46 protein-coding genes, 1 tRNA gene and 1 pseudogene (1 of these 48 running past the window's edge) are annotated in these 57,671 nt (G+C 48.2%); 34 read left to right on the forward strand and 14 right to left on the reverse strand.

Annotated elements, in window-relative coordinates:
- On the forward strand, positions 1 to 1,118 hold a 1,118-nt coding region (gene pckA / locus Q0R57_RS09325), incomplete at its 5' end, for a phosphoenolpyruvate carboxykinase (ATP) (protein WP_294746503.1).
- 89 nt (positions 1,119 to 1,207) lie between these two features.
- On the forward strand, positions 1,208 to 2,140 hold the full coding sequence (locus Q0R57_RS09330; protein ID WP_294746506.1) for a DUF3667 domain-containing protein: 933 nt from the start codon (positions 1,208 to 1,210) through the stop codon (positions 2,138 to 2,140).
- Positions 2,141 to 2,150: 10 nt separating this feature from the next.
- Here the strand turns inward: Q0R57_RS09330 and Q0R57_RS09335 are convergent, their stop codons facing one another.
- On the reverse strand, positions 2,151 to 3,425 hold the full coding sequence (locus tag Q0R57_RS09335) for a DUF2264 domain-containing protein (RefSeq protein ID WP_294746509.1): 1,275 nt from the start codon (positions 3,423 to 3,425) through the stop codon (positions 2,151 to 2,153).
- Between the two features lie 127 nt (positions 3,426 to 3,552).
- On the opposite strand from Q0R57_RS09335, the gene Q0R57_RS09340 reads away from it, so the two are divergent.
- The 10 genes from Q0R57_RS09340 (at position 3,553) to Q0R57_RS09385 (ending at position 14,914) form a co-directional block, all read left to right on the forward strand.
- A complete protein-coding gene (locus tag Q0R57_RS09340; RefSeq protein ID WP_294746512.1) occupies positions 3,553 to 4,650 on the forward strand; it encodes a porin in 1,098 nt (365 codons plus the stop codon).
- 46 nt (positions 4,651 to 4,696) lie between these two features.
- Positions 4,697 to 6,223: a sodium:solute symporter gene (locus Q0R57_RS09345; RefSeq protein WP_294746515.1), complete on the forward strand. Its 1,527-nt coding sequence runs from the start codon at positions 4,697 to 4,699 to the stop codon at positions 6,221 to 6,223.
- Between the two features lie 117 nt (positions 6,224 to 6,340).
- Positions 6,341 to 7,597: a methionine adenosyltransferase gene (metK, locus tag Q0R57_RS09350; protein WP_294746518.1), complete on the forward strand. Its 1,257-nt coding sequence runs from the start codon at positions 6,341 to 6,343 to the stop codon at positions 7,595 to 7,597.
- Between the two features lie 9 nt (positions 7,598 to 7,606).
- Positions 7,607 to 8,422 (forward strand): DUF4271 domain-containing protein, encoded by an 816-nt coding sequence (locus Q0R57_RS09355; protein WP_294746521.1) that lies wholly within the window; start codon positions 7,607 to 7,609, stop codon positions 8,420 to 8,422.
- Between the two features lie 11 nt (positions 8,423 to 8,433).
- The gene (locus Q0R57_RS09360; protein WP_294746524.1) at positions 8,434 to 9,183 is read left to right on the forward strand and encodes a uroporphyrinogen-III synthase; all 750 of its coding nucleotides are present in this window, start codon (positions 8,434 to 8,436) and stop codon (positions 9,181 to 9,183) included.
- Positions 9,184 to 9,202: 19 nt separating this feature from the next.
- A complete protein-coding gene (gene rnpA, locus Q0R57_RS09365; protein WP_294746527.1) occupies positions 9,203 to 9,592 on the forward strand; it encodes a ribonuclease P protein component in 390 nt (129 codons plus the stop codon).
- Positions 9,589 to 9,831 carry a membrane protein insertion efficiency factor YidD gene (gene yidD, locus Q0R57_RS09370; RefSeq protein ID WP_294746531.1) on the forward strand — a complete coding sequence of 81 codons (243 nt, stop codon included), beginning with the start codon at positions 9,589 to 9,591 and terminating at the stop codon, positions 9,829 to 9,831. The genes rnpA and yidD overlap by 4 nt, the downstream gene beginning before the upstream one ends.
- Positions 9,832 to 9,919: 88 nt before the next feature.
- Positions 9,920 to 11,218 (forward strand): tyrosine--tRNA ligase, encoded by a 1,299-nt coding sequence (tyrS, locus tag Q0R57_RS09375; protein WP_294746534.1) that lies wholly within the window; start codon positions 9,920 to 9,922, stop codon positions 11,216 to 11,218.
- Positions 11,219 to 11,285: 67 nt separating this feature from the next.
- Positions 11,286 to 11,356, forward strand: a tRNA-Gln gene (locus tag Q0R57_RS09380).
- A 72-nt stretch (positions 11,357 to 11,428) separates the two neighbouring features.
- A complete protein-coding gene (locus Q0R57_RS09385) occupies positions 11,429 to 14,914 on the forward strand; it encodes a glycosyl hydrolase (protein WP_294746537.1) in 3,486 nt (1,161 codons plus the stop codon).
- Positions 14,915 to 14,973: 59 nt separating this feature from the next.
- Here the strand turns inward: Q0R57_RS09385 and Q0R57_RS09390 are convergent, their stop codons facing one another.
- Genes Q0R57_RS09390 through Q0R57_RS09400 form a run of 3 tightly spaced genes read right to left on the reverse strand, consistent with a single transcriptional unit; the run spans position 14,974 to position 22,312 of the window.
- The gene (locus Q0R57_RS09390) at positions 14,974 to 17,391 is read right to left on the reverse strand and encodes a beta-L-arabinofuranosidase domain-containing protein (RefSeq protein ID WP_294746540.1); all 2,418 of its coding nucleotides are present in this window, start codon (positions 17,389 to 17,391) and stop codon (positions 14,974 to 14,976) included.
- 26 nt (positions 17,392 to 17,417) lie between these two features.
- Positions 17,418 to 19,463 (reverse strand): DPP IV N-terminal domain-containing protein, encoded by a 2,046-nt coding sequence (locus Q0R57_RS09395; RefSeq protein ID WP_294746658.1) that lies wholly within the window; start codon positions 19,461 to 19,463, stop codon positions 17,418 to 17,420.
- A gap of 20 nt (positions 19,464 to 19,483) precedes the next feature.
- The gene (locus Q0R57_RS09400) at positions 19,484 to 22,312 is read right to left on the reverse strand and encodes a beta-L-arabinofuranosidase domain-containing protein (protein WP_294746543.1); all 2,829 of its coding nucleotides are present in this window, start codon (positions 22,310 to 22,312) and stop codon (positions 19,484 to 19,486) included.
- A 594-nt stretch (positions 22,313 to 22,906) separates the two neighbouring features.
- Between Q0R57_RS09400 and Q0R57_RS09405 the strand changes: the two genes are divergently transcribed.
- The 9 genes and pseudogenes from Q0R57_RS09405 to Q0R57_RS09445 all read left to right on the forward strand — a co-directional run bounded on the left by Q0R57_RS09405 (position 22,907) and on the right by Q0R57_RS09445 (position 35,721).
- Positions 22,907 to 23,125, forward strand: a complete 219-nt coding sequence (locus tag Q0R57_RS09405) for a helix-turn-helix transcriptional regulator (protein ID WP_294746546.1) — start codon at positions 22,907 to 22,909, stop codon at positions 23,123 to 23,125.
- Positions 23,126 to 23,207: 82 nt separating this feature from the next.
- A pseudogene (locus Q0R57_RS09410) lies at positions 23,208 to 23,315 on the forward strand (transcriptional regulator); the annotation flags it as partial.
- Positions 23,316 to 23,321: 6 nt separating this feature from the next.
- Positions 23,322 to 26,045, forward strand: coding sequence for a DEAD/DEAH box helicase family protein (locus Q0R57_RS09415; RefSeq protein ID WP_294746550.1), 2,724 nt, complete (start codon positions 23,322 to 23,324; stop codon positions 26,043 to 26,045).
- Between the two features lie 25 nt (positions 26,046 to 26,070).
- Entirely contained in the window at positions 26,071 to 28,002 is a 1,932-nt protein-coding gene (locus tag Q0R57_RS09420; protein WP_294746554.1) for a site-specific DNA-methyltransferase, read from the forward strand.
- Positions 28,003 to 28,019: 17 nt separating this feature from the next.
- Positions 28,020 to 30,896: a hypothetical protein gene (locus tag Q0R57_RS09425; protein WP_294746556.1), complete on the forward strand. Its 2,877-nt coding sequence runs from the start codon at positions 28,020 to 28,022 to the stop codon at positions 30,894 to 30,896.
- 147 nt (positions 30,897 to 31,043) lie between these two features.
- Positions 31,044 to 31,286: an RNA-binding domain-containing protein gene (locus Q0R57_RS09430; RefSeq protein WP_294746559.1), complete on the forward strand. Its 243-nt coding sequence runs from the start codon at positions 31,044 to 31,046 to the stop codon at positions 31,284 to 31,286.
- A 73-nt stretch (positions 31,287 to 31,359) separates the two neighbouring features.
- Positions 31,360 to 32,385, forward strand: a complete 1,026-nt coding sequence (locus Q0R57_RS09435; RefSeq protein WP_294746562.1) for a virulence RhuM family protein — start codon at positions 31,360 to 31,362, stop codon at positions 32,383 to 32,385.
- Between the two features lie 187 nt (positions 32,386 to 32,572).
- The gene (locus Q0R57_RS09440; RefSeq protein ID WP_294746565.1) at positions 32,573 to 34,729 is read left to right on the forward strand and encodes a DUF6055 domain-containing protein; all 2,157 of its coding nucleotides are present in this window, start codon (positions 32,573 to 32,575) and stop codon (positions 34,727 to 34,729) included.
- A 14-nt stretch (positions 34,730 to 34,743) separates the two neighbouring features.
- Positions 34,744 to 35,721 carry a M28 family peptidase gene (locus tag Q0R57_RS09445; RefSeq protein ID WP_294746568.1) on the forward strand — a complete coding sequence of 326 codons (978 nt, stop codon included), beginning with the start codon at positions 34,744 to 34,746 and terminating at the stop codon, positions 35,719 to 35,721.
- Positions 35,722 to 35,732: 11 nt separating this feature from the next.
- Here the strand turns inward: Q0R57_RS09445 and Q0R57_RS09450 are convergent, their stop codons facing one another.
- The 4 genes from Q0R57_RS09450 to Q0R57_RS09465 form a co-directional block, all read right to left on the reverse strand.
- Entirely contained in the window at positions 35,733 to 36,260 is a 528-nt protein-coding gene (locus tag Q0R57_RS09450) for a DKNYY domain-containing protein (RefSeq protein ID WP_294746573.1), read from the reverse strand.
- Between the two features lie 39 nt (positions 36,261 to 36,299).
- Positions 36,300 to 37,010, reverse strand: coding sequence for a hypothetical protein (locus tag Q0R57_RS09455; protein WP_294746577.1), 711 nt, complete (start codon positions 37,008 to 37,010; stop codon positions 36,300 to 36,302).
- Between the two features lie 391 nt (positions 37,011 to 37,401).
- Positions 37,402 to 37,992: a tetratricopeptide repeat protein gene (locus tag Q0R57_RS09460; RefSeq protein WP_294746580.1), complete on the reverse strand. Its 591-nt coding sequence runs from the start codon at positions 37,990 to 37,992 to the stop codon at positions 37,402 to 37,404.
- Positions 37,993 to 38,004: 12 nt separating this feature from the next.
- A complete protein-coding gene (locus Q0R57_RS09465; RefSeq protein WP_294746582.1) occupies positions 38,005 to 38,604 on the reverse strand; it encodes a DUF4294 domain-containing protein in 600 nt (199 codons plus the stop codon).
- 171 nt (positions 38,605 to 38,775) lie between these two features.
- On the opposite strand from Q0R57_RS09465, the gene ndk reads away from it, so the two are divergent.
- From ndk to Q0R57_RS09485, 4 genes are all read left to right on the forward strand, one after another.
- Positions 38,776 to 39,243: a nucleoside-diphosphate kinase gene (gene ndk, locus Q0R57_RS09470; protein ID WP_294746586.1), complete on the forward strand. Its 468-nt coding sequence runs from the start codon at positions 38,776 to 38,778 to the stop codon at positions 39,241 to 39,243.
- 115 nt (positions 39,244 to 39,358) lie between these two features.
- Positions 39,359 to 40,777 (forward strand): pyruvate kinase, encoded by a 1,419-nt coding sequence (pyk, locus tag Q0R57_RS09475; protein WP_294746589.1) that lies wholly within the window; start codon positions 39,359 to 39,361, stop codon positions 40,775 to 40,777.
- A gap of 66 nt (positions 40,778 to 40,843) precedes the next feature.
- The gene (locus Q0R57_RS09480; protein WP_294746592.1) at positions 40,844 to 41,314 is read left to right on the forward strand and encodes a hypothetical protein; all 471 of its coding nucleotides are present in this window, start codon (positions 40,844 to 40,846) and stop codon (positions 41,312 to 41,314) included.
- 77 nt (positions 41,315 to 41,391) lie between these two features.
- A complete protein-coding gene (locus tag Q0R57_RS09485; protein WP_294746595.1) occupies positions 41,392 to 41,898 on the forward strand; it encodes a DUF3237 domain-containing protein in 507 nt (168 codons plus the stop codon).
- A gap of 3 nt (positions 41,899 to 41,901) precedes the next feature.
- Here Q0R57_RS09485 and Q0R57_RS09495 read toward each other — a convergent pair whose 3' ends face one another.
- Positions 41,902 to 45,039, reverse strand: coding sequence for a glycoside hydrolase N-terminal domain-containing protein (locus Q0R57_RS09495; RefSeq protein WP_366516843.1), 3,138 nt, complete (start codon positions 45,037 to 45,039; stop codon positions 41,902 to 41,904).
- 131 nt (positions 45,040 to 45,170) lie between these two features.
- Between Q0R57_RS09495 and Q0R57_RS09500 the strand changes: the two genes are divergently transcribed.
- Positions 45,171 to 45,938, forward strand: a complete 768-nt coding sequence (locus tag Q0R57_RS09500) for an MBL fold metallo-hydrolase (protein WP_294746597.1) — start codon at positions 45,171 to 45,173, stop codon at positions 45,936 to 45,938.
- Between the two features lie 48 nt (positions 45,939 to 45,986).
- Entirely contained in the window at positions 45,987 to 46,751 is a 765-nt protein-coding gene (locus tag Q0R57_RS09505) for a tRNA threonylcarbamoyladenosine dehydratase (protein ID WP_294746599.1), read from the forward strand.
- On the opposite strand, the gene Q0R57_RS09510 is transcribed toward Q0R57_RS09505, so the two are convergent.
- From Q0R57_RS09510 to Q0R57_RS09525, 4 genes are all read right to left on the reverse strand, one after another.
- On the reverse strand, positions 46,748 to 47,287 hold the full coding sequence (locus Q0R57_RS09510) for a thioredoxin family protein (protein WP_294746602.1): 540 nt from the start codon (positions 47,285 to 47,287) through the stop codon (positions 46,748 to 46,750). The two genes, Q0R57_RS09505 and Q0R57_RS09510, sit on opposite strands and share 4 nt — an antisense overlap.
- A 12-nt stretch (positions 47,288 to 47,299) precedes the next feature.
- Entirely contained in the window at positions 47,300 to 48,010 is a 711-nt protein-coding gene (locus tag Q0R57_RS09515; protein WP_294746605.1) for an SDR family NAD(P)-dependent oxidoreductase, read from the reverse strand.
- A gap of 34 nt (positions 48,011 to 48,044) precedes the next feature.
- Positions 48,045 to 48,422: a RidA family protein gene (locus tag Q0R57_RS09520; protein WP_294746607.1), complete on the reverse strand. Its 378-nt coding sequence runs from the start codon at positions 48,420 to 48,422 to the stop codon at positions 48,045 to 48,047.
- Positions 48,423 to 48,592: 170 nt separating this feature from the next.
- Positions 48,593 to 48,961: a thioesterase family protein gene (locus tag Q0R57_RS09525; RefSeq protein ID WP_294746610.1), complete on the reverse strand. Its 369-nt coding sequence runs from the start codon at positions 48,959 to 48,961 to the stop codon at positions 48,593 to 48,595.
- Positions 48,962 to 49,076: 115 nt separating this feature from the next.
- Between Q0R57_RS09525 and Q0R57_RS09530 the strand changes: the two genes are divergently transcribed.
- Positions 49,077 to 49,226 (forward strand): hypothetical protein, encoded by a 150-nt coding sequence (locus tag Q0R57_RS09530; RefSeq protein WP_294746613.1) that lies wholly within the window; start codon positions 49,077 to 49,079, stop codon positions 49,224 to 49,226.
- Entirely contained in the window at positions 49,223 to 49,537 is a 315-nt protein-coding gene (locus Q0R57_RS09535; protein ID WP_294746616.1) for a hypothetical protein, read from the forward strand. The genes Q0R57_RS09530 and Q0R57_RS09535 overlap by 4 nt, the downstream gene beginning before the upstream one ends.
- 49 nt (positions 49,538 to 49,586) lie before the next feature.
- Here the strand turns inward: Q0R57_RS09535 and Q0R57_RS09540 are convergent, their stop codons facing one another.
- Positions 49,587 to 50,525 carry an alpha/beta hydrolase gene (locus Q0R57_RS09540; protein ID WP_294746618.1) on the reverse strand — a complete coding sequence of 313 codons (939 nt, stop codon included), beginning with the start codon at positions 50,523 to 50,525 and terminating at the stop codon, positions 49,587 to 49,589.
- 174 nt (positions 50,526 to 50,699) lie between these two features.
- On the opposite strand from Q0R57_RS09540, the gene Q0R57_RS09545 reads away from it, so the two are divergent.
- The 5 genes from Q0R57_RS09545 to Q0R57_RS09565 form a co-directional block, all read left to right on the forward strand.
- Positions 50,700 to 52,652 carry a PP2C family protein-serine/threonine phosphatase gene (locus Q0R57_RS09545; protein ID WP_294746620.1) on the forward strand — a complete coding sequence of 651 codons (1,953 nt, stop codon included), beginning with the start codon at positions 50,700 to 50,702 and terminating at the stop codon, positions 52,650 to 52,652.
- A 428-nt stretch (positions 52,653 to 53,080) separates the two neighbouring features.
- On the forward strand, positions 53,081 to 53,596 hold the full coding sequence (locus Q0R57_RS09550) for a sigma-70 family RNA polymerase sigma factor (RefSeq protein ID WP_294746623.1): 516 nt from the start codon (positions 53,081 to 53,083) through the stop codon (positions 53,594 to 53,596).
- 12 nt (positions 53,597 to 53,608) lie between these two features.
- Positions 53,609 to 54,283, forward strand: a complete 675-nt coding sequence (locus Q0R57_RS09555; protein WP_294746626.1) for a DUF4974 domain-containing protein — start codon at positions 53,609 to 53,611, stop codon at positions 54,281 to 54,283.
- Positions 54,284 to 54,292: 9 nt separating this feature from the next.
- On the forward strand, positions 54,293 to 56,878 hold the full coding sequence (locus Q0R57_RS09560) for an outer membrane beta-barrel protein (RefSeq protein WP_294746629.1): 2,586 nt from the start codon (positions 54,293 to 54,295) through the stop codon (positions 56,876 to 56,878).
- Positions 56,879 to 56,908: 30 nt separating this feature from the next.
- Positions 56,909 to 57,671: the 5' portion of a hemolysin activation protein gene (locus tag Q0R57_RS09565; protein WP_294746632.1), read on the forward strand. The gene runs 290 nt beyond the window's last position; only the first 763 of its 1,053 coding nucleotides appear in the window; its start codon is at positions 56,909 to 56,911; the stop codon falls past the right edge of the window.

Here is a 57,671-nt window from a genome sequence, read left to right on the forward strand (position 1 = left end):
CTAAGGCTAAGGTTGAGAACTACAAGGAGCTGGGTCTGAACTCAGAGACTTGCGTTGCCTTCAACACTACTTCTCGTGAGCAGGTTATCATCAACACCTGGTACGGTGGTGAGATGAAGAAGGGTATGTTCTCTATGCAGAACTACTATCTGCCTCTGCAGGGTATCGCTTCTATGCACTGCTCTGCTAACACTGATATGGAGGGTAAGAATACCGCTATCTTCTTCGGTCTGTCTGGTACAGGTAAGACCACTCTGTCAACCGATCCTAAGCGTCTGCTGATTGGTGATGACGAGCACGGATGGGACGACGAGGGTGTATTCAACCTCGAGGGCGGTTGCTACGCTAAGGTTATCAACCTCGACAAGGAGTCTGAGCCCGACATCTACAACGCTATCCGTCGCAACGCTCTGCTCGAGAACGTAACCGTTGCTGAGGATGGTAAGATCGACTTCGCTGATAAGAGCGTAACCGAGAACACTCGTGTATCATATCCTATCGACCACATCGAGAAGATTGCCCAGAAGGTAAATGGTAAGAGTGCAGGTCCTGACGCTAAGAATGTGATCTTCCTGAGTGCTGATGCATTCGGTGTACTGCCTCCGGTATCTATCCTGACTCCTGAGCAGACCAAGTACTACTTCCTCTCTGGCTTCACCGCTAAGCTGGCTGGTACAGAGCGTGGTATCACTGAGCCTACTCCTACATTCTCTGCTTGCTTCGGCCAGGCATTCCTGGAGCTGCACCCAACAAAGTATGCTGAGGAGCTGGTTAAGAAGATGGAGAAGAGCGGTGCTAAGGCATACCTCGTAAACACTGGTTGGAACGGTACTGGTAAGCGTATCTCTATCCGCGATACTCGTGGTATCATCGACGCTATCCTGGGCGGTGCCATCCTGAAGGCTCCTACGAAGAAGATTCCTTACTTCGACTTCGAGGTTCCCACAGAGCTTGAGGGCGTAGACACCAACATCCTCGATCCTCGTGACACTTACGCTGATGCAGCTGAGTGGAACAAGAAGGCTGAGGATCTGGCTGGCCGCTTCATTAAGAACTTTAAGAAGTACGAAGGCAATGAGGCCGGTAAGGCTCTCGTAGCTGCTGGTCCTAAGCTCTAAGCTATAGGTCCAACGACATAAAGATAAGCAGGCATCTACACCATCGTTGTGCAGGTGCCTGCTTTTGTTTCCACTTAACCGTTAGAGAGATGAATTTGAAGGAGAAATACCGTGAGTTCAAGGAGTGGCAACTGCGTCCTTATCAAGTGGCACCACTTATTCCTCAGGAGCACACCTGTGCCACCTGCGGTACCACGTTTCAAGGTAACTATTGTCCGCGCTGCGGACAGTCGGCACGTATAGGACGCTATTCGCTGAAGTCAGCTTTTCTGTTGTTTCTCGACGTCTGGGGACTGGGTAACCGCAGTATGTTCCGTAGCGTCCGTGACCTGCTGCTCAGGCCAGGCTACATGATTCGCGACTATCTCAGTGGCATGCAGATGGCCTATTTTCCTCCTTTCAAGATGTATTTTCTTCTAATTGCCCTGTCTATGATTGTTGATAGCGGCTTCAATATCAATGGCGAGAACCGCATCACACAAATGATTGAGACATACGAACAGGGATTCACCGAAACTGCAGGGGATGAAGAAATTCAGGCAGCAGATAACGTTCCCGTCGACGATGTTGCGGCCCAAAAGGCAAAGGCCGCCAAGGAATTTCAGCAGTCTTTAATCAATACCATTAAGAATATCACTCGCTTTGTCTATGACCACCTACCTATCATTGTTCTCGTAGGGTTGCTGGCCATGTCATTGCCTCTCTATCTTTTTTTCTGTCACAGTCCGGGTTACCCAGACTTTAGGTACCCTGAGTTCTTTGTGGCTATGGTCTATATCTCAAATATTACCTCTATCGTCGGCATCTTGCTGGGACTGTTCTGTGTCAATGCGATGATAGAAGGTGTCATCTCATATCTGTATATCATCATAGCTTTAAAGCAACTGTCTGGCTACTCCTTTCTCCGCACCTTTATCAGTCAGGCCATTGCATATATCACTTTGATGTTGTCGCTATTCATGCTCGTTTTTATGGGCATAGTGGCCTACGGCATTTTCACCGGCTTCTCGGCCATGCAATAAGTCCAAAGCCTTACCAACGGTCCTTCGTCTCGATATCATCAGCCCAGCGGTGATCCTTTGGGAAAGATTGTCCATTCCATGCCTTTACTTGCGTCCAAGGCTCAGCAGGACAAGTCCAGAAGTCATGTGTGGCAGGTAAGCCCAATGGCATCAGCGATAATGAGGTCAGATAGAGCGAACCGTTGTTGGTGTACCAGTCGGCTACTTCGGGCTGATGACCACAGAAGCCGATAGTGAGGAAGCCACCGGCATTATAATTCTGCTGCTGGTCATACATGCGGTGCATCACAGCGGTGAGGGCAGCACGCACCTGACCATTGCTCAGGTCACTGGGCAGTTTCTGATACCACGCCACAAGGGCCAAGGGCTGCAGGGCTGCCAGTCTATAGGGAATAGAACGGCCGAAGACAGGGAAGGTGCCCTCAGGTGAGATGAAGCGCTCAAGAATAATACTATATTTCTGTGCACGCTTCAAAGCACGGTCGTAGTATTTCTTATACTCCAAACGTGTGTTGGCCTTGGCGTCAATCATGTTCTGCAGAGTCTCTAGGAACATAGAATGGAACACGTAACTCGAGTAATAGTCGAAGGCAAAGACAGGACCGTCGGCATACCAGCCGTCGCCTACATACCACTCCTCCACCTTGCGAATGGTGGTCATCACCCGATAGTCATCATACTCTTTCAGTCCAGCGGCCTTGGCAATGAAACTCTCGATGATGCTGGAGAAAAGGAACCAGTTGGTATAGGGCGGTTCAATGCTACGTAACTTCTTGAACTCAGCAATATAACGGTCTTTCGTCACTTGGTCCAGTGGCACCCACAGGGCATCATATCCTCGGACAAACGACTCGGCGATATAAGCGGCGTCAACCAAATTCTGACCTGCAGCACCCCAACAGAGATAGTCAGGACTCTCTGGGTCAACACTATTCTTATAGGATGCCAGCGCCCACTCACGCAACTGCTTTCGCTGCTGACCCTCCGCAGTATCATCATCAGGCAGAGTCAGCCAAGGAGCGATGCCAGCCATCAGTCGGCCGAAGGTCTCCATATACACCACCTTGCGGTTGCGGTTGTCGAACGAAGGTGAAAACTCGGTCTGCATGTTCTTTTGCAACTCTCCCTTCGCCATATACTCAAGTACAGGTTGTGCCATCTTCCATGCCTCCTGACACCAATATTCTCTGTCTGTTTGTTGCTGGGTAAGCTTCTTCTTTGCGCTGATGGGCGAAAGAGTCGTTAATGCACAAAATGTTACTAATAAGAGCAAAATTCGTTTCATATTGTTAGTTGTAATTAGTTTTCTTGCGCAAAGATACGAAAATGTTCGCCGTTTTTTTGTTAAAACGAAAATAATCGTTACCTTTGCAGTCGAATTTCATTTTTTTTAACTAAACTAATCAATAGACATGGGTACGAAAAAGCAAACATGGATGACGGCAACACTCGCCGTGACAATGGCTGTATTTAGCAGTACAGCCGCAATGGGACAACAGAAGTCAGACGCTGACATCGACTGGATGAAGGACTTCACCAGCCGTATCACGCTGAACGGTTATGCACAAGGAGGCTGGTCCTATCAGGACATCAATGGTCAGAAGACCAACTCCTACAATTTGAAACGCACGTTGCTCTGGGCCAAAGCCCGCATCACTGACCGCTGGTCGTTCCTCTTTATGCACGACTTCTCGAGTGTTCCTCAGGAATTCTATACCGACTATCGCGTCACCAAAGACAACTCTCTAACCGTCCGCTTAGGACAGTTCAAGCATAGCTACACCATGGAAAATCCCATGTCACCTACACAACTGGAACTTATCGACGTCTATTCACAGGCCGTGCTCTATCTGGCTGGCGAAGGCCCCGACCCCCTGAATGGTGTAAACTATGGACGAGATCAAGGCCTCATGGTCTTTGGTGATCTCTTTAAAAATGCCTTGCACTATGAGCTGGCGCTGATGAGCGGACAGGGCATCAACCGCAAGGATAACAACAATCAGAAAGACTTTATAGCCAAACTGGAACTGCGACCCATGGACGGACTGCGCCTTGTGGGCTCGGGCTATCTGGGCACAGGCAATGCCGTGGGTACTGCCGCATGGAATCCCACCATCGCCGTGGGTGACAACTATAAGCGCAACCGCTATAGCGTGGGTGCCGAATACAAGACCGCGCCTTATAGCAAGGGTGAATACAAGGAAGCACGTCCTGCCAGCATCCGCGCAGAGTGGCTGGGCGGTGAAGACGGCGAGGTGGGCAGCCGCGGTGGTTATGTCACCACCTGCATCCCCGTCTACGACGCCCTCGACGTGGTAGCCTCTGGCGAGACCTTCGACCGCAACACTAAGGTAGAAGGCTGGGATCAGACCAACCTGACGCTAGGTCTGCAGTATTGGTTCTATAAGAAATGTCGTGTGCAGCTGCAGTACACACGCTGCCTCTGCGGAGAAAATATCTCTTCAAAGGATTACAACTGGCTGCAGGCACAGGTGCAGGTGGCCTTCTAACGCCAGTCAAGATAACGAAATAACGTGATAACGAGATAACAAAACAATGATTATAAAAGTTCTTTTAACCATCATCTTCCTGATTGTGATGGTGGGCGTGGGGCTTTACTCACGCAAGCAAGCAAGAAGTGTTGACGGATTTGTACTGGGCGGACGCTCGGTGGGTCCCTGGCTCACGGCTTTCGCCTTCGGCACAAGCTATTTCTCGGCAGTGGTCTTTGTGGGCTATGCCGGACAGTTTGGTTGGAAATATGGTCTTTCCAGCGCATGGATAGGTATCGGCAATGCCGTCATCGGTTCGTTGTTAGCCTGGATTATCCTGGGTCGTCGCACGAAACTGATGACACAGCACATCGAGAGTCGCACCATGCCCGATTTCTTTGGCACGCGTTTCAACGACCAGGGGCTGCGTGTAGTAGCCTCTATCATCGCCTTCGTGTTCCTTATTCCTTATACAGCAGGTGTGTATAGCGGCATCTCTCGTCTTTTCGAGATGGGCTTCAGCATTCCTTATGAATATTGTGTGGTCATCATGTCGGTGCTCACAGCAGTCTATGTCATTTTGGGCGGCTACAAGGCTACAGCTATGAACGACTTCATTCAGGGCATCATCATGCTGTTTGGCATCGTGGCTGTTATAGCCGCTGTGCTCAATGCACAGGGTGGACTGACAGCCGCTGTGGACAAGCTGGCACAGCTGCCTTCCGATGCTGATCCCAGTGTTAACGGCGGCTTCGCCTCGTGGTTCGGCCCCGACCCATGGGGCTTGCTGGGTGTGGTCATCCTCACCTCGCTGGGCACTATGGGGCTGCCCCAGATGGTGGGTAAGTTCTATAGCATTACTGACGAGAGCGCCATCAAGCGCGGTACCGTCATCTCTACCATCTTTGCCTTCATCGTGGCTGGTGGATGCTACTTCCTGGGAGGCTTCGGCCGTCTTTATGACCCCGTTATCAATGAGGCAACAGGCAAGATTGCCTTCGACTCTATCGTGCCTGCCATGCTCATCACCCTACCCGACGTGCTCATTGCCCTCGTGGTGCTGCTGGTGCTGTCGGCTTCCATGTCAACGCTGGCCTCGCTGGTGCTCACCTCTTCGTCAACCATGACGCTCGACCTTATCTATCGTGATAAGAAATCGGCGGCTGGCGAGGTAGAAGAAGGTACCATCGATGATGTGGTGGCAGAGAAGATAGAACGACGCAAGGTAGTCATCATGCGTGTGCTCATCGTGTTCTTCATCGCCATTTCGTTGCTAATAGCCCTCAATCCTCCCACATTCATTGCCCAGCTCATGGGTATCTCTTGGGGTGCTTTGGCTGGTGCTTTCTTGGCTCCGTTCATGCTGGGCCTTTACTGGAAGCATGCCACCACGGCCTCTGTCTGGGCTTGCTTCATTTGGGGTGTGGGTCTCACGGTCATCAATATGCTACTGGGCAACCCCATCAATCCCATCAACTGTGGTGCCATCGCCATGTTGGGTGGTTTCCCTGTTGTGTTCTTGGTCAGTCTGTTCACACCAAAGTTGCCTAAGCAGGAGGTGGAACAAATTTTCAAATGCTACAAGAAATAGCGACCTGTTTCAGATCTTTATATCAGCGGCTCCGAAGGGTATCGGAGCCGTTTTTGTGCGGAAAAGTTTGGTTATTCGCTCAAATTGCACTACCTTTGCACCCAAAATCAGATAGTTATGTCATATTTATTTTCATCAGAATCAGTATCAGAGGGACATCCTGACAAGGTAGCCGACCAGATCTCGGACGCCATTTTGGATCAGTTCCTGGCTTACGACGACAAGGCTCGCGTAGCTTGCGAGAGTTTCGTCACCACCGGACAGGTGGTCATCATGGGTGAGGTACGTAGCGATGTGTATATCGACTTGCAGACCATTGCCCGTAATACTATTAAGAAGATTGGATATACCAAGGCAGAATATCAGTTCGACGGTAACTCGTGCGGCATTCTGACCGCCATCCACGAGCAGAGCTCTGACATCAACCAGGGTGTGGATCGTGCCGATGAGGACAACCAAGGCGCTGGCGACCAAGGTATGATGTTTGGCTATGCCACCAACGAAACGGAGAACTACATGCCTGTTTCGCTCGACCTGGCACATCTCATTATGCGCACACTGGCCGATATCCGCAAGGAAGGCAAGTTGATGACCTACCTACGTCCAGACTCAAAAAGTCAGGTCACTATCCAATATAGCGATGCCGGCATCCCTGAGCGTATCGACACCATTGTGGTTTCGACACAGCACGATGAGTTCGATGAAGACGAGAAGATGTTGGCTCGAATCAAGGACGACGTCATCAATATCCTCATACCCCGTGTGAAAGCACAGATTCACTCAGAGAAGGTGTTGGCACTCTTTGGAAACGACATCAAATACTACGTGAACCCCACGGGTAAGTTTGTCATTGGTGGCCCTCACGGTGATACTGGACTGACAGGGCGTAAGATTATCGTCGACACCTATGGTGGCAAGGGCGCACACGGTGGTGGAGCCTTCTCTGGTAAGGACTCTTCGAAAGTAGACCGTTCAGCTGCCTATGCAGCCCGTCACATTGCCAAGAACATGGTGGCAGCAGGTGTGGCCGACGAGATGCTGGTGCAGGTGGCCTATGCCATCGGTATTGCCAAGCCCATGAACATCTATGTGAACACCTATGGCCGCAGCAATGTCAAGATGAGCGACGCTGAGATTGCCAAGAAGATTGAGGAACTCTTTGACCTGCGTCCTAAGGCCATTGAGCGTACATTGAAACTGCGTCAGCCCATGTATGTGGAGACGGCAGCCTACGGACACATGGGCCGCAAGTCAGAAGTGGTGAAGAAGACCTTCACCAGTCACTATCACGAAACAAAGACCATTGATGTGGAGCTGTTCACATGGGAGAAACTGGACCGTGTGGATGACATCAAACGTGCATTCGGACTCTAATTCCATAACATGGACTTGACTCCAAGTGATACTACAGGAACCATAGGAGTAAACCTTTACGATTATCTGAATCAAGGTTACTTTTCTAAAGACTCGCTGCTGTGCACCACCCAGGCGCACAGCAGTAATTTCGGTATGGCAGGCAACCCCATCCCCTATTCTGTCAGGAACGACAACACCATTACCTTTATCCTGCTGATTTGCTTCTGTCTTATCATCATCCTGGGAACCCGCTTGAACAAGTACATCAGTTGGCAATTCAAGTTCTTCTTCAGCGCACCTCGCAAAAGCACCACTTCCGAGACTTCGACTGAGATACGTATACTTATGGTCTTCGTCGCTATGCTCTGTCTGCTGTTAGGAATCGATTCCTACATACTGACCATAGAAAAGATAACCACCAGCTTTATTATCGACAGCAACGCCCTCGTTGTGTTTTTACTGTCAGCACTCTTCATAGGATATTTCTGTGCGAAGTGGCTCATACAATTCCTCGTTGGAATGGTGTTCTTTGGCGGTAAAAAAACTATACATTACATAAAAGCACAGCTTTTCATTATGGTCTGTTCGTGCATCTTGTTATATCCACTTGTAATGCTACAGGTGTACTTTGACCTTTCACTCGAAAAAGCGGCCTTTCTCTTCTGTTTTGTGTTGTTTTTAAACAAAATTCTAGCATTTTATAAGTCTTGGCTCATCTTTTTTAAGCAAAAAGGGCTTTATTTCCAAAATATTTTGTACTTTTGTGCCCTCGAAATCACTCCCCTCTTCGCTTTTTGCGGTATGTGGTTGATGATTGTGAATATTTTAAAGGTAAATTTTTAGGACATTAGAGAATGATTAAAAAGATTTTGGTTTCGCAGCCTAAACCCACGAGCGAGAAGTCGCCCTATTATGACATTGCCAGCAGGTTTGGAGTAGAACTGATTTTCCGTCCTTTCATCAAGGTGGAGGGAATGGATGCACGCGAGTTCCGAACCCAGAAGGTAAACATTCTGGATCACACAGCAGTTGTTTTCACATCACGACATGCCATCGATCATTTTTTCACTCTTGCAAAGGAGATGCGTATCACTATCCCTGAGGACATGAAGTATTTTTGCGTTACCGAAACCATTGCTCTCTATATCCAGAAATATGTGCAGTACCGCAAGCGCAAGGTGTTCTTTGGAAACACAGGTCATATCAACGACCTGCTGCCTGCGATGGTAAAGCACAAGACCGAGAAGTATCTTGTTCCCATGAGCGATGTACACAACGACTCTATTGCCAACCTGCTCGACTCCAAGAAGTTGCAGCACACCGAGTGCGTGATGTACAAGACCGTGAGCAACGACTTCACTGAAGAGGAAGTCAAGAACTTCGACTATGACATGCTGATTTTCTTCAGCCCCTCTGGTATCGAGTCGCTTACCAAGAATTTCCCCAACTTCAATCAGGGCGATATTGCCATTGGTACCTTCGGTCCCGCCACTGCCAAGGCAGTACAGGACGCTGGTCTGCGACTGGATTTAGAAGCACCTTCTGAGAAGTTCCCTTCAATGACAGGCGCACTGCAGCATTATCTGCTGATGAACGAAGACTAAACCACATTATTATATTTTAGTGACGGCTCCAGCAACATTTCAGAAGGAGGAGCGGATTATCAGCAAGAAACTGATAGACGAACTCTTCGAAGGAGGCCACAGTCATTCACTGGCAGCCTTCCCGCTGAGAGTCATATACTTGAAAAAAGAGCACCAAGAGGGGCAGCCGCCCGTCCAGGTGCTCATTAGTGTTTCAAAGAGACACTTCCATCATGCTGTGGACCGTAACCGTGTGAAAAGACAGATACGTGAGGCCTACCGCCACCACAAGCACTTACTCAGCGAGGGCATTGAGCCTCAACAGAAGGTGGCTGTGGCTTTTATCTGGCTCTCAAATCAGCTGGTGCCATCGGATCTGATAAACAGCCGAATGAAGAGCCTGCTGGAAAAGGTTCTCCACCGCCTATGAAGACAATATGGAAATGGCTTATGATGGTGCTGAAGTGGATTCTGCTCACGCCCATCATTTTCTACCAGCGGTGCATCAGCCCCTTTACGCCAGCAGCCTGCCGGTTTACGCCCACCTGCTCACAGTATGCCAAGGAAGCCATCATCAAGCATGGGCCCATCAAAGGCCTGGGACTGGCCATCTGGCGCATTCTCCGCTGTAATCCCTGGGGCGGAAGCGGCTACGACCCCGTTCCGTGATACAGGATGTGTTTTGCACGAAAATTCTTTGTAATATAAAAATAAAGTGCTACCTTTGCACCCTCAAAAACAAATATTGAAGAAATAGATGAGAAAGAACTTTGTTGAAGAACTGCGCTGGCGCGGTATGCTGGCACAGATTATGCCTGGCACAGAAGAACTCTTGCAGAAGGAGATGGTGACGGCCTACCTAGGCACCGATCCCACTGCCGACTCACTCCATATCGGTCACCTCTGCGGTATCATGATGTTGCGTCACCTGCAGCGTTGTGGCCATAAGCCCATCATCCTCGTTGGAGGTGCCACAGGTATGATTGGCGACCCCTCCGGCAAGAGCCAGGAGCGTAACCTGCTGAACGACGAGACCCTTCGCCACAACCAGGAGTGCATCAAGGCACAGGTGGCTAAGTTCCTAGATTTCGAGTCGAAAGAGCCCAATGCTGCCGAGATGGTAAATAACTATGACTGGATGAAAAACTTCACCTTCCTCGACTTTGCTCGTGAGGTCGGTAAGCATATCACCGTGAACTATATGATGGCCAAGGAGAGCGTGCAGCAACGCCTTAACGGTACCGCTCGCGACGGCCTCAGCTTCACCGAGTTCACCTATCAGCTGCTTCAGGGCTACGACTTCCTGTACCTCTATCAGCACAAGGGCGTGAAGTTGCAGTTGGGCGGTAACGACCAGTGGGGCAACATGACCACTGGTACCGAGCTTATCCGCCGCACACTGGGCAACGAGGTCGAGACCTTCGCCCTCACCTGCCCCCTTATCACCAAGAGCGATGGTAAGAAATTTGGTAAGACCGAGAGCGGAAACATCTGGCTCGATCCCAAACGCACCACACCCTATCGCTTCTATCAGTTCTGGCTCAATGTCAGCGACGAGGATGCCGAGCGCTATATCAAAATATTTACCTCACTCGAGAAGGACGTCATCGACGCCCTCATCGAAGAACACAAGCAGGATCCTGGTCGCCGTGTGCTGCAGAAGCGTCTGGCCGAGGAGGTCACCATTCTGGTTCACTCTCGCGAAGCTCTCGATATGGCCATCGAAGCCTCAAACATACTGTTTGGCAAGGCCACCAAAGAAGCCCTCGAAAAGCTCGACGAGCAGACCTTCCTCGACGTGTTCGACGGTGTGGAGAAGTTCGAGATTGCCAAGGACCTGCTCGGTCAGCCCGCCATCGAGCTTTTCACTACAGCAGCTCCCGTATTCCCCTCTAAGGGGGAGATGCGTAAAATGGTACAAGGTGGTGGCGTAAGCTTGAACAAGGAGAAGCTCACCGACCAGAATCGTGCCATTACTGCTGATGACCTGATCGACGGCAAGTATCTGCTGGCTCAGAAGGGTAAGAAGAATTACTACCTCATCACGGTAAAATAACAAAAGAATAGGAAAAATTTGGTAATATGCCAAATTTTTCCTACCTTTGCAGCCGCTAAATAGCGATTGGACGATGGTGTAATGGTAACACTACAGGTTTTGGTTCTGTCATTCCCGGTTCGAATCCGAGTCGTCCAACAAGAACCTCAATAAAGCTGACGATTGGAAAACCAAGCGTTGGCTTTTTATGTTTAACTACCAACTAACTTCATGAAGAACAAAACAAAAGCCATCACCACCACCCTGATTTTCCTGCTGTTCCTGTGTAATCATTGTATGGCAGGCAACACCAAGACAACCGTCTCACAAGTCAGCACTTCCGTGACGTTGAACGCTGACGTAGACTATGTTGTCAACGGCGATGACCCCTTTACCGACAATGGTATGGTTGATATTGTTAATACTACCCATGCCGTACTCATCATCGAACGTATCAAACCATCGAAGGTCATCTCCTCCCTCCTTCAGAATCATGTGAAGATCAAAGGCGAGGTGGCTCGCAACAACATCAACTGTCAGGTGAGGTTCTACGGCACCCACGGCTCCATGATCCTACCTTATTCTAATAGCGACAAGCCCCTCACGGTGTTTAGCGAACAGAACCTTAAGGGTGATTCGTGCAATGCCTTCGGATTGGAAAACGATGGTGGTTATATGGTGACTATGACGGACCAGAAGCTGAATAACCGCATACGCTCATTCAGACTGAAACGAGGCTATATGGTCACCTTCGCCACAGGAAAGAGCGGCTATGGCTACCAGCGTTGCTTCATCGCCAACGATGCCGACATCGAAATGACCACCCTACCGCAGATTCTTGATAAGAAGATTACCAGCTATCGTATCTTCAAATGGAACACAGCAGGCAAGAAAGGACTGGCCAGCAGTACCGATGCTCATGCCTGCGACACACTGAACGTCATCAGCTGTTATGGATGGGATGTGGGTAAGGATATGAACCCCGATGTGGAGTGCGTGGCCAACCATCTCTACGAGGACTACCCCTCATCATCGGCCTGCGGCAAGGCTACTTGGACCTGTCACATGAAGACCAACAACGAGCCACGCAACGGTTCCGACGACAACCCACAGTCGTTGAACACCATCCTTGCCAACTGGCAGAACCTAATGCGTACTGGTATGCGCCTGTGCTCACCTTCTTCATGGGATGGCAGCGACTATACCGACGGCTCCGGCTTCATCAAACAGTTTCTTGATTCTATCGATGCACGTGGCTGGCGCTGCGACCTCGTCGACCTGCACTGCTATTGGTTGGTGGACAACTTCGACAAGATAGGAACCATGCAGAGCAAATACAAGCGCCCCATCTGGATTTCCGAATGGATATGGGGTGCCTCATGGAACAAGAATGGTGCATTCGAGAGCGGCAAGACCGACTGGGATAATGAGTGGGCTGTGAAGACTATCTGCGGCAAGCTCAACAACATGCCTTATGTGGAGCGCTATTTCTATTGGAACAGCGAGTCGAAAGGCAAGCTTTATAATAACGGCACCCTGACACCCGCAGGACAATGGTATGCCAGCCAGCTCACTGGCATGGGCTATAATAAAAGCTACGAAAAGGTACCAAACCTGCCACGTATGCGTGGCGGCTTCTCTAACTTCCATGTGGAGCAAGCCAACGGCAAAGCCATCATTACATGGCACGAATACGATGGTGAGTATAACCAACTGATGGAACTTCTTCGAAAAGCACCCGACGGCGTCTGGCAGGCATGGAAGACCATCACCCCCGACGATGGTGAGGCCGACTATCAAGTAGAGGATGAAGACTCGCCCGAGGGCACTCGCTACCGTCTGCATATCAAGAGCTATAGTGGTCGCGACTATTACAGCAGCGAGGATATGTCGCCTGGCGAGACTGTCGAGACTACCGATGGCTTACGCTATGTGGGTGGTAATATCATCCTCAACAACGACTTCCAGATGGGTCTTGACCATTGGGTATCAGGTACTGGCGAGCCGCTGGCACAGCCTTGGTTCGAGGTGTTCCCCAGCGGACGTACTGAGGGCTATTTCCTTCAGGCCTTTGCCAATCATGGGAAAGACAGGGCCGGCTCCATCAAGACACCATTCGACATAGAGCCCAACCAAAGTTATATCATCCGTGTGTCGTCCTGCAATGCTGGAGAGTACCTCAAGGTAGACCTCCGCAAGAAAGGCGAGAGCAGCGATGTCAACAAGGCTACGCTGATGTCAGACAATTACTGGTCTACCAAACAGGCCATCTTCACCAGCGACACCTACGACGAGGCCCTTCTCTCCTTCCGCTGGTTGGGTGGTACGGCACAGTTGGGAACCATCGAGCTACGCCGTTTGTTCGACAATAAGGATGACGCACAGGCTGACGGAGCCATGTGGACACAGCGACGTGAAGCCCTGCTCAAACCGTATGAAGAAGCCCGCAACCAGCAGGTTGTAGACTCTTTGCTGACGGTAGCCAACGCCATCCGTCACATGAACTTCGAAGGACGCGACACCCTGCAGCAAGCCATCGCCACCAGCGACCGCCAACAGCTGCAACAGTCGCTGGCCTCCTTCCTTATCATGACAGAATCGGAGATACAGCCGCAATCGCCCTCATTCAACGATACCAAAGGCTGGGAGACCATTATAGGCACCTATACTGGCGGCGACCAACGTGCTGGCACCCACGAAGACAAGACATGCTGGAATGCATGGTGGGGCAACGTCAGCGCTGACCAGCAACAGCAAAGCATGGAGATACGGCAGCGCATCGGCGGACTGCCCGAGGGTCTCTATCAACTCCAGTGCAAAGCTAGCACACAGCATTACTGTCTTTCTGACCAGCACGGCTACCTGTACACCAGTAGTGAGCAGAGTGAGACGCCCCGTCTGCAGCGCGACTATCTCGACATCCCCAGTACGCCCTCTGCCTGGCAGACGCTCACCAGCCTGCCAGTCTATGTCAGCGGCAAGACCGACACCCTCACCATCGGCTTCGTAGGCTCCAAAAAGGGTGCCGTAGACTATGCTTGGCGCAGCTATGGCAAAGAAGACTCCGACAACAACAAGGGCGACTTGCGCGAAGGATGGTGGTGCGCCACCGACTTCCGTCTGCTGTACCACCCCATCTTCAAGTTCAGCGTTACGCCCAATCAGTGGGGTACCATCTGTCTGCCCTATGCCTACCAAGTGCCTGACGATATGCTGCTATACAGCATTGCAGGCATCAGCGATGACTATACCCAGCTCTGTCTGGAGCCCGTCATCCAGCCCGAGGCTGGCATACCTTATATATATACCTCGACTGCCGCCAATGTCGTCTATTACACTCAAGGCGAAGCCGTCAAGATGTCAGGACGCAGCAACAACAACCTACGTGGTCTGTTCATCAGTCTGTCACAGTCGCCCGTGGGCAGCTATCTTCTGAAAGACGGTGTGTGGCAGCGCTGCACAGAACGTGAGAAGATGGCCGACTACTCCGCCTTCATCACCAAGGCCGAAGGCATGACAGTAATCGAAGGATGGAACGGCCTCACCATGCCTATCGTGGGTGTGGCTGAGGAACAAGCTACCAATATCGATACCGTTGAAACCTCTAGTCCCAAACCTCAGATCTCAGACCTCTACGACCTTCTGGGCCGTCGTCTACACCAGCGACCTCAACATGGTCTCTACATCCAGAATCATCGTAAGGTCTATGTGAAATAGACAAAAGGGGAAACATAAAAGGAATGCACACAGGGTTTCTATCTCCTGTGTGCATTCTTTTATTTCACGCTCCACTCAAACAGGCCGGAGGAGAAATCGTCAGGCTGAGTGACCTCTAGTCGCAGAGCTTTGGTCTTAATTGGAGAGAAGTTCACTGTACAAGCTGCTCCTTTGGTAGTGGGATAATGGTCGGCATCAGTTACTGGTTGCCACTGGCCTTGGGCATCTTGATAGAGAATGCGCCATGACTTGGGCACACGACAGCCACCCCAAGGGGCATCGTCGAACCAATAGACGGTGCAACTCTGAACCGTAGCTTCAGCAGGGAACTCATACGATAGCCATTCTGTGCCACCCTTCTTGGGCCACCAATGGGTGTAGGGCATAGAGCGGTCGTTCTCGTCCTTGGGCACCAAGCGGTCGTTGATGGAAGAGAGGGCTGGTACCTTGGAACCGCTGCTCACCTTACTCTGGCTGGCGAGTGTGGCGGGCTGAGCGGGAGTGGTGGCACGCAGGTCTTGAGAGAGCCAGACGCGCATCTTTCCGCTGCCGCGATGACACCAGGCATAATAGGGGATGAGGGTGAGCGTCTGGTCCTTTACTGACAGTTTGCCCTGCTTGTTGAAATCCAAGGTCTGGGCATCCGTTGTCAGCGTAACCACCGATGTGCCTGCAATCTCTGTCTTTCCCAACTGGAATTGAGGTTCCTGATTGACTAGTGCCGAGAAGATATCAAACGTATTGTCAGGATACTCGGCACAGTACACCAGAGGTCCACGCTCTATGGCCACCATGCCTCTATCTGCCGCCACCTTATTATTAGCACGCACAACACGAGGCTCCATATCGAAATGAATCTGTACCTTATCGCCTTTCTTCCATTTGCGGTCGATGGTGATATAGTCACGATTCTCAGGATAGAGTTCCTGATTGTTGACACTTACACGATAGCCGAGCCGCTTACCATCAGTATAGGAATAGAGATCAGAGGGCACCACCTTACCCTTCACCCAGCCAGGAATACGAATCTTCAGGGTGAACTCGCCAACGGTGTTCTTATCGATGGTGATGGTGATATCGCCATCCCACGGATAGTTGGTCTGCTGAGAGAGTGCCACCTTCTTCTTGCCTACAGTCAGTTCGCTTTTGTTCGACAGGAACAAGTTCACATAGACATCCTTATCCTTCACAGCATAGACATAGCCTGGCAGCGACGGGATGAAGCGGCAGATGTTGCTGGGGCAGCAGGCACAGCCGAACCACGCCTGACGCTGGTGCTGGCCCATCGATTCCAAAGGATTGGGATAGAAGAAGCCGTCGCCCTGTAGTGACACACCGCTGATGAGGCCATTGTAGAGTGTGCGCTCCAGCACATCATAGTATTTTGAGTCGCCATGCAGCAGGAACAGACGGTAGTTTACATAGACATTACCTATTGCGGCGCATGTTTCGCAATAGGCACTCATATTAGGCAGCTCATAGTTCTTGCCAAAGGCCTCGCCACTGCTGGTAGCACCAATACCGCCCGTGATATAGAGTTTCTTTGTGACGATACTGTCCCAGATGCGGTCGATGGCATCGATATAGCCCTGATCACCTGTGAGGGCTGCCACATCGGCCATACCGGCATACATATAAGCCGCACGGACGGCGTGACCCACAGCCTCGTCCTGAGCAATGACGGGCTTGTGGCTCTGAGAGTATTCCTGCTTTATCTGCGTCTTACCACGATAGTCAAGGAAGAACTTCGCCTCGTCAAGGTATTTCTTTTCGCCAGTGGCCAGATAGAGGCGGCACAGCGCCATCTCAGCAATCTGGTGTCCAGGCACCACGCAGGCCTGACCTGGGTTAGGTCCCACCTCACGACACACCACATCGGCATAGCGACGGGCAATATCGAGGAATTTGGTGCTGCCTGTAGCCTGCCAATGGGCTACGGCGCCTTCAATCATGTGTCCCAGGTTATAGAGCTCGTGCGAGAGGTCTTCCTCCTTCACCCAACGCTTGTCGCCAGCCCAGTGGTGGGGGTCGGCAGGGTTCTGCGTACGGGCTGTATAGAGGTAGCCGTCAGGCTCCTGTGCCGTAGCGATAATGTCGATAACGCTATCCACATAGGCCCTTAGTTTCTTGTCAGGATAGGTCTGAAGGATATACGATGCACCCTCGATGGTCTTATACGGGTCAGTATCATCGAAGGAATAGCCCACTCCATTGACCTTAAAGACCTTCGACGGGTCTTTCAGATGCTGGGCCGCATTCTCAAAGTTCTTGTAGCGCCCCTCGCTCTCGCATTTCGAGAAAGCAAGAGGTATTGTCGTGTTACGACTGGCTTCCAAGCGCTGTCCCCAGAACGTGCCCGGCGTCACTTTCACTGCGGTAAAAGGTACAGGCGTAATAGGATAACCCTTCTGCGCCCCTGCGGGGCTAAATGAAAAATGAAAAATGATAAATGATAAATAGAAAAGAATCTTTTTCATGATGTTATCGTTTTTTAGTTATTAAATCATTTTAGTTCGCTCCATTTCGGTGGTTCTACACCCAACAGATGACGCACAAAGAAATCATAGCGTTTATGATCACCATAGCTTTCGCCCATCGTATGGTGAGCCCCAGGAATCACCACCAGTTCGAAGTCTTTACCAGCTTTTTCCAAGGCGTTCACCACCTGCATGGTCGATGCAGGATCCACGTTGTCATCCATCTCGCCCACCACCAACATCAGCGGACGTTCCAGCCGCCAGGCGTTCTCCGTGTTCGAGCATTCCACATATGAGCTGTCAACAGGATAGCCCATCCACTGCTCGTTCCACCATATCTTGTCCATGCGGTTGTCGTGACAGCCACAGGCGGCATAAGCAGCCTTGTAGAAGTCGCCGTGCCACAACACTGCCGCCATCGCATTCTGCCCGCCTGCCGAACTGCCATAGATGCCCACGCGGTCAACATCCATATACGGATACTTTTTGCAGGCTGCCTTAATCCACGCTATGCGGTCGGGCAGGCCGCCGTCCTTCAGGTTCTTATAGCACACCTCCTCGAATGCGCGTGTTCGGAACGAGGTAGTCATAGCATCCAACTGCACCACGATGAAGCCCAGCTCCGCAATGCTCGACATGGTCCATATCCACGGTGTGAACGACTTGGGTACATACTGGTCGCCAGGTCCTGAGTAGATATATTCGATGACGGGGTACTTCTTCTTTGGGTCGAAGTTAGATGGACGCTGAATCAGTCCCCACATGTCTGTCTTGCCGTCACGACCCTTGGCCACAAACACCTCTGGCGCCTTCCATCCCTCTTTCTCCAGCGCTGTGATGTCGGCAGTCTCCAATGTGCGGAGGATGTGTCCGTCCTTGCCAGAGCGCAGCACGGTGACTGGCGGTGTGGTCACTGTGGAGTAGATGTCAATCAGATAAGCCATATCGTCGGTATAGGTCACGCTGTGGTTACCCTCCTCAGGCGTCAGGCACACCAGTCCTTTACCATTCAGTCCTATCTTATAATAATGTATGAGGTACGGATCCTCTTTTTTATTCATGCCGCAAGCCGAGAAGTAGATGACATCGTTGTCCTCGTCCACATGCTGAATGTCACGCACATAGTATTCCCCCTTGGTAACCTGTCGGCAGTCCTTACCGCTATACAGATAGATATGGTTCCTGCCGTCGCGCTCGCTGGTCCAGACAATACGCTGCCCATCCTTCAGGTCGATGCGCTGCTGACGGTTGTAGTTGATGTACTTGTCGTTCTTCTCCTCTATCAGCGTGCGCACCAGTCCTGTGGAGGCCGAGAGTTCCAAGACGCGATAGGTCTTATGCCCGCGCTCATTAAACTCGAACGTCACGCGCTCGTTGTCCTTCCAGCGAGGCATCGTCACCTGATACTGGTGCAAGAAGAGTGCTGTGGAGGGTTCTATCACACGTCCTGTAGCCATTTCTACGATGACTGGCACACGATAGTTCAGCGAATCGCCTGGCTTGGCATATTCCTGGGTGTGGAGCACCGGTTGCAACTGGTTTCTGGGCGACGACTCGACATAATACACATAGCGCTTCGGTGCCGGTTTGATGCGTACGGTGGCATAATAGCGCCCATCGGCAGAGAAAGAGCCCCAGGCCGAATAGTAATAAGTCGAGTCGCCATTGGTGGTCAGCGCATGCTCCTGTCCGCTCTCCCTCACCCACAGGTTGTTGTCGCGATGAAACACCTGTATCTTGCCGTCGGGCGACATGCGGAATCCATCCTTTTCGTCGGGCACCTCCATCCAGTGGCGCTGTCGTCCCTGCCACTGAGGGCGGCGTCGTGGCTGTTCAGGATTCTCTGTGAGTGTGGTTACCGTATTCTGGTCTGCATCCACCTCCTTATATATCTGCTTCTTACCGTCGAACACAGAGTACCAGAACTGGTGCGTGCCACGCTTCAGGTGCACTTTCACGTCGCCATACTTCATCTTGTTCGAGTATTTCGAGCCAATGGCGAAGGCCCGCTTGTAGTTGTCTTTAATGTTGTCAGCAATGGCCGTCTGCGTCAGCATCAGGGCCAGAGCCATGGTCAGTGTTGTTCTTATCATTATTTCAGTATTTCTTTCAGTTGGTTGGTGGCGCGCTCAATCATGTCCTTCGTGCCACTGCCGTCGCTCACGTAGCGTATCACCATGTTGGCGTACGACGTGGCGCGACCGATATGATCGTTGGCAGGCAGTTGGCCCACCTTCTCCAGCAGCGATTGCAACTCCTCCAGGTCTTCAGGCTCAGCCAGGTTGCCTGGGCGCATGGCGTTGATGATGGCGTTCAGGGCAGCGGCCACCTTGTCAACCTCCTCCTGCGAATAGCGGTCGTCAGCGCCCTCCATAAAGGACTGCGCCTGCTTGTATTGTTCTGCCATGCGTGCAAAGCCATGACTGGCCCATGGCGCATATTCAGGCACCTTCACCGTCATGTTGTGCCATGCCTGCTGGTCGTCCATCCTACTCTTGGCGATGAGGAGCAACTCGCGCAACTGCGACCTGTCAGTAGGCAGATTGCCCACCATGCTGACTGTTGAGGCAGGCAGGTTCAGACGGAAGTAGTGCGTCAGGTGCTTGTCGCCCTCATAGTCAGGGACGAGGTTGAAGGATGAAGGTTGATTGTTGAGGGCTGAGGATAGGTCAACGGTGGCCTCGTCCCAGCTCTTCACGTTGGTGGCAGCCATCACCAGCGGCCCCTGCATCAGGGCGCCCAGCCAGTAGCCGTCCACCTTGTCAGGCCCAAAGTCGATATGCTTGGTAAAGGGCATCGTCACCTCCACCACATCCTTCGTTGACCATCGGCGAGCAGGAATCTCCACGTAGCTCGATGGCTGATAGTGACTGGCAATGCTCTTGCCGTTGAGTTTGATGTCGAAGCCCTCAGTGGCCCAATAAGGCACGCGCAGTTTCAGTGCGAATTGAGAATTATGAATTGAGAATTGAGAATTAGCTGCCGCATTGTTTGCAAATCGAATGGTAGATTTCTCTGCTGGCCATTCGCATTCCTGTTTGATGGTGACGCCCTTCTGTTCCCAATGGGCGGTGGTAGGCATATAGAGAGCTACCCAGATGGTGTTGTCGTTGACGAAGTAGGCAGCCTCCTGATACTTCACGTGGTTCTCCACGCCAGTACCACCACAACAGGTGGCCTGAGGCGTCTCATTGCCCCAGGGTTTTGAGGCATCGAGACCAACGGCATACTGATAGACGGTCTGATACTGGCGAGGATTCACGGAGCCTACTATCTGGTTGTAGAGAACCCTTTCGTAGTAGTCCATATAGCGGGCATCGTCAGGATTGAAGCAATTCAGGTCCTTGGTCAACTTAGCCAGATTATAGGCACAACAGGTCTCGTTCATGGTAGGCTCGTGGCGTTCGCGTCCTCCCCAGTGGGTGACGTTGGTACACATCGAGGTCATCTGCGAGTAGGGCTGACGGAACATCTCACCGTTACCCACACCACCCATGGCATAACGATAGCGTCCTTGAATCATCGTCCAGAAGTTCTGGGCGAGGTCATAATAATAAGGATTGTGATTGCCACGATAGGAGCGCAGGGCACCAGTCACCATGGGGATATGCTGGTTGGCATGACGCGTGCGGATGGCGTCGATATTCTTAGCCAAGGGGTCAAAGAAGGCTGGACTATCGAAATAGTTGGCAGCCTCCAGAAGATGGGCCTTCTCTTCAGCATTGCCAGTCATCTCAGAGAGACGCGCCAGCGACTCAGCCATACCTCCCACCTCGCCAGCGATGTACATGTTCCACATCTCATAGCGATTGCCAGGACGAGCACGACGCTCTGCCTGCGTTCCTTCGCTCTTGACGTAGGTACGATAGTGCAGACGGTTCCACACCCACAGTCCCATATCCTTGGCAATGAGCAGGGCCTTGGCGGCAGTGGCTTTGTCATCGATATAGGTGGCAATGTCGATGAGTCCTGCCAACTGCTTATGCACAGAATAATATGGTGCCCACACCCAACTGTCGTTATTATAGGCACGATACATCTCAATCAAGACGCAATGCTGGGCAGGGATGGCATTCAGATAACCGTAGCCATACTTCTGGTATCCCTGTTTATAGCGGTCAAAGTCGGCCCACGTGCCTTGCATCTGCTTCAGCTCTTCCTCAGGGGCGAAGTCGCGTGCCTCCCAGTAGCGACCCAGTTGTTCATTCCATACAAAGGTTCGCTCCTGACACTCGCGCAGTCCGTCGACCATCTCGATGATATGCTGTTTGAGGATGGCTTTCTTGTCTGGGTCCTGACAACTGGCAAAAGCAAAGGCCAGTGCCGACATATAATGGCCAGAGCCGTGACCCTTCAACTTCGTTGTAGGCGAGTCCCAGCCGTCAGATTCAGGATAGCCCTCGATAGAGAGGCCGTAGGTGTCGCGATAATTATAGAGTTGCTGTTTTACAGGCAGACTGATAAGTTGGTCTATATCCAGGTCGCGATTATGCGTCAACCTGTTCTCGCCATCGATGCTCACCATGTTCAGCGGCAGCGGCTCAGCCTGGGGAATGGGTGTATTATGAATTATGAATTGTGAACTATGAACTGTATCCACCACCCTCACCTCTGCCGTAATGGGGTAGCCATTTGACGTGGTGTTATCGCCAAGAATAAATCCGCGTACCTTATATATAGTACCCACAGGGTTAATGGCAGGATTAGCCTCCGCCTGCTCTGTAGCCTCTGAGGCGTTCGTCCATCTTACCTGACGATACTCTCCCTTACCGTCAGCGTATTTCACCCACACCTGATAGGGCAGTCGAGGTGCGTTGCCTACTGGTGTTTCCACACAGACAGGCTCTGTGCTCATTATCTGTGCTATCGTCTGACTGAGACATAATGAGGATAGAATAAAGAAGGTTATGAGTCTTCTCATGTTGATTTTTTGTTTGATTTTAGTAGAAAGTAGACATTTATTAGCTTTGATGGTGCAAAGTTACAAAAAAAGGTTGTAAAAGCGAAGCGATTTTAGAAGATTAACGCAATTCGGCCAAAAATAGAGGCAAGACGGGGATTTAGAGCCCCTTGATAAGGGGCGGCTATAATGCAGGGATATGCAAATTGGGGAGGATTGGTGAAGGAGTTAGGTTTCCAAATCGTAACCTCATTTAGCCATCTCCTTCATCTTTGTGATGACGCTTTTGAAGCTCGTCAGCAGTTCTTCGACGAGCGAAGCGGCAAGCCGATTACCTCGTAGGTACTGCGCTCAATTCAGGGAAACAAAAACCTAATGACTACCGAGCTTGCTCATCAGAAAGCAGACAAGCATCTTTGTGTGGCACTCCGCCACAAAGTGCGTATTAGGCTACACCCTTCTACGGGAACCGTTTGCGGTATGGCAGGCAAGAGGGAATAACAGGCAACCGCTATTGTGGCATATGTTCATAAAAAACTCTAAAAAAGGTACTATCTTCTTTGAGAAATGAAAAGTTTTCACTATCTTTACACCCAAACTAAAAATTTGAAATGTATGCAAGACGTAAATCGCCTAAAAATTGTGCTCGTAGAACAGAAGAAAACCAGCAAATGGCTATCTGAACAATTGGGGGTAAATCCATCCACCGTTTCCAAATGGTGCACAAATTCTTCACAACCAGACATCGAGACATTAGCAAAAATCTCGAAACTATTAGATGTTAGTGTAGAAGAACTATTTAATAAGAAGTTCATGGAGTCTGTTTCAAAATAACTACTATGCAAGTAAATATTAATAAGATTCAATCGTTCACAGCTAATTCGTCAGCATTGACGAATTTACAAGAATTTACAACATTCCTAGATGGTGCGCCAATAAGGTGCAGCCATCCATAACACAATTGAATGAGATTGCAACCATTCTGGATGTGGATGTAAGAACTCTCATAACACCTACAAAGTAAAGATACATGATATTCAAATTAGAAACTCCAGAACACCAAAGAACTGCCATACAAAGTGTGGTGGAGGTCTTTCGTGGGATGGAAAAGAACACATACGATAATGCAACGGATGAGGACATTCGGGCTAACTACTGCTCGTTATCCTTGGAGGCATTGATGGTAAACATAAACAAGATTGCAGCAGAAAACGGAGTGGATCCTTTACAATCCAGTCTTCAAGAAACAAGGAACGCATGTATCGAAATGGAAACGGGTACAGGCAAGACCCTGACTTATCTCCAAACAGCATACGAACTTTTCAACGAATATGGTCTTACCAAGTTCATCGTTCTTGTGCCGTCTATCCCTATCCGTCAGGGAGCCATAGATACATTTGAGAATTTTAAAGTCCAGTTGGAAGATAAGTATGGTTTTACTCCCAATGCTTTCGTGTACGATAGTTCCAAATTGAGTGATCTTCGTGACTTCATTACTGCAGAAACGCCTCAGATAATGATTATGACAATGGCCTCGTTCAATTCTGAAGATAAGATTCTGAACCAGGAAGTGCGCGAAGATCTATTCAATAACAAACCTTTCATCGAGGCTATTGCCCGCACACACCCTATCGTATTTATGGACGAGCCACAGGAAGGTATGGACACAGAGAACTCCAGATTATGGCTTGCTAAGCTTTCTCCGTTGTTCAAGTTCCGCTATTCTGCCACGCATGCCGTGAAGGTGAATATGCTCTATCAGCTGACTCCAAGTGAGAGTTATCGTTTAGGACTGGTCAAAAAGATTGAAGTGCTCACCGTTACTGAGAAAAACGACGAAGCAACGCTAAAAATTGAAATCAGTGAGGTACAAGAGACAAAGACAGAGCCAAAGGTTAAGTTGAAGTTCTGGAAATACAACAAGACCAAAGAGAACTTTGTCTTCAAAGACTCCAACTTCCTGAAGAAAGGCGACAACCTTGCAGAGAAATCTGGTAACGACACCTATTCTGACTTTACGATCAGTCGCATTTACAAGAAGTTGAGTACTCGTAAATGGGTGGTAGAGTTCACCAATGGCACCAGCATCGAAGAGGGTGCATCGTCGGCTAATAAAGAACAGGTGTGGGCATTACAGTTGGAATGGCTCATTCGCCGTCACTTCCAAAACCAACAACGTTTAAAGCCAAAAGGCATCAAGAATCTTTCACTCATCTTCATTGACAAGGTGGCTAATTATATGAGCCCAGAAAATCCTGTCATCAAGAAAATCTTTGAACAGCAGTACAAAACTGTATATGCTGAGTTTCATAATGGGCAAGCCCCTTCGGATGAACAAGTTACAGCCGTCCAAGGATTCTATTTTGCAAAGACCTCTACAGGTGAATTCACCGATAATGAGAAGACCAATAAGAGTAATAAAGAAATCTATGACGAAATCCTGCATAACAAGCAAAAACTATTATCATTTGGCAGCACAATAGAATTCGTATTCTCTCATTCTGCACTTGGTGTAGGATGGGATAATCCAAATGTGTTTGGTATTGCCACACTCAATGAAAGCTATTCTGAGAACAAGAAGCGTCAGGAAATAGGTCGTGGTCTTCGTATCTGTGTAAACCAGCAGGGTGAACGTGTTTATGATGCGGAGGGTACGCCAGACGATGAAGTTATCAATCAACTCACGGTGGTTCCTAATGAGACATACGAGACTTTTGCCCGCAGCTATCAGAACGAAAACGAGAAGGCATTTGGCAAGTCTGGTACAGGTGCTAAGCTCAAGCATACACATAAAGGCAAACACCAGAATCGTGTAACGTTCAAACTTAATAAAGACGAGGGCATTCAGAGTGTGTTTCGCAGGTTCTGGAATACAATTGCCAAGAAGACGACCTATCGCGTAAGTTTCGATGAGGATGCTATCATACGTCGTAGTATAGAGGAATTGAACACTATTTCTATTGCTGAATACAAAGCCGAAGTTTCCAGCTATCGTGTTGGCGACATTGAGGATTTATCGCAACGGGAATACATTGGTTCGGAAGATCGCGACTTAAAAGGACATTATTCACCACAGGACTTGGTAGAAGACCTTAGCGAAAAGACGGGCTTGTGCTACAACTCGGTAATGCGTATCGTTCAAGAGATAGAAACCCCAAAGGAGTATTTGAAGAATCCGCCAGTCTTTTTGGAACAGGCTGCATTTAAAATAAAACAGGTGCAACTTGAAGAATTGGTTAGATTTGTTGAGTACAATACAACTAATGAGGTCTATCCCTTCGACTTTTCCGACTTCACAAAAGATGCTTGCGACAATTACGTCTCAACGCCTAATCATGGCGTATGGGATAAAACACTCTATGACAGTGGACTCGAACGTGAATTTGCCATTGATGCCGACAATAAAGACAAAAACCCCGATGTGCTTTGTTTTTTGAAGTTCCCTTCATGGTATAAGATTCCTACACCTATCGGCAACTACGAGCCAGACTTTGGTGTCGTGTTGAAGCGTGTTTCCTTACGGAATAATCAAGATCAACAAGAATATTATTTTGTTGTTGAGATTAAAGGAACCAATGATATTAACGACAAAAAGGCCCTTACTCCTCACGAAATAGCCCGCATCAAATGTGCTATCAAACATTTCCGCTCTCTCGGCATCGAGGCTGTTTATAGAGCCCCAATACGTGAATACTCAACATTTAAAGCGCAAGCTGAACAAATAATAAACACCCAAGCAAATGGAAACATATAAAGACCACATAACGCTAACTCCCGATATGAACGAGGAACGTCTGAACACCCTCCGAGAGCTATTCCCTGACTGGTTCACGCAGGAAGGCCATCTTGATATCAACGAAGTAAAGAAAGCCGTCAATCCGGACAGTGTAGAAGAGACGGAACGATACGAGTTCCGTTGGTTTGGCAAATCTGCGGCTAAGCGTAATGCCTTTACGCCTACACGCGCTACTTTACATTTCGATGCAGAACGTAGTGTCAACGCTGACACAACTGACAACATCATCATTGAAGGCGAAAACCTTGAGGTTCTGAAGATTCTATCATCAAGTTACAGGGGAAAAATTAAGTGCATCTATATTGACCCACCATACAATGCAGATGCTCTGACAGCATATAATGATAATTTTGCACAGGACAAGAAACAATACTGGGAAGAAACTGGTATAACAGAAAATGGCGTGATCGTAGACACAGAAACCGTTCCAGAAGGTCGTATACATAGCGTTTGGATGAGCGATATTTATGCACGTTTGCTTCAAGCCCGTTCTTTGCTTACTCCCGATGGTATTATTTTTATTTCCATCAATGACAAAGAAGTTATGCATTTAAAGAAAATCTGTGATGAGGTTTTCTTTCCAAACAACTTTATTGCTCAGTTTGTTTGGGGAACAGATGGAAACTTCGATAATCAGGCAAAAATAAAGACTTGTCACGAGTATATTTTGCTCTATGCCAAAAACGCAGCAGAGTTTGATTTTCCACATCTAGTTGATCCCAATATTACAGACAAGAGTAAGCTCAATAATGCACAGATTAGAAATACAATCGTTAAGAATGGGCCTAAGAATCCAGTCCAGAAGGTTATATTGAAAGCAGGTTTCCCATGTGAATTTGAGAGCGGCGTAATTCCTTCAAGACAGAATCAATGGCCACATTTTGACGAAGACATTGTTGTTGAAAACTATAAGGTTGTAAATGATGTTGAGATTGAAAGCGGTTGGGCTGCACGTGGCCAATTTGATGCGTTTATGAATGAAGAGAACAATTGGCAACCCGTAAAAGACACCAAGGGTCAAGATACTACATTTGTTCTTCAGGAATCTGGCACAATAGAATGTGTTAAGGATAGAGGGTTTAAAAGCCACGTAATTTCTCTTCTTCAAAATTTTGGTGGAACCCAAAGTGCTACTAGCGAATTGAATGCTCTTGGTATATATGGTTTCGATTATCCCAAACCTACCAAACTAATCGAGTATTTAATACGGATGAACAATTGCGATGATTGTATAATTCTTGACTTTTTTGCGGGGTCAGGTACAACAGGACATGCTGTGGTTAATTGCAATCTACAAGATAGTGGTGGAAAACGAAAGTTTATCCTTGTTCAGTTCCCTGAAGCAATCCCTGCAAAACATGTTGCAGCCAAACATGGGTATAAGAAGATTAGTGACCAAACTATTGCCCGCAACAAAGCTGTATATGATAAGATAAAAGCTTCTTATGAAGGGAAACTCATTACTCCAGAAGACCAACAGCAGTTAGACCAACTCGGTTTCAAGGTTTTCACGCTGAGTAAGTCCAGTTTTCCCCGTGTGGATTTTGCACCAGACCCAGATAAGAGTGAAGAAGAGAACCTTGCATTGTTCCATAAATATGTTGCTCAGAAAGAACAACAACTTACCCTCGCCTTCAATGAAGACGAACTGATAACAGAAATCCTGATTAAGCAAGGGTTCATGCTTACCTATAAGCTGGAAGCACAGCCGCAGTTCACACAGAACAAGATCTATAAAGCTACTGATGGTGTGAAAACGGCGTTTATTACTGTCGATTCACAGCTCTATGATGAAACTGTTGATTACTTCATGCAACATACAGATACCAAGTTCATCTGCATTGAGCGTGCTCTCGACACCACCAAGAAGTTCAATCTCAAAAACAAGATGCAAGACAAGTTCTTTGCGTTCTAATCAGATATGGTTGTTTTATGAATAACATATATGAAATAAAATGTTTTATAGCTTCACCTAGCGACACCGCAGAAGAACGTAAGGCGTGTGAAACTGTTTTTGAGGAAATTAATCATGGTTTAGGTAGAGGCCTCGGATTTCGTATTGTGTCACTTCGATGGGAAAAAGATGTGTATCCAAGTGTTGGAGAATATGGCCAACAGGTCATTAATCAACAATTTGAAGATGATTACGACTTGTTTGTTGGAATCATGAAAAATCGGTTTGGAACGCCAACACCACAAGCAGGTTCGGGTACAGAAGAGGAATTTAATATTGCTTATGAGAAATTTCAAAATGGAGAAATTGGAAATCTTTTCTTTTATTTTGGAGTGCCAGATAAACCTGCCAACGAACTTGACTTTGACCAATTTCGAAAGGTAAAAGATTTCAGAGAGAAAATAGAACATGACGGAGTCGTTCCAATGCAATATCAAGGGCTTGAAGACTTTAAAAAGCAACTAAAAAATAACCTTGAAGATTATTTCAATAAGAACAAGCCATCGAAAAGAAAAAAGCGGATACGAACTGATAAGGAAGAAATAATTGTAAAATCAAAAGCCGCATTCTATGATTATAGAAAACAGTGGGAAGATATTCTTAATGGTAAGGATTTATCCAAGAGAAAATTGGAACAAATAGAAAAGAAAAAAAAGTTATGTAGATTTGCTAAAGTAATTTTCCCTCAAGAGCATTTGATACAACGACTGATGACCAAAGAACCTCTAACGGAGGATAAAGCATTTTTGTTTGCTCTTGCTGTCAAAGATATAGGTCAGATACCTAGTTACTATGTCAACTATCATAAAGAAGACGAAGAATTAAGTAAACAGCCAATTTGGATTCAACTTGTTGAACGTGAAAAAACACTTCATGGCTCAACGGATTCACTGTCTGAAGTCGGAGAGAATTGGGCTCTTTACGAACAAATACAACGTCATCTTTTTAATCTTGATTTTTCGAAATCAAAAGAACTCATTTGCAGCTGGAATGCCAAAGATTACTGGTTGCAGAACAAATGCATGTGTATGGCTATACATGAAGACCTGCTAAAGGATGCCCAAACATTGTTAGATGAGACCATAAAAAAAGAAAAGAATCCTTCCGAGAAGTTGTATGAGGTTATTCTCGCCAATTTCATTTCTCACACTTGGCCACAACCATATAGTACAGATAATTACTGGAGATATGGTTTGGATGGGCAAGGTGATATGCTGAACTTTATGATGTCGTCACTTCGTAATAAGAAGGAAAAGCCCAAAAGGCGAGGCTGGATTGGATCTACATGGAATATCGGTAGTAACCATGGGGATTATGTGAAAAGTTTGAGGATTCTCCAATTCATAATAGACTCTGGCATATATGTTTCGCTCCCTGGTTACATTATGTTTGATATCGCAAATTGGTACATTGTATTCCAAAATCTGTACGAGTACTTTCCCTATCCATGTTTTTTCTATTCTATTCAATATAATGAACGAGATGTTCAAAGACGCATCGGAGAAGACTATGCATATAACGTAAATCTTCAGAAATTCAATGAAGACATTCTAATCAAGTCATTAAATGCCTTTGGAAAAGATGAAACACCTGTGTCATTTAAGAATGGAATTCTAAATGTGACAGCCACAATGTATATTGCCGTTGATGAAGAACTCTGGTTTGAACTATTTAAGGAATCTGTATTTAAAGTCTTCTTACTACGATTACAAGATATTAAAGATTCTGACGAATTGGTGTTCAATGTTAAATTCGCATTAGGAAGTATCAGAAATCCGGATAATATTTATTGGGCTTTTCAACAATTGATTTCCAGATATTCAATGAACAATGGAGTTGTTTCAGACATCATCGTCAATAATCTATTGATACAACACATTCAGAAAGAAATCAAAATTAACGACACTCTTTTGTTTCCGAATGTATTGGACAGAAATACATTATTTTTACTGGACACTTTGAATGACGAAGGTTTTTTATCAGAAGAACTCATCTCTTCAATTTGTGGAATTATTCACAAAACAGATGTTCAAGATATTCCACATGATAGGGTGATGTTGTTCCAATTGTTCAATTTAGTAAAAAACGATAAGGAATCAATAGAAAAGATTAAGGGATGCTTCTTATCTATGAACATTTGGCATTGTGGCTTTTTAAGTGATAAGGAATTTGGTTGGACTGAGCCAATGTATATCAGATTGAATTTGCTATATGATAAGATAACCTGGACAGATGATGAATTTGAAATAATAAAAGAAAATCTCATCAAAAACGTATCTCTGTATGACAAGGCTCACAAATCTCTACATGAAGATTCTTTCATGAAAAGTATTCAAGTCCGCTATTTGTCAGATATGATAAAGTTTATTGATGGATTAAAGACGGAAAGGCAAAAATCCCTCTTGCCTATGAGAGGGATTATTGAAAAACTTCTTCTAGATAGAACACAATATGCAGACAACATTGATCTAATGATGTCAGAACAACCTGCCGATGTAGACCGAGCAATGGAAAACATCTATGAGGGAATAATTCATAATGGTATTGAAAGATACCAAGAAGATGTTGATTTTCTGATAGATCGTGCCATTATGAAAGTTCCTGTTGCTTTGACTCGTAATTTGAGATGCATCAAATTCATTAGTGAAAAGATCGTAAGTCTCGGATATGCAAAGAAACTACATAAACTCTTAGTGGTATATAAAGACTCAGAATCATGGGCTTTATTGGACTTGCGTTTTGCATTCAATTATCTCCATTCAATAGCTAAAGCGCTGAAACAAAATGGAGAGGCAGACGAAGTGATTGACTTCTGGATAGAGAACGCTTTTGTGAAACGTTTTATTAGAATATAATGAATGGGACAATATGGGCAAAACAGTAACAACATATTTGATAGACGGAGATCCGAAAGGGACTCAATATGTGTTCATCAGCAATAAGATTTGCCGGATGTATGTGATAATTGGAGTATAATTTGTAACTTTGCAAACGATATAAATATGGACGAGAAAACGATAAAAGAAGCTCTACGGAAAGGTGAACGGGTTACGCTGGAGTGTAAACGGGCTAAGGCAGAGGTACCGAAGTCGGTTTGGGCAACTTATTCGGCCTTCTCTAATACGATTGGCGGACTGATTCTGCTTGGCGTAAATGAAGACATGCAGGAGAAAGAAATCTTCCCTGAAAGCAAATTGGCTCCAAGTTACAAGCATAGGACTAATTGGATTACATTCTACAAGTGACGAACTTCGATAAAATGCAGAGAGAATAACGATATACGGAATAAAAGCATTAACTTTGCAAACGAAATGAGATATGGCAAAACGTAGAGAAATAAGGAATAGTACGGCAGAGTTCCTAATCTTTCAGATAGAGGGGAAAGAACAGGGGGTAGAGGTGTACTATAAGGACAAGACTGTGTGGTGTACCCAGAAGGCGATGGGTATGTTATTTGACTGTACCTCTGACAATATAAGTGTGCATTTGCAGAACATCTATGATACGGACGAACTTAAAAAGGAGGCAACTACCGAGAAAATTTCGGTAGTTCGACGTGAAGGTAACAGGGATGTCAACCGTACGCTTCAGTTTTACAACCTCGATGCCATCATCAGTGTGGGATATCGTGTCAATAGCATCCGGGCTACTCAGTTCCGCCAGTGGGCCACAAGTGTACTGCGTGAATATGCCATTCGTGGTTATGTGCTGGACAGGAAACGAATGGAGAATGGAACGTTCTTGGATGAGGACTACTTTGAACACCTGTTAGCAGAAATACGTGAGATCCGACTGTCTGAGCGACGGTTCTATCAGAAACTGACGGACATCTATGCGACAGCAATTGATTATAATCGTGATGCGCCAACGACAAGACTCTTCTTTAAAATGATGCAAAACAAGATGCACTATGCCGTACATGGACGCACTGCCGCAGAGTTAATAGTTGAGCGTGCTGATGCTGAACAAGAACACATGGGGTTAACAACCTGGGAGAATGCACCAGACGGAAAGATTGTCAAGACAGATGTATCGATAGCCAAGAACTATCTAAAAGAGATGGAACTGGCAGACATGGGCCAACTTGTGAATGGTGTATTGGAATTGGCAGAACGTATGGCTAAACGTCATATCCCTATGACAATGGAGGATTGGGCCAAACAGATTGATACTATCTTGGCGGCTGGTGGTAATGAAGTGCTACAAACGGCAGGTTCTGTAACAGCAGAAGAGGCCAAAGAACATGCCGAGACAGAATTTGAGAAGTACCGCATCGTACAGGATCGTTTGTTCCAGAGTGACTTTGACAAGTATTTGGGTGAATTACCTTTTGAAGGTGAATAAGTGATTCCTGTATGCAACATGTCATTACGGTCTCCAATTCGTAACCCAGTTTTTCTTCAATCCCCCAGACGGCCTTTATATAAAGAAAGATTGCGATTTCTTGCAAAGTTACGAAAAAAAGTGTAACTTTGCACCTCGTAAGACAAATTATCTTTTAAAAAAAACTTAAAACAGATCTCCTAAAGTAATGAAGAAAGTTATCTCCCTCCTCATGCTGCTGAGCCTCACGGCTATTGGCATGTATGCGCAGAAAACCGTTTATATCCCTAACGAATGGCGCAATCCCTGGCCCAGCGATTCTTTGCTGTATCAGGAGAGTGACCCAGACAACAAATATACTTGGTCGAAGTCCAGAAGCGTGGAAAGCGACAACGTCATCGTATTCTGGGATAAAGGCTACGGCACGAAGAAACCGTCCGAGTCGCCTTCAGCTTATAAGGTCGACGAGCAGGACCTGTTGCAGAAGTGCGAGGCTTTCTATGATTTGGAAATCAACAAGCTGGGCTTCGTAGACCCCGTTAACTCGAACTTGTCGAAATATAAGATTATGGTGCTACTGAACCACACCACCGACTGGGTGTGCTATGGTGGCGGCTACGACTATCAGATCAGCGCCTTGTGGCTGGGACCATCGGCATGCAAACCTGTAGGCCACTCGGTGGCTCACGAGGTGGGACACTCCTTCCAGTATATGTGCTTCTCTGAGCATGGTGGACATAAGGACTCGCAAACAGACAATACTGGCTTCCATCTGCCTTGCGGCAGCGGACAGGCTATCTGGGAACAGACGGCCCAGTGGCAGGCTGCCCAGTCGTATCCCAGCGAGATGTTCAGCCAGAGCATCGGCATCTTCCGCAAGAGTCATAACCTGGCCTTCTCGCACGAGTGGCACCGCTATCAGAGCTATTGGCTGCACTACTATCTGTGCCAGCACTACAACGACATTACCACTGTGGCGCAGGTATGGAACCAACCCATGACAGGACAGACCAGCGGCAGCGCCACCGACTTCAATCAGGCGTTGATGAAACTGAAGGACCTCGATGCCAAGGGACTGTTCCGTCTTTATTATGACTATGCCGCCCATTGTGCCACCTGGGACTTCGACGCTTGTGCACCCTATCGCAATCCTTACATTGGTGACTTCGACTATCGCTGTGTGGCTTTGGGCGATACTGCCTGGCAGGTGGCGCTGGCCTCTGCTCCTCAGGCCTCTGGCTTCAATATCATCCCACTGAAAGTGCCTGCAGTTGGTACTACCATCACCACCTCATTTACTGCGCTGCCAGCATATTCTAAACTGGCCAATGGCGACCCTGCTGAGATGCTGAACGGCGATGCCCAGTGGACTAAGTCCAGTCGCGCCAACTATATCCGCCCCTCCAACTACACCAAGCGCGGCTTCCGCTTAGGTTATGTGGCGCTGCTCAACGATGGCACTCGCCAGTATATCAATGAGGACTCGCTCTACTGTGAAGGCAATAATGAGCTTACCAGCGAGGTGAGCATGACGGTGCCAGAAGGCACACAGAAGTTGTGGCTCATCGTGGTGCCTGCTCCTACCAGTTACATTCAGCATAAGTGGGACGACAATGCCAACAACGATGACCAATGGCCCTATCGTTTCTCGCTTCAAGGTACCACACTGGGCGACAGGGCACAGGTCTATGTAGCCCCAGAGATTGATGGTCGCGAGGTGGCTGACGTCACCCTGACTTATGATGTGTGGCTGCCCAAGCTGAATTCTTACGATGCTGTCAGCGTGGTGGTCTCTGGCCTGGCCCAGGCCAAGCTTTGTACTGCCTTTCAGCTGACAGCCTCAGACATCAGCGACAAGATGCAGACCTGGACCACAAATGGTCCTTCTGCTGGACGTATCATGTTCTATCCCATGAACCCCACCACCCAGGCCCGTGTGAATCGTGGCAGCACAGCCAACGGTTATGGACATTGGTTCAATGCCTCTGGCGTGGTCACAGAATATGCTAACGGCTACCTGTACAGCGAGTTCGCACCCTCAGGTCTCACCTTCTCTATTGGTCAGTATCCCAACAAACTCTCTGTTGGCAACAATTATACTATTGGTCAGATTCTGCGCTATAAGGCGTCAGCCAACAAAGAGGCTCAGGCCCGCTTCGTTTTCAACGTCCACATTACTGACAGCCAGTATGGCGCCGAGCTCATCGCTATTGATTATGACGACCCTCGAACAGTAAGCATTCCCACACTTCATCATACACCATCCACCAACCTTCAGTCTGCCTACGACCTGCAGGGACGTCCTGTTACCAAACAGCAGACTGGCATTAACATCGTGGGAGGTCGTAAGATTCTTAAGAACTAAGCAAAATCATCAACATGAAGAAAACCATAATCATGCTCACAGCACTGGCTATGATGACAGCCTGTGGTGGCAGTAAAGGAACAAATACGAAAATGGAGAGCGAAAAAGTAGTGACCACGGCGTTCGATGCCGACTCTTGCTATGCTTTCTGCGCCAAGCAATGCGACTTCGGCCCACGCACCATGAATAGCGAGGCCCACGAGTTGTGCGGACAGTGGATTGTGGAGAAGTTCAGGAGCTACGGCATGGAGGTCACAGAACAGCGTGCCACGCTGATGGGCTTCGACGACACGCCTCTTCAGGGCAATAACATCATCGCACGCTACCAGCCTCAGCTCTCAAACCGCATCCTGCTCTGTGCCCATTGGGACAGTAGGCCTTGGGCTGACAACGACCCTGACCCTGCCAACCACACCAAGCCTGTGATGGCAGCCAACGATGGCGCCAGCGGCGTGGCTGTGATGCTCGAGGTGGCTCGTGTGCTCTGTGCCGATACCTGTCGCCTGCCCATAGGCATCGACTTTGTTTGCTTCGATGCCGAGGACTGGGGCACGGAGGATGTCAGCGAGTCATGGGCCCTGGGTGCACAGTATTGGTCAGAGACCTTCAAACAGCAGCCTTCTGCTGCCAAGCCTCGCTATGGCATCCTGCTCGATATGGTGGGTGGCTTTGGCGCCCGCTTCTATCAGGAGCGCCTCTCGCTGCACTATGCCCCACAAGTGGTAGAGCGTGTGTGGAAGTCAGCCAGCATTGCTGGTTACAGCAGCTTCTTCCCACAGGAAAAAGGTGGTGGTATCACCGATGATCATGGTCCTGTAAACGAGGTGGCTGGCATTCCCTGCATCGACATCATCCCCTACTACCCCGACTGCATGGAGAGCAGCTTTGGTCCCACTTGGCACACCATCAACGACGATATGCAGCACATAGACCGCGGCACCCTCAAAGCCGTTGGCCAGACCCTCATTCAAGTGCTGTATACAGAGAAGTAGGAGAGTTTTTTCTACTTCAACTTCCTTCCTCGATAGTAGGTGTCGAAGGAATCCTCGGCATAGCCGTTGCCCATATATTTGAACGACGATGCCATAGCGCCTTTCACCTTTTCGCCATAGTAGAACACGTTAAAGTGGTCCTTGGCATAGCCGCCACCCAGCTCTTCAAAACCAGAGGGCATCGCGTCGAGTTTCTTGTCGCCGTAATACACGTTCCACTTTGACTTGTAATAGCCGCGAGGAACCTCAGGCTCGTCTGTCTTCTTGTCACGATGGCGCCAGGTGCCTGGCTCCTTCAGGCGGAAGGTGGCTGGGTCCACAAATTCCAATATTCGTCCATTCATATAAACATGATGGCGATCCTTGGCATAGCCGCATCCTAAATCAACAAAACTATGTGCATCGGCTTGCATCAGCATCTCCTCACCAAAATATACTCTGCCATGATCCGTCTCATATCGCTGTGCGTTGCTCATCAGCGAAAATCCCATCATTGCTGCCAGCAACAAGGTCTTGCAAATCATTCCATTCTGTTTCATAATCTCTGAAATTTAATGATAAATGTTTATTATTGAATCTTAGAAGAAGTCGAAGGTGACGCTGAACTGGATGCCGAAGAAATCCTGAGCGTCGAATTTCTCCGACCTGTACAGGTTTTCGTAGTTCAACGGAGCATGTACATAATGGCGCCAATAGAGGGCCATGTTGAGGTTGAGCTCATCATCGCCGCCACAGACACCTATCATTGGACGGATGTTCAAACTCGCCTTGTTGAGCATATGGTCACCATAATAGGCTTCATAGCGACTCGACTCATACACGCGCCATCCCAACTCGGCACCGAAGCCCAGGAACAGACGGGCATCGTCGCCCAGACGGATGAGGCGCAACTGCATTTCGGCAGGCAGCACAATATGTCCGCCAACAGGGCGCACACCCTTGTCTGTGCCATCCTCGTTGGTATAGAAGAAGTCATCCGCTAGCGTGCGATTCTCCCACCTGAAGAACTCTATAGGCGGACGGCGATCAAAGAAGCCGCGATAACCTATGCCCACATTAAAACTCAGCAGGTCGGTGGGCAGGCCCAACTCAAACTTGCCACAAAGACTGGCCGTAAAAATGGGGTCGTTGGTGTCAGCATTAAAGCTGGCACCAATAAAAGGCGTAGGGGTCAGCACTCGGGCATACTCGCCATCGCCATACGACTGTGCCATCATTGGCTGCCCACACAGACAGCCCACCATCGCCAAAACCAACCAGCGTCTCCTTGCTTTCTTCTTCTGCTCCATATTCTTGTTCGTTTATGTAAAACTTTCTGCTGCAAAGATAAGGCAAAAAAGAAAGCAAAGCAAAGGAATTTCCCTAAACAAACAGAGGAAATTCCCTATACAAATATTTCACTTACGACAAATTCTTAGAATTTTTACTTTTTTGCTCCCTAACTAGAAATAAATATTTTCCTAACTAGCGGGATAAAATTCTCTAGAAAAAATGGGGAGAAAGTGATTACCTTCTCCGCCTTCATGATTCTTTTATCCTTGCAGCAATTTTCTATTGCAAAGTTTGCAACGTACATTGCAAAGTTTGAAATGTAAATTGCAAAGTCTGCAATATAGGTTGCAAAGTTTGCAACGAAAAAGATTGGGAGATTATTAGATTCTCTGGAGTACATTACGAACTCTATTGTGTACCCATCGCTTTCAGAATCTTTGCGGCTCCTTCGTTGCCTTGTTGCTCTGCTTTATGAAGCCACAGTAAGGCGGTGGTGGTGTCGGCATTTTGAAGATAAAGGATGCCAAGATTCAATTGGGCCGTGGGGAGTCCTTTGTTGGCAGCAAGACTATACCAATACTGAGCGGAGTCAGCATTAAGGGCGACACCCTTGCCAGCATGATAACACCATCCGAGATTCATCTCGGCCAGCGTATTGCCCTGCTGTGCAGCACGCTTGAACCATTGGGTCGCCTCAACATAGTCTTGAGTGACACCCTGCCCATCCTTCAGCATAACGCCTAGGTTGTTCTGTGCCCGACTTAGTCCCTGTTCTGCCGCTTTCCTGTACCAGTGAGCTGCTTCGGCATAGTTCTCCAACTTATCGTAAGCCAGCGCCACTTGCATTTGGGCCTCCTTATCACCCTCTTGGGCTTGCGACAACAACGCTTTGTCTATGGGTTCTGGTGCCTGTTGCTTGTGGTCTACACAAGACAAAAGGCAGAATGCCAGCGACAAAACACTGAGGATGTTTAGACAAATGGGGCGTCGTATTGTCATAGAAAAAGGAGATTACAGTTGTCCTGCCTCAACCATCAGGACCACACGCTCTGTGAGGCGATCTGTGCCTTCGGGCTCATAGCCCTTTTTCAGGGAGGCGCCAAACATCCAGGCAAAGGCCTGCCACATGCCAGAACGCACAGGACCAATGAAAGCCTGCATAGCCTCGTAGGCCGTAGAGTTGCATTCACGGTCTACAAGTTTTATTAGGAGTTTGCCTTGCGAGAACGTCAGCTTCTTCATCTGTGGCTTATACTCCTTCACGATGGCCTGCTCCACACGCTTCAGGTGGGCATCGCGCTCGCTGGGGGGTAGCGTCTCCGTAAACTCGGCAGTCTCGATGATAATCTGTCGCACTTGCTTGGCCAGCGGCAACACTTTCTTCACGTTTTTCACCAAGCGCATATACGACTGCTGCTGGCGCTTGCTCTTAAAGGTGAGGTCAGGATAGACATAGACATTAGATAGCTCCATATACTGAATGGAGTCGCCGTCGACCAGCGTCTTGCTCACCTTCACCATCGGCACAAAGGTGGGGTCGCCCAAGTCGTCCTGGGCGGCAACTGACAAGGTAGTCAGCAGCAGGCAGAGAAAAAAGAGGCCTCGTCTCATATCTGAGCGCAAAGTTACGAACATTATTCGGAAATGCAAAGGAAAAAGGAAAAAAGTGAAAAGGGTGAAAGACAAAATAACAAATTAATAGGCAAAGACGATGCTGGTTTAAGAAAAAAGTAGTATATTTGCACTCGATAACTATTCATACAAACCTAAACAACCCTTTTTATGGAAACAACATTAGTTTTATTGAAGCCCAGCTGCGTGCAGAGACAGTTGATTGGTGAAGTGCTGAACAGATTCGAGCGCCGTGGACTGCGCATCTCTGGCATGAAGATGATGCAGCTGAGCGATGAGATACTGCGCGAACACTATGCCCACTTGGTGGACAAACCTTTCTTCCCTGGTCTGCAGGCTTCTATGCAGGCTTCGCCTGTAGTAGCCTTGGCACTGACAGGTGTCGAGGCTGTGAAGGTGGTACGACAGATGGCTGGCGCGACCAATGGTCGTGAGGCAGCCCCTGGCACTATCCGCGGCGACTACTCGATGAGCAACCAGCAGAACATCGTGCATGCCTCCGACTCGGTAGAGAATGCTGCCATCGAGCTGCGTCGTTTCTTCCGACCAGAAGAGGTGTTCGACTATGTGAGCAACGCCCAGGCCTTTATCTACGGCGAAGGCGAGGACAAGAAATGACATAGAATATCTTTTGCTGCCTTTTGTAAAAAAGGAAGAGACATTCCAGCCTTATTTCAGAAAAAATCATTACCTTTGCACCCGAGTTAATAAGGTAATAAGGTAAAAAGATTGTATGAAACAAACCAAAATCGTTGCATCGATTAGTGATAGACGATGCGACACAGAGTTTATACGTGCCCTTTTCAACGCTGGAATGAATGTGGTTCGCATGAATACAGCTCATGCCACAGAGGAGGGTATCCGAAAGATTGTAAACAATGTTCGTGAGGTGAGCCACCATATTGGCATCCTCATCGACACAAAGGGTCCGGAGGTGCGCACTACCGCCTGCGCCGAGCCTATTCAGTATAAGACTGGCGACGTGGTTAAGATCTTCGGACGTCCTGAGATGGAGACCACCCACGACATGATCAACGTCACCTACAGCGACTTCGCTGCCGATGTGCACGAAGGCTGTCATATCCTGTTCGATGATGGTGCCCTCGACTTGCTGGTCATTGGCATCAACGGCCCTCAGATTGTGGCACAGGTGCAGAACGATGGCGTGCTGGGCTCTCGCAAGAGCGTCAACGTGCCTGGCGTGCATATCGACCTGCCCACGCTGACAGAGAAAGACCGCAAGAACATCATGCTGGCCATCGACCTCGACATCGAGTTCATTGCCCACTCGTTTGTGCGCTCTGCTGCTGACGTCAGAGCCGTTCAGGCCATCCTCGATGCCTATAACTCTGACATCAAGATTATCTCGAAGATTGAGAATCAGGAGGGTGTAGATAACATCGACGAGATTATCGAAGCCTCCTATGGCATCATGATTGCACGTGGCGACCTGGGTATCGAGGTGCCCATAGAACGCATCCCTGGCATCCAGCGCCAGATTATCAGAAAGTGCGTGCGTGCCAAGAAGCCCGTCATCGTGGCCACGCAGATGCTGCACTCCATGATTCAGAACCCTCGCCCCACCCGTGCCGAGGTGACCGATATTGCCAACGCCATCTACTATCGCACCGATGCCCTGATGCTCTCTGGCGAGACTGCCACAGGTAAGTATCCTGTCGAGGCTGTACAGACAATGGCTCAGATAGCCGAGCAGGCCGAGCGCGACAAGCTGCGCGAGAACGATATTGAAATACCGCTTCCTGCCGACTGCGACATCCGTGAGTTTATGTCACACAGCGCCATCGAGGCCACAGAGAAGCTTGGCGTCAAGGGCATCATCGCCGATTCTGACACAGGTCTTACAGCCCGTCTGCTGGCAGCCTTCCGTGGTCCCAACCCTGTGCTGGCTATCTGCTATAACGATAAGGTACAGCGTCTGTTAGCACTCTCTTATGGCGTCATTCCCGTCTTCCAAAAAGAGCACATCGACAGGAGCCAACTCTTCCATGCTGCTGTGCGCATGCTGCGTCAGAAAGGTTATCTAAAAGATGAAGATAAGATTGCCTATTTGAGCGGAAACTTGCTCTATTTCGAGGATATTCATCAATTATTTCAAAAAAATCAGTCATTTTCTTGGTTGGAAAAGAAATAATATTTATCTTTGCACGCATATTGCATAGAAACTTAATTTATTATTAACCATTTAATTCAAAAGAAAATGAAAAAAGTAATGTTGGGCCTTTGCGCTCTGGTAATGTGTTTCTTCATGGCTGCTTGTGGCGGCGAGAAGAGTGGTGCTGAGAAAATGGAGGCCCTGATTGAGGATCTTCAGCAGAATGGTAAGGGTTGGAATGCTGAGCAGTGGGAGACCTTCCTGACTGATATGTACAAGACTCAGATTGAGGTTGTCAAGGGTATTCAGGACGAGAACGGCTACAAAGAGTATGTTGCTCTTGGCGAGAAGGTTGAGGCAGCCCTTAATTCTATCGAGGCTGAGGCTGACGAGACCGCTCTGAGCACTGCTTTCATGAAGCTGATGACCAACGAGGAGTTCATGAAGGGTATCGAAGAGGCTGAGAACCTGGAGGCTGAACTGGAGGCCAAGTATGCTCCCAAAGAGGCTGAGCCTGAAGAGGAAGTTAGTGATTCTCTCGAGGTTGAAGAGCCTGCTGGCGACGACGTAGAATAATCACTCCCTAATAAAGAAACAAGAAGAGCCCACAAGGATGATTCCCTGTGGGCTCGCTTTATAAAAACGATAAAACTATGAAATACTTTTTCACCTTACTGCTGACCGTGTTCACACTCAACATCGACGCACAAAACAATGCCCCTGCACCAGAACTCGAGTTTGCCCTGCAATTGAAAGTAACACTGGGCGAAGCTTTCTCTATTGACAACACGCAACATGGACGACGCACCGTCATCCCCATCACTGGTGGCACGTTCGAAGGTCCAAATATCAAGGGAACGATTATCAGCGGTGGTGCCGACTATCAGTTGGCCAATGCCAACGGACGCTCAGAGATTGAGGCTATCTATTGCATCAAGACTGACGATGGTGTCTATATCCACGTTCGTAATCGTGGTATCATCGCCAATAGCAAGGATGCCAATGGCAACCCCTCGTTCTATTTCCGCTGTGCACCACAGTTTGAGGCTCCTGCCGACAGCAAATACGGCTGGCTGAACAATTCGTTGTTCCTCTGCGCCCCCTCGTTCTCTGCAGGCGGTTTCAATGGCATCACACTCAATGTGTGGCGCGTAAAATAAGACCTATTGCTTCTGATAGATTCTCACGTAGTCTATCTCGTAGCGCATAGGTAAGGCGCTGTTATCGATGGTGCCTCCACAATCCCCTCCCAATGCCAGATTCAGCAGGATATACTGCGGGCTTTGGAAGGGGTTCTTGTTTTGTCCAATAGAACCATTGACGGTGGTGCTTAGAGGAGTGTCGTTCAGCAGCTCATCGTCTAAATAGAGTCGGATAGCCTTCTCGTCCCAGTCCATACGCCACACATGAAACTGCTGTGCCCAGTTGGGCTCACGTTCTGTAAAATGGGTAAAAGGAATCTTCTTGCTGCTCCAAACAGGTTGAAAGTGCTGGTCGTTGCCCCAGGCAGCATTTGCCAGGATATGCGGCATGCCATTGATACGATAGAACTCCATGATGTCTATCTCGCCACATGAAGGCCACTCCATGCCTCTGCCCAGTGTCCAGATGGCAGGCCAGGAGCCGCCTGCTGTGGGAATGCGGGCACACACCTCCAGACGTCCATAGAGAAACTCTCGTTTACCCATCGTGGTAAGACAGGCCGAGGTATAATGGATGCTGTCGCGCTGCTGTCCCCAATGACGGGCATGAGGACGGTAAGTGGGGTTGGGACGGTCCGCGCGACGAGCTTCGATAATCAGCAGGCCATCTTCCTGCCAGGCATTATCTGCCTGATACCACTGGTCTTCGTGATTACGCACAAAGCCCTGTTCAAAGTTCCAAGTGGCAGGGTCAGGACGTCCGTCCTTATTAAAATCATCACTCCACACCAGCGTCCATTCCTGTGAGGCCTTTGCTGTGATATGTCTGCTTTCTCCTTTCTTTAGCTTCAGGGTCGTGCTCATCTTGTTATAGCACACCGTCACCTCGCCGCCATTCTTGGCTGTGATGGTAGCCTCTGTCACTTGTCCGTTCTTCCACTTCATACTCACCTCATAGCCGCCACGGGCACAGAGGCCACTCACCTCGCCTTCAGACCAGTCGGCAGGCAGCGCAGGCAGCAGCTCTATCTTGCCTTGATGACTCTGCACCAGCATCTCACAGACGCCAGCCACACCTCCGAAGTTTCCATCAATCTGGAATGGCGGATGGGCATCGAAGAGGTTAGGATAGGTGCCGCCCCCACCCCAGTGGTTGGCTCCGCTGGGTACATACTGCAGCAGTTTGCGATAGATATGATAGGCCTGGTCGCCTTTATGCAGACGAGCCCACAGGTTGATGCGCCAGCCTGTGCTCCAGCCTGTGGTCTGCTCACCCTTCTGGATGAGTGTCTTCTCAGCAGCGCCATAGAACGACTCTGGCAGGTTATTACCAGGATAGAGACCAATAAGATGACTCTGATGACGATGTCTGGGGTCGTAGTCACGCCAGTCGTGGTACCACTCGTTCAGGTCGCCGTCCTTTCCCACGGTATAGGGATGCAGGCGCGCTAGGGCCTTCTCGTATGCGGCAACAGTATCGCCACACAACTTGCCTGCCTTGATAACGTTCTGGAACAATTCACGAATGATGGCCAAATCGGCAGTGCCACCATAGCAGGTCATGCCGTGATAGCCTTTATCTGTAACATATTCGTTTTCCGGCGAGGTGCTGGGAGCTGTAATCAGTTCCTGCGGATTGTTGGGGTTGGGGATGAGCCAGTCAAGACAGAACTCAGCAGCACCTTTCATCAGCGGATAGGCCGTCTGACGAAGGTAGGCCTCATCACCCGTAAACTGATAATGCTCCCACAGAGCCTCCACCAACCAGGCGCCACCCATAGGCCAGTTGGCCCATTCGGGCTTCTCGTTCTTCTCGCCCACAGGATTAGCCATCGCCCAGATATCGCTGTTATGACCTGCACACCAACCACGGTTGATGCCATAGTAGTTCTTTGCGGTGTGGCGACCCGTCTCTGCCAAAGCTGCGATGAAGCCGTCAAGCGGCATCGCCATCTCTGCCAGGTTAGCCACAAAGGCAGGCCAGTAGTTCTCCTCTAAGTTAATATTAATGGTATAGTTGCCACGCCAAGGTGCAAAGCGGTGGGGATTCCAGAGTCCCTGCAGGTTGGCAGGCACGGCAGGCGTTCGTGAACAACCTATCAACAGATAACGTCCAAACTGGAAATAGAGGGTCTCCAGATAGCGGTCATTGGCTATTGAGGTGCCATAGCTGCGAAGGAGCGAGTCTGTAGGGATGTTATCATAAGTCGACTTGCCAGACAGGAAATTCAGCTTCACACGGTCGAAGAAATGCTTGTAGTCAGCCACATGACGGTCTTTCACCTCTGCATATTGGATATTCTTTGTATGCCAGGCGAGGTTGTTGGCCTCTTCGATATAGGGAGCACCCTCCAGCACGGGGTGCTTCGTGGCACCATTAAAACTGGTGGCGTTGACAAAGTAGATAATAGCCTCTGTGACACCTTTCAGCAACAGGGTCGAATCAGCCGTCTCTATCGTGCCGCCTTGATGTTCCACCCTGACAATCGTACAGAAATGCGTACTTTCCTCTGCCGCTCCCATAGCATGACCTGTCATGGTGAGCTGCTGTGCGCCAGCCTTCGTCTTATGCGACAGAATTGAGGTGAGGCTCACCTCTGCATTGATGGCACCTGCTGCTGAGGCCGTCAGCCTGACAGCACCCAGATGGTCTGGTGACGAGCAGAGATACTCACGACGATAGCTCACCCCACCCTTCTGATAACTCACATGTGCCAAGGCAGAGTCAAGGTCAAGCTCGCGACGGTAGCTTGTCATGTCACCCATGTTCTTATCTATAATATGAAGAGTACCCAGCGGCTGATAATAGGTTGAGTTATGTCCCTGCACATGCAACTGCAGCGAGTCGGCCTTAGCATAGTTCTCTGCAAAGAGCGCCTTGCGTATCTCTGGAATCCAGCGGCTAGCACCCTCATCCTCATGCAGGTCGACAGGCTTGCCTGACCACAGCGTCAGGTCGTTCAACTGCACCACATCATCATGAGGGTCGCCATAGACCAGCATACCCAGTCGGCCATTACCCAACGGCAACGACTCTTCGAAAGCCGTAGCAGGTCGGTCATACCACAGCACCATAGGTTTCTGTCTTTGTGCCCACGTAGCAGTTGTTGCCATCAGCGCCAGTAGCAGGGCGCATACTCTCATGTTGCTCTTCTTCATATTTATCTTTTAGTTATTGTCCGTTATTGCTCTTGATATTTGCACGATTCTCCAAAAAATATCTGCAAAGATAATGATAATTTCGAAATAATCACTATATTTGCAGCATTGTTTTGAAATATATAGTATATATGAAGACTTTTCTAACCTGTTTACTGGCCATTTGTGGACTCACCACAGCCTGTGGCCAAGCAAAAGAGCTGCGTTCTGGCGAAGCTCTAGTAACTTACGAGGAGGATGTGTTTCAGACCAAGAGCGGAAAGACGGTTAAGTTCCACGCCCTGGTTCATGCCAGCATCCGAGTGGAATACGACGGCAAGGAGATAGAGATTGACCCAGTGACCAAACTCGGCAATAAAACCATCGACTACACCGCAATGCCCAAGGCCAACTATATCTTCGTGACCCATGAGCATGGCGACCACTTCGACAAGGAAGCCATCAAGCAACTCTCTAACGACGGCACACGACTCATCACCAACCGCCGTTGTGCTGATATGCTTGGCTCTGGTCAGGTAATGGCTAACGGAGATAAGCTAAAGATTGCTGATGACTTTACCGTAGAGGCCGTGCCTGCTTATAACATCACGGAAGGACGTACACAGTTCCATCCTCAGGGACGCGACAATGGCTATATCCTGACCATCGACGGACTGAGAATATATATTGCTGGTGACACGGAAGACATTCCAGAGATGGCATCCATCAAAGATATCGACATCGCCTTTCTACCCTGCAACCAGCCTTATACTATGACAACCAGCCAACTGGTTAAGGCTGCTAAGATCATCAAGCCGAAGGTGGTCTTCCCCTATCACTACGGACAGACCGATGTCTCTACTCTCCCCTCTCAGCTACAGGCTGAAGGCATCGATGTCAGAATCAGACATTACGAATAATCCCATCCGACTACCCTTTGTATCTTCGCATCCAAATTAGAAAAGACGATGGCAATAGATAGTGCTATATTTCGTAGGAGTGAGTTGTTGTTGGGGAATGAGGCGATGGAACGTATCGCCCAGAAGCGGGTGATTATCTTTGGTGTAGGCGGCGTAGGCTCGTGGTGTGCCGAGAGCTTGGTGCGTAGTGGTATTCACCAATTGACAATCGTTGACTCAGACTGCGTATGCATCACGAATATCAATCGCCAATTGATGGCCACCACCAAGACCGTTGGTCAGGTGAAGGTGGATGCCCTGAAGGAACGCTTACTCAGCATCAATCCCAAGGCAGAGATTACGGCCCTACAGAAAATCTTCACAGAGGAAACTGCCTCTGAATTTGGTTTGGAGGACTACGACTATATCATCGATGCCATCGACTCCTTGAAGGACAAGGCTGCCCTTATCCTCCTGGCCTGCAAGACGAAGGCTAAGTTCTTCTCGTCGATGGGCGCTGCTTTGAAGCTCGACCCCACACGCATCAAGGTCACCGAGTTCTGGAAGGTGCAGGGTGACCCCTTGGCACGCGCCATCCGTAAGAAATTCAAGCACTACGAACAATTTCCAGAGAAGAAGTTCCAAGTAGTCTATAGTGATGAACTATTAGAAAACAAAGGGTGCCCGCCAGATACTGACGAGACACCCTCATTATTCAATAAACCTCAAACCAACGGCTCATTAGCTCATATTACAGCCATTTTTGGCTTCACGTTGGCAGGATTGGTGATTCAAGATGCCACAACATCAATCCCTACCAATCATGTTCTTTAGTTGTTTCTAACAGCCTTGGGTGTCCAGTTTCTGAAAAAACGCAGCACCTTCCCCTGATTATAACCCTGCCCCTCTTCAAGGAAACTGGAGTCCTGAATATGAAGAACCCTACCCTCCTCGTCGAGGACAACGAACACGGGGAAGCCAAAACGTCCACAGTTGTCCAGTCGCTTCATCAGAGCAGCAGCCTGCTGAGCCTTCTCTGCACTCTCTGATTTTCTGGGGTTATAGTTTACGTGGATGTACTCAAAGTTATCGCTTATAACCTTACTGATAGCAGTATCGTTGACTATGAAGTCAGCAAAGCGCAGACACCAGATACACCAGTTGCCACCCACCTGACAAACAACAAACTTTCCCTCGGCCTTGGCCTTAGCCACTGCTTTGTCAATCTGCTCAAGAGGGTTGATGTCTTCATTGTACACCTTGCTTTTAGCCTCATCCTTCACAACTTGGCTGTCCTTCTGCACAGTCTGAGCATTTGACGATATGGTCAGCAACAGGAAAAGAATGCCTAAAACCGTCCTTCTATTCATAACGTGCTGTTCTTAATCCTCTTTGACAATGGGATAAAGTTCTATGAACTCGCCCTGATGGCTCTGACCGTCGTTGATGAGTTCGGCAAACTTCTGACCTACCGTCTCGATATCATGGAAGCCGGGGAGGGCCATATTTCCATTCAGATCGGTGGTGGTGGGACCTGGGTGAACAGAGAACGTCTCCACAGGTGTATTGGCCTGCTGGAATTCAATGGCCATCACACCCATCATGGCGTTCTGTGCAGCCTTGCTGGCCACGTAAGCTAACGGGTGCCAGTAAGGACTAATCTCTGAGGGTACGGTGACATTGGCGATACGGCCATTGTTCTTGGCAATCAGAGGTATCAGGGCCTTGGTGAGGGCGAAGGTACCAACGAAGTTCACGTCGAGGGTCTCGCGGATGACACTAATCTCTGTATGCTCGCTGTCGACACTCATGTCACCAGGAATGCCGGCATTGTTCACGAGCAGTGTCAGCTCTGGGAACCGCTCATTAATCTCCTTGGCGGCCTGTTCAACATTGGCGAGGTCTTTCAGTTCAATATTCACCCAGCCCAACACATTGGCACCAGCTGACTTCAGTTCGATGATGGCCTTCTCTGCACGCTGTTCGTCACGTGCACCAATCACTACCTGCCAGCCACTCAGACCGAGGTGCTTGGCAATTCCAAATCCGATGCCCTTATTGGCACCAGTCACTAAAACAATCTTTTTTCCCATTTTTATGTCTTGTTAGTTTAGTTTATTCGTTGCATTATGCCACTTCTGCCACGACTTCAATCTCTACTAATGCGCCTTTCGGCAAGGTCTTGACGGCGACAGCAGAGCGTGCAGGATATGGCTCCGAGAAAAATTCTGCATAGACGGCATTCATATCGGCAAAGTCGTTCATATCGGCCATGAACACCATAGTCTTTACGACATTACCCATCGTCAGTCCAACTTCTTCGAGGATGGCCTTCACGTTGGTCAGCGACTGGCGGGTCTGCTCCTTGATACCTCCTTCGACAAAACAGCCGGTAGCAGGGTCGATGGGAATCTGACCAGAGGTATAAACGAGATTGCCCACTTTGATGGCCTGACTGTATGGGCCGATGGCAGCCGGTGCCTTTGTTGTACTTATCACTTTCATATTCTCTATTGTTTTTGACTGCAAAGGTACTATTTTTCTGGCAAACTCCGCACGCTGACGCGAGAAAAGCGATAAAAATACCATACTCATGGTATAATAGAAGACAGAACATTTTGCGCTCGTTGGCAAGGAGTTTGCCGACGAGCAGTCTGTGAAATAATGGCTATTTGCTACCGATGCAAAAATCTCTCTTTATCCACAACGAATCTCAGATGTGTGCCTTCGCCAAGGAGAATATCTCCAGAATAAGCAGAGATCTTGTATTCTATCTTCTTTCCATCTACCTTTGTTACCTCGGCCGTTGCTCTTACAACATCACCGACCTTCGAGGGTTTCAGATGGGAAGACTCTATATGCCCGCCAACGGTTGTGCTGCCTTCAGGCAGTTCATCCTTGACGGCCAGCATGGCGGCGTTTTCCATTAACGCCATCATCATCGGGGTGGCTAAGACGGGCATATCGCCAGAGCCAATAGCCATAGCGGTCACGGCATCCGTAACCGTCAACTCACTAGTATGTTTCAGTCCTATTTCTATCATTTCTTACTAAACTATTCTCAATATCTGTGCAAAGATAGTAATAATTAAAGAATAATGAGTATCTTTGCACAGATTATTGAGACTTTTTATGTATTTAGGAGAGGAGAATAAGATTATGGCATATACAGGAAGATTTGGTCAGGCTGATGACTTTCGGCGTGATGAACTGATAAGGGTGATTGAGCATTCTGTAGAGAACCTTACTCTTCAGGAACTCGAAGCACTTTACTATGACATGTCGACGAAGAACTATATCAACGAATGAATTTACCAAAGTTTATCATCACTATGGACGGCGTTTTACGCATGGGCATGGTTGACCAACACATGCATCTGCTGAAACAGGGCGACCAGTGCATCGGTGGTGGCTATTATACCTTCGACTTCGTTTCCAACCGTATCATCCTCGACAGACAGTCATACTACTTTGGCAGACCCAAGTGGCATCTGTTGGAAGTGCTGAAGGTCCCTTCCACCTATCGCGGCCTGCAAATCGTATATAAGTACGATGATGACTTTCACGATGACTTTAACGTCAGCGAGGAACTACAGATAGAATATTATGAAATCGTATAAAGCCCCCTGTAGAGGCTTTATACACTTGTGTTCTGGGTTGTTGGCTCGCTTACTTTACCTTTGCGTTCTTCTCCAGACTCCAGTCTTTACGATTCAAGATGGCGGGCTTGTCGCCACAGAACATCTTTGAAGCTTCCTGGTCGCCCTTGAGCTGCCAGTCGAGCCAAGCACGAGCCACGATGGCGAACTCACCACCATTGGGCTGGTTATAAGTGCCTCCATGACCTACGGGCAGGTTGCAGGCAATAGCTGGCACATGGTCAATGCGCTTAAAGTCGTCCATACCGTTATTATAGGCGATATCGCTCTCACCACCCAGGATATAGATGATGGGGCAATGTATCTCCTTCAGCTTAGACTTGGCCACGCTGGGCATACCACCCATCCTTGGGCGACCAGCACCACCAGCACCGCCTTCGTCCTCCACTTGGTCGAACAGGCCGCTGTTGCATATCATAATAGAGGTGACACGTGGGTCAAAGCAGTTGAAGAGTGCCTGGAGGCCACCACACGACATTCCTGAGATACAGATGTTCTTCGTGTCGATTTTCTGATAGAACGGGCTATTCTTGTCAGCATTCTGCGCAAAGGCCCAGTCCATCGACTCTACCTGCTGCTCAGAGCGCGACTGATTGCCGCGTCCCATACCACCCATGCCTCGTGGTGCATCCTCCTTCGGCATGATGCCTGTGGCCAGAACGAGATAGCCGTAGGAGGCAATGTCATTGAGGAACTTCTCATGACCTCGAGGCGAGTTGGCACATCCGCCATTACCCCACACCAACACAGGTAGGGCCTTTTTCTCGTTAAACACAGAAAGGTCTTTGGGGGCAAACACGGTGTGCTCCTTGAATCCTTCCACTTCGTACATCACTGCCTTGTAGGGGCCTGTTCCTCCTTCTTCGAGAACAGTCTCATTGGTTTGGGCAAACATGCTTGCACACATGCCGAATGCAAGCGTTAAGGTTACAAATAGTTTTTTACTCATAAGTTAGGTTTTTATTGATTGCCCTGCAAAGATAATCCTATTTCGCCAAAAAACCAAGCACTTAACGATGATGATTAACAATTATTAGTGTTTGTATAATGGTCTTTAACCGAATTATTTATATCTTTGCATGTCGAACTATCTATTAACTGTATCTGAAGACCTACATTATATATGAAAAGACTGCATCATCTTTGGACATTCATCCTGATAGGGTTTGCATGTGCCTGCAATCAACCTCAGGATAATAGCGACAATACGACTGCCAACGTTGAGAAGAATAACGTCAACTGGAGCGACTCGGCAAGGAGTCGCTATATGAAGGTGGCATACTATTATAACAATAATATCCACGACTCGCTGGTGATGGCGGTACCTGCAGAGAGAGACTTCTGCAAGGAGCATGAACTCTGGGCCGATTACTATGACGTGTGGATGCTGCTGGGCGAGGAGTATAACTTCAGCGGTGAGCACAGCAAGGCCATCGATGTGGCACAGGAGATTCACGACGATGCCGCCATGCGTAACAATGGCTATGGTCTGGCAGCTGCCGAATTCATCAAAGCACTGGTTTATGACTGTCAGTTGAATCATGAGGAGTCGGCACGCAGCTTTGAACAGGCACTGAGAATCTATCCCGACAGCGCCAGCTCATTCCTGAAAAACAGCATCTATGTGTACTACACCTATGAACTGAGAGACTTGGAAGCCACGGAGAAGATGCAAAGCGTGTTGGACGAGTGGAAAGCCTATATCGACATCTGTAGACAGGACACAACTATCCCTCCACGACAGTTCGACAACTGGCTTTACTACTACCATCACTCGTGCTATTTCTACTTTTTGAACCAGAAAGACCTGGACAAAGCCGAACAGCATGTAGACTCGGTGGTCATGCATCTGGACAGACAAGGATGGTCGCAGGTGACACGCAATGAGGTGCTGGGCTACAGGGTGCAGCTGGCCATAGCACGCAAGAACTTCTCAGAGGCGTTGAAACTGAACGACCAGCAGTTGCCTGGGGCCGAAGATCTAGACATTAACGCCTACTCCGAGATACTGAAACAGCGCGCCATTATACTGTCAAACATCGGCCAATGGAAAGAGGCCTACAACTATCTGGATCAGCACTATGAGCTGGTGGACTCTATCAATCAGGCAGAGACGCGCCAGCAGCTAAACGAACTGAATAAACGTTTTGAGATTGACGAGCTGCGAGCCCAGCAAGAACGAGAAAAACTGCAACATGAACATGAAAAGATTGAGAACGAACGCCAGCGAATGTATCTGCTCTCTATCTTTGGAGTCTTCGTGGTGGTGGGTGTCATCATCGTTATTATCCTGCGTCAGCGTGCTAAACGCCGACTGACGGCGCTGAAGGCCGAACAGGAGCGTATGGAGAGTGAGCTCAGCATTGCCCGAGACATTCAGATGTCGATGGTGCCCAGCACCTTCCCCCAACGAGAAGGGCTGGACATGTATGCCACGATGATGCCGGCCCGCGAGGTGGGTGGCGACCTTTATGGCTATGTGATACACGACGACCTGCTGTATTTCTGTCTGGGCGATGTCAGTGGCAAGGGTGTGCCTGCCTCCTTGTTCATGGCACAGGCCACAAGGATGTTCCAGTCGCTGGCCAACCAGGGGCTGCAGCCTGCCGAGATCTGCACACAGATGAACGATGCGCTGTCGGGTAAGGACAATAAGAGTGGGATGTTTATCACCTTCTTCGTAGGATTGATAAACCTGCAAAACGGTCATTTGTCGTTCTGCAATGCTGGTCATAATCCGCCCGTCATTATTAATCTGTCTTCACGCTCTGCAACCCATTTCCTGAAAATGGAAGCCAATGCGCCTTTGGGTCTATGGACAGACCTGAAATACGTGGGTGAAGAGGTGGAGAGCATCAAGGGACAACCGCTGTTTGTCTATACTGACGGCCTCAACGAAGCCGAGAACCACGAACAACAGCAGTTTGGCGAGGAACGACTTCTCAGCATACTGCGCAACACGCACTTCAACTCATCAAAACAAATTGTAGAGGCCTTAGCCGAAGAGGCGGAGAAACACCGCAACGGCGCAGAGCCCAATGATGACTTGACAATGATGTGTATCTGGGTGGCGTAATTTACGATAATAGCGCCACTTTCTTTAAGTAGTTTAACACCCTCGGCACCCAATTTGCTTTTCCCTTCGGCCAGCGACCTTTGGTTCCGGGCTTTGCCGAGGGCTTTTTTGTGCCATTTTCCGGAGTTTCCTTGAGCGAAGCGAAAAACTTTGCTAAATACAAATGATGAACTATGAACTGTAACTTTTTCGCTTTCTACCTACTATATAATAGGAGGAAATAACTATCTTTGTATCGTGAAATCGTGTTTGAACAAAGAAAATTGAAAGAATAATGAAAAATGTTGGCGTTTTCATAAAAAAACGAAGGGTCTGAAGTGTCTTATATATAGAAGTGCCCTAAAACGGGGTGCTGTGATTTGAAAGACTGATATGCTTGATATTTGAAGCCCCTTGATAAGGGGCTGGCATAAGCCATAGATATGACTATGACAAAAAAAGAATTGGAAATAATCTTCCGCCAGAACTACAGCGAGATGATTCATCTGGCCAGAGTCTTGCTGGGCGATGACGGAGAGGCTGAGGACGTGGTACAGGACATCTTCCTGCGGATTGCCGACAGTAACATTCCGCCCAAGCGCTCGACCTCTGTTCGCTTGCTACCAACGGGACGCAAGAACGATTCCTATCTCCTTATTGCCGTACGCAATGCTTGTCTGAACAGAATACGGCAAATGCAACTGCACGAACGGATGAAGAACCTATTGCCTATAGAAGACGAGACAGACCTGCAACCCATTGACAGACAATTGGAGCAACTTGAAGATATTTCGACTTTCGTGGACGAGCAACTGGAAGAACCGCATCGCAGCATCTTCCACCTCCGTTTCGACGAAGATCTGACTATCGCAGAGATTGCCCGTCGGCTTGGTCTGAATCCGAATACCGCCTACAAATATCTCGCCCAAAGCATTCAGAGAATCAGTAATCACTTCAAACATTAAAAGGTTATTGCAATGGAAACGACAAGAGAAAATATCCGCCAGCTACTGGAAATGCTCGACAATCCCGAAGCATACACTGAGCAGGAAATCCAGAACATCATCAATCGTGATGAGGATACACGCGAGACTTACCGCATGATGGTAGAAGGCAAACGCAGCAGTCGCCAGCGTCAGGCAGACAAGCCTATTGATGTGGATGCAGCATGGCAGAAATTAAGTGAAAAGTTAATAGTGAAGAGTGAAGAATTTGCTACCGCATCACCAGCGGCAAAGCCCTATTCTACACTTATGAAGATAGCGGCCTCTTTTATCGGAGTATTGCTTGTGTCTGGTATTGCCTTTGCTACCATTCAGATTGTAAGATACGCTCAGCAGGATACTCCAAAGCCAGAAGAGGTCATCAATACTCCAAAGCCCGCAATTATCACTCCTACCGATACGCTGACCACTGACACCATCGCAATACCACAGCCCATTATCTACGACAACATCCCACTAGAAAAGATGTTGCCAGAGATAGCTGCCCATTATGATACCAAAGTCACTTTTGTTAATAAAGAAGCTCGACAACTCCGTTTCCGTTTCGTATGGAACCCGCAGAAGGGCATCGATCTAGTGGTTAGCGACCTCAATCAGTTCGAGCGTCTGACCGTTACGCTAAATGATAATCAAATCACCGTAGAATAGTCAGCCGTCATGAATAGATATATCACTCTCATTATTCTTTCCCTGCTGCTGACTATTAGTATACAAGCTCAGAAACGAATATCGCGCGAATATCATAACGTGTCCCTCTCCGATGCGCTAAAACAGCTCAGTGAGCAACAGACGGACTACACCATCTACTTCCTTTACAACGAACTGGAATACTTTCGTATCACTACTACCATCAAGAATAAACACCTGCCAGAAGCCATTCAGCAGATGATCGGTTTCTATCCCATTCGCGTCACTACGAGCACTGAGGAGGATGGACGTAAGATTTTTGTGGAGTGTACGCATAAAACCGACCTCCATCTGACAGGTAATATCATCGACGAACAAGGCCAGCCCGTTGCATATGCCAATATTGCCGTTCTCAACCCTGCAGACAGTACTCTCCTTTGTGGTGGTGTCTCTAATGAGAGCGGTGTTTTTGTTATCCCCATTGATCAACCAAATATACTCGCCTGTATATCCTACATCGGCTACAAGACGATTTACAAGCAATGTAACAAAACGACACTTGGTACAATACGGATGCAGCCCGACACTTACAAGCTTTACGGAGTAGAGGTAAAAGGATTCCACCCATTGGTAAGAATCAAGGATGATGCCTTGGTGACAACTGTAGAGGGAACCTATCTCTCGAAGATAGGAACGGGTGTTGACGTGTTAGCCCATATTCCTGGTGTACTCCGTGATGGTAATAAAATTGAGGTCTTGGGACGTGGAACACCACTCGTATATATTAATGGCAGGCAGATGCGTGACCAGGGAGAACTCGACCAGATGAGCAGCGACCAGATCAAGAATGTGGAAGTCGTCATGACGCCTGGTGCCAAATATGATGCCAGTGTCAGATCCGTCATCCGTATCAAAACTCTTCGTCCTGTTGGAGAGGGTTTCAGTTTCGATAGTAAAACGCTGATTGGCACTAACCATTTCTTCTTCGGACAAGAGGAGGTTAACATGAATTATCGTACGAGAGGCCTCGATATATTCGCCATGCTAAATTATGAGGACTTCCGGATGAAGATGACAAACAATAGCCGTCAGGACACCTATCTTCAGCACTATTCCTCGAAAGAAGGATTCCAACCCTACCATTATATGCAAGAAGGAATCACGAACTATCGACACCATACAAACATTTATGACGGCAAGTTGGGCTTCAACTATATGTTCAACGACAAGCACTCTATCGGTATGACCTACTCACCTGCCTCACGTCCGAATAATAGGAGAAATGATTTTTCAACGGATGCGTTCCTCAATAATGTGATGGATGATCATTTATCAGGAAATGGCCATGAGGATGTCAAAAGAATTGAGCACACCATCAATGCCTACTATTCTGGATGCATGAAAAAGTTGTCGTTAGATGCCAATGTCGACATGCTGTTTCAGAAAGAAACAACTGATGCGTTTACTCTTGAGATGGCTCAAAATAGCGAAGACCGTACTGTGTCTACACACAGTGATGTTAAAAGCCGTCTCTTTGCCGCCAAGTTTGTGGTAGGATATCAACTCTGGAAGGGGAAACTTGAGCTAGGAACAGAAGTAAGTTCGGTTCATTTTACCAATGAATTCGACAATCTGGAGAAAATCATTACAAACAGCTACACTAAGTCTGAGGAATCCAACAATGCTTTATTTGCAGAACTGACACAACAAATAGGAAAGCTATCTTTTAAATTGGGGCTGCGTTACGAGTGCGTTGATAACCGTTACTTCGGACATATATTCCAAGAGGATACAAGCCGGACTTATAAAGACATATTCCCTACTGCTATGTTTGCCTATCCGATAGGCAAAGTACAGACAAGACTCAGTTATGCCCGTAACATCAGCCGTCCTGCTTTCGATCAGTTAACAGGTAGTCTGACATATATCAACCGCTATCTCTACGAGAGTGGAAATCCCTTTTTGCGTCCGACATATCGCGACAATCTTTCTTTGGTCGTTAACTGGAAATGGATGATGGCGATGATTGACTATACTCACGTTCATGACTATATCATCAGTGCATATTCCAGGTCCAATGGGAATCCCAACATTGCCCTTCTTCAAAAAGCGAATACTGACGGTTTCAACAATGTGCAAGCCATGCTTCAATTTGCTCCCACCTTTGGCTGTTATAATCCACAGTTAATGCTGGCTGTAATGTGGCAAGACTTGAATGTCAAATATTTGGGCGAGACGAAGTTGATGAACGAGCCGATACGGACAATTCGTTTCAACAATGCTGTTAATCTGCCAAAAGATACATGGCTAAATGCAGACTTCTCATGGCGATCGGCTGGCGATTCGGAGAATATCCATCTGTCAGACTCATGGCAGTTCGACATCAGCCTATATAAATCCTTCTTTAAAGATCGCCTGAGCCTGAAGTTGGCCTGTGACGATGTCTTTGCATCCATGCGACATGAAATCAACATCTACAGCGGCATCCATCAGTTCTACTTGGACAAAAGTCTTGACAATCGAAAGTTAAAGCTCACCATTCGTTACTACTTCAACCCTGCTCGTTCAAAGTATAAGGGAACAGGTGCTGGTAATGAAATAAAAGATCGACTTTGATGCAAGAACGTATTGTAAATGACTTCTGAAATGAAAAAGACAGAGACTTCTACAACATTATTACAAAAAACTCCTTCAAAAACGGACATTTCCGTTCTCTTGGTGTTTTTCAATCGTCCGGAAACATTTTCACAGGTGTTTCAGCAAGTACGCTTAGCCCGGCCTTCTCGTTTGTTTCTATATCAAGATGGCCCGCGTAACGAGCAAGACATGGAAGGAGTGCAAGCATGTCGGGAGATTGCCAGTCAAATAGACTGGGAATGCGAAGTGCACAAACATTATCTCGATATTAATCAAGGTTGTGACCCGTCTGTTTATCGTTCCTTGGTATGGGCTTTCTCCCAGACAGACAAGCTGATAATCCTAGAAGACGATTGTGTGCCTTCATTGTCATTCTTTCCTTTCTGTAAGGAGATGCTTGACCGCTACGAGAACGATAAGCGTGTCATGATGATTGCTGGATTCAACGTTGATGAAGTGACGCCTAATATAACCGATGATTATTTCTTCACTTCAGCCTTCTCCGTGTGGGGATGGGCTACATGGAAGAGGGTAGCAGACCTTTGGGACAGCGACTACACATTCATTCAAGACGAATTCAATATGCGCCAACTTAAGGCTCTTATCAATCAAAGGCGATCTAGGCCAGACATCATCAGAATGTTCCATGATCACAGCGTCTCTGGGAAGGAGTATTTTGAAACTATTGTACAGGCTGCAATGCTTTTCAATACAGGACTTGCTGTTATGCCAACCAAGAACCAAATCAACAACGTGGGATTAACTGCCAACT

The organism is uncultured Prevotella sp., from assembly GCF_946407605.1.
Lineage (GTDB): Bacteria > Bacteroidota > Bacteroidia > Bacteroidales > Bacteroidaceae > Prevotella.

Excerpts from the sequence above, each read along its gene's own strand:
- Q0R57_RS09330 (WP_294746506.1), top strand. The coding sequence starts at position 1,208 with ATGAATTTGAAGGAGAAATACCGTGAGTTCAAGGAGTGGCAACTGCGT.
- Q0R57_RS09335 (WP_294746509.1), bottom strand. The coding sequence starts at position 3,425 with ATGAAACGAATTTTGCTCTTATTAGTAACATTTTGTGCATTAACGACT.
- Q0R57_RS09340 (WP_294746512.1), top strand. The coding sequence starts at position 3,553 with ATGGGTACGAAAAAGCAAACATGGATGACGGCAACACTCGCCGTGACA.
- Q0R57_RS09345 (WP_294746515.1), top strand. The coding sequence starts at position 4,697 with ATGATTATAAAAGTTCTTTTAACCATCATCTTCCTGATTGTGATGGTG.
- metK (WP_294746518.1), top strand. The coding sequence starts at position 6,341 with ATGTCATATTTATTTTCATCAGAATCAGTATCAGAGGGACATCCTGAC.
- Q0R57_RS09355 (WP_294746521.1), top strand. The coding sequence starts at position 7,607 with ATGGACTTGACTCCAAGTGATACTACAGGAACCATAGGAGTAAACCTT.
- Q0R57_RS09360 (WP_294746524.1), top strand. The coding sequence starts at position 8,434 with ATGATTAAAAAGATTTTGGTTTCGCAGCCTAAACCCACGAGCGAGAAG.
- yidD (WP_294746531.1), top strand. The coding sequence starts at position 9,589 with ATGAAGACAATATGGAAATGGCTTATGATGGTGCTGAAGTGGATTCTG.
- tyrS (WP_294746534.1), top strand. The coding sequence starts at position 9,920 with ATGAGAAAGAACTTTGTTGAAGAACTGCGCTGGCGCGGTATGCTGGCA.
- Q0R57_RS09385 (WP_294746537.1), top strand. The coding sequence starts at position 11,429 with ATGAAGAACAAAACAAAAGCCATCACCACCACCCTGATTTTCCTGCTG.
- Q0R57_RS09390 (WP_294746540.1), bottom strand. The coding sequence starts at position 17,391 with ATGAAAAAGATTCTTTTCTATTTATCATTTATCATTTTTCATTTTTCA.
- Q0R57_RS09395 (WP_294746658.1), bottom strand. The coding sequence starts at position 19,463 with ATGGCTCTGGCCCTGATGCTGACGCAGACGGCCATTGCTGACAACATT.
- Q0R57_RS09400 (WP_294746543.1), bottom strand. The coding sequence starts at position 22,312 with ATGAGAAGACTCATAACCTTCTTTATTCTATCCTCATTATGTCTCAGT.
- Q0R57_RS09405 (WP_294746546.1), top strand. The coding sequence starts at position 22,907 with ATGCAAGACGTAAATCGCCTAAAAATTGTGCTCGTAGAACAGAAGAAA.
- Q0R57_RS09415 (WP_294746550.1), top strand. The coding sequence starts at position 23,322 with ATGATATTCAAATTAGAAACTCCAGAACACCAAAGAACTGCCATACAA.
- Q0R57_RS09420 (WP_294746554.1), top strand. The coding sequence starts at position 26,071 with ATGAACGAGGAACGTCTGAACACCCTCCGAGAGCTATTCCCTGACTGG.
- Q0R57_RS09425 (WP_294746556.1), top strand. The coding sequence starts at position 28,020 with ATGAATAACATATATGAAATAAAATGTTTTATAGCTTCACCTAGCGAC.
- Q0R57_RS09430 (WP_294746559.1), top strand. The coding sequence starts at position 31,044 with ATGGACGAGAAAACGATAAAAGAAGCTCTACGGAAAGGTGAACGGGTT.
- Q0R57_RS09435 (WP_294746562.1), top strand. The coding sequence starts at position 31,360 with ATGGCAAAACGTAGAGAAATAAGGAATAGTACGGCAGAGTTCCTAATC.
- Q0R57_RS09440 (WP_294746565.1), top strand. The coding sequence starts at position 32,573 with ATGAAGAAAGTTATCTCCCTCCTCATGCTGCTGAGCCTCACGGCTATT.
- Q0R57_RS09445 (WP_294746568.1), top strand. The coding sequence starts at position 34,744 with ATGAAGAAAACCATAATCATGCTCACAGCACTGGCTATGATGACAGCC.
- Q0R57_RS09450 (WP_294746573.1), bottom strand. The coding sequence starts at position 36,260 with ATGAAACAGAATGGAATGATTTGCAAGACCTTGTTGCTGGCAGCAATG.
- Q0R57_RS09455 (WP_294746577.1), bottom strand. The coding sequence starts at position 37,010 with ATGGAGCAGAAGAAGAAAGCAAGGAGACGCTGGTTGGTTTTGGCGATG.
- Q0R57_RS09460 (WP_294746580.1), bottom strand. The coding sequence starts at position 37,992 with ATGACAATACGACGCCCCATTTGTCTAAACATCCTCAGTGTTTTGTCG.
- Q0R57_RS09465 (WP_294746582.1), bottom strand. The coding sequence starts at position 38,604 with ATGAGACGAGGCCTCTTTTTTCTCTGCCTGCTGCTGACTACCTTGTCA.
- ndk (WP_294746586.1), top strand. The coding sequence starts at position 38,776 with ATGGAAACAACATTAGTTTTATTGAAGCCCAGCTGCGTGCAGAGACAG.
- pyk (WP_294746589.1), top strand. The coding sequence starts at position 39,359 with ATGAAACAAACCAAAATCGTTGCATCGATTAGTGATAGACGATGCGAC.
- Q0R57_RS09480 (WP_294746592.1), top strand. The coding sequence starts at position 40,844 with ATGAAAAAAGTAATGTTGGGCCTTTGCGCTCTGGTAATGTGTTTCTTC.
- Q0R57_RS09485 (WP_294746595.1), top strand. The coding sequence starts at position 41,392 with ATGAAATACTTTTTCACCTTACTGCTGACCGTGTTCACACTCAACATC.
- Q0R57_RS09495 (WP_366516843.1), bottom strand. The coding sequence starts at position 45,039 with ATGAAGAAGAGCAACATGAGAGTATGCGCCCTGCTACTGGCGCTGATG.
- Q0R57_RS09500 (WP_294746597.1), top strand. The coding sequence starts at position 45,171 with ATGAAGACTTTTCTAACCTGTTTACTGGCCATTTGTGGACTCACCACA.
- Q0R57_RS09505 (WP_294746599.1), top strand. The coding sequence starts at position 45,987 with ATGGCAATAGATAGTGCTATATTTCGTAGGAGTGAGTTGTTGTTGGGG.
- Q0R57_RS09510 (WP_294746602.1), bottom strand. The coding sequence starts at position 47,287 with ATGAATAGAAGGACGGTTTTAGGCATTCTTTTCCTGTTGCTGACCATA.
- Q0R57_RS09515 (WP_294746605.1), bottom strand. The coding sequence starts at position 48,010 with ATGGGAAAAAAGATTGTTTTAGTGACTGGTGCCAATAAGGGCATCGGA.
- Q0R57_RS09520 (WP_294746607.1), bottom strand. The coding sequence starts at position 48,422 with ATGAAAGTGATAAGTACAACAAAGGCACCGGCTGCCATCGGCCCATAC.
- Q0R57_RS09525 (WP_294746610.1), bottom strand. The coding sequence starts at position 48,961 with ATGATAGAAATAGGACTGAAACATACTAGTGAGTTGACGGTTACGGAT.
- Q0R57_RS09530 (WP_294746613.1), top strand. The coding sequence starts at position 49,077 with ATGGCATATACAGGAAGATTTGGTCAGGCTGATGACTTTCGGCGTGAT.
- Q0R57_RS09535 (WP_294746616.1), top strand. The coding sequence starts at position 49,223 with ATGAATTTACCAAAGTTTATCATCACTATGGACGGCGTTTTACGCATG.
- Q0R57_RS09540 (WP_294746618.1), bottom strand. The coding sequence starts at position 50,525 with ATGAGTAAAAAACTATTTGTAACCTTAACGCTTGCATTCGGCATGTGT.
- Q0R57_RS09545 (WP_294746620.1), top strand. The coding sequence starts at position 50,700 with ATGAAAAGACTGCATCATCTTTGGACATTCATCCTGATAGGGTTTGCA.
- Q0R57_RS09550 (WP_294746623.1), top strand. The coding sequence starts at position 53,081 with ATGACAAAAAAAGAATTGGAAATAATCTTCCGCCAGAACTACAGCGAG.
- Q0R57_RS09555 (WP_294746626.1), top strand. The coding sequence starts at position 53,609 with ATGGAAACGACAAGAGAAAATATCCGCCAGCTACTGGAAATGCTCGAC.
- Q0R57_RS09560 (WP_294746629.1), top strand. The coding sequence starts at position 54,293 with ATGAATAGATATATCACTCTCATTATTCTTTCCCTGCTGCTGACTATT.